This is a genomic window from Dactylosporangium sp. NPDC000555 (assembly GCF_040300025.1).
Classification (GTDB): Bacteria; Actinomycetota; Actinomycetes; order Mycobacteriales; family Micromonosporaceae; genus Dactylosporangium.
Genome location: NZ_JBEPDB010000014.1, coordinates 1 through 54,651 on the forward strand (window position 1 = coordinate 1; position 54,651 = coordinate 54,651).

A 54,651-nucleotide genomic window follows, 5' to 3' on the forward strand; every position below is an offset into this window, starting at 1 on the left:
CTCGCCGCCCTCGCCGCCCTCGCCGCCCTCGCCGCCTCCGCCGGTCACGCCGCCGGACCAGGCACAACGTCCCGCGAGCTGCACCGCGGCAAACGACTGCGATCTCGCACCGCGTCAGGCGGACAGCGCCGGGCGGCCGGGTCCCGTCCCGAAGCGTCGTCGCGCATCCATGCCACAGCCGCGCCGGCCCGCCGGTCCGGCAACGCATCGAATGATTGGCGGCAATAGACGGTCGCCAGTGCATCGCGGTCGTCTGCACACGGCTGGGCGGCATTTCCGCCGAATTCTCCGAAAGGCGGAAACGGGCAGCCGATTTCCCCATGGACCGCCCGTGCCGATTTCCGAATGTCTCGACAATCTCCCGCGCGAGCGCCTCGTGCAAGGTCTCACCAGATTCCACGTGACCGGCCACGATGTCCCAGCACCCCGGAAACAGTGACCGGTTCTCCCCGCGCCGCTGCAGAAAGACCCGTCTACGGGAATCGGCCGCCGCCACCCGCTGCAGACCGCGTCTCATTTGGGGCGTTTAAGTAGCTTGTGTGTGGTAGCAGATGAGCGCGTAGCGATGGTGACGAACGCGGCGAAGTGTGTGGCGTAACGGTCGTAGCGGTGTACCAGGCGTCGGTAGCGATCAGCCAGGACAAGATCCATTCCATGTCCGAGCGCGGCGGCCTCCCGCTGGCCGCAAGCCGTTTCCGCCGCGAACACCCCGGACGCGACGGTACTGCTGCCGCTGCTGGACGGCATGCCCGCGGTCTCGGGCCGGCGCGACCGGCCCCGCCGCCCGCGCGGCATCACCGTGCGGATCGCCCGCAAGAAGGTCGAGTCCTCACAACGCCTGGGCCGGCACCGCTGGGTCATCGCGCGCACCTTGCTGCAGGGCTTGCCGCGGTCGACCGGGCTCGGCCAGGTCAGATCGCTCCCCAGCCCTTACCTGGATCGAGTCAATCACCGGCCGAGACCAGTCCAGGACCCCACGCGTGTGCAGCCGCTGCAACATCGCCAGATGCAGCGCCGGCCACAGCCCCACCGTCGTCCATTCGGTGTCGGCCCCCACCCTGCGGCCGCACCGGCGCCGGCGGGATCAACGGCGCAGCGATCTCCCACAGAGCATCAGGACACTAACGCTCCACATCGGACATGCGGGAGATTGAGCATCATGCTCGAACCGATGTCAGCCCCCGAATGAGACACGTCTAAGCGGGGACGACCGTCACCGGTAGCTTTGTCGGGCTGAGCATCACCCACGGGTTGCGGTGGACGGTCGCCGCGGTGTCGACGGCGATCTCGCGGTACCGCCGCAGCAGCAACTCCATCGCGATCCTCGCCTCCAGCCGGGCCAGCGGCGCGCCGATGCAGAAGTGGATGCCGTGCCCGAACGTCAGGTGCGGGTTGGGGTTGCGGCGGATGTCGAAGCGCTCCGGTTCGGCGAAGACCCGGCTGTCACGGTTCGCGGCCGCGAGCCATGCGACGACAAGGTCACCGGCCGCGACCGGCTGGCCGCCGATCGTCGCGTCGGTGGTCGCCAGCCGCGCCAGCCGCGGGAACGGCGTGCGCAGGCGCAGCACCTCCTCGATCGCGTCCGGCAGGAGTGCCGGGTCGGCCCGTAGTTCGGCGGCCGCGTCCGGGTGCTCGTCGAGCGCGACGATCGTGTTGCCCAGTGTCGCCGTCGTCGTGATGTGCCCGGCGAGCAGCAGCAGCCCGACGAAGCCGATGATCTCCTCGTCGGAGAGTCTCTCGCCGTCGGCTTCGGCCCGTACCAGGTTGCCGGTGAGGTTGTCCGCCGGCGTTTCCCGGTGCGCCCGAACGTGTTCGAGCAGGTACGCGTTCATCTCGTGCAGCACCGGCGCGACCGCGTTCACCGCGCGGTCGTCCGTCAGCCGGGTGAGCGGCTGGTCCGGGCCGATCTCCGGCCGCTCGAACAGCGCGTCGGCCCACCGCCGGAACACCGGCCGGTCCGCCGCCGGGATGCCGAGCAGCTCGGCGATCACGATGACCGGCAGTGGGTACGCGAGGTCGTCGACCAGGTCGAAGCGCTCCTCACCCGCCTGCTCGTCCAGCAGTTCGGCGGTGACGGCGGTGATGCGCGGCGCCAGGCCCGACACCACGCGCGGGGTGAACGCGCGGCTCACCAGGCGGCGCAGCGAGTCGTGCCGGGGCGGGTCCATCTGGACGAAGTTGCCGCGCCGGAACAGGTCGAGATCCTCCTGCCGGGGCTGCAGGTCGCCCAGGTCGGAGGAGAACGTGTGCGGGTCGCCGAGGACGGCCGAGACCTCGGGATGCCCGAGCACCGTCCAGGCGCGCTGCCGTTCGTCGAAGTGCACCTCGCCGTCGCGGCGCGATCGCTCCAGCCAGGTGAACAGGTCGGGCAACGTGGGGGCTGTCATCGCCGGTCACTCCCCTCCAGGGTCGTCGGCGACGGCTACCCGCCCGGCGGAGCGTCAAACCGCGTCGTCGCGCAGCACGATCCGCTCGCGGGCGTGGAGCGGTACATGGAGATCGATCGCTGTTCCACCCGTGCGGCAGAAGGCTGAGCGCGGCCGGTACGCTCGCCGGGTGGCCAGCCCGGTGCCGTGGGCGGAGCTCTCCGCCGGCCAGATCGAGGCGAGCCCGGCCAGCGCCGACACGACGAGCGGCTCGTCGCCGCCTGGATCGTCAGCACGCATCCGGGCGCGTTCCGGGTCGAGGGCAGCGGCGGTGACGACGGCGCCGACGTCCGGCAGCCCGTCGACGGCGGGCAGCGGGTCTTCGAGATCAAGAGCTTCGACGGGCTGCTCTCCGCCGGTCAGAAGCGACAGGTCCGCGGCTCCCTGGAGACCGCCGCCCGGCGCCAGGCCGGGATGTTCCACTGGACCCTCGTCCTGCCGCACGACCTGACCCCGGCGGAGATCCGCTGGTTTCGAGACCGAACTGGCGCCGCGGAGCACCGCGCGGACCGACTGGATCGGGCGGACCGCGCTGGACGCCGGACTCAGCGGCCGTCCCGAGTTGCTGAGCCTCGTCCCCGGCTCCGCGGAGCGCCGGGCGATCGACCTGGTCGCCCGGCTGGGGCTGCCGTCGCTGCGCAGGACGCTGGTACTCGTCGTCGCCGCGCTGTGCGTGGTGACCGCGATCGTCGTGGCCGCTGCGACCTGGACGGCTCCGCGCGGGTCGGATCCGGCGGCGGTCGGTGGACCGGGTGGCCCGGCCGCTCCTTCCGGGCCGCCGGTCGCGGCCGTGAGCTCGGTCGCCGGGGTCAGCTGCCGCTCCGGCTGGGTGGTGCCCGACCACGGTGCGGCGCCGATCCCGTACCTTCCCGACCGGGCCCCGGACGGCGGCGTCGCCACCGGCGGTGCGGAGGCCGTCGTGACCGTGCAGGGCCTGACCGGTCGGGCCGTGGTACTGCAGTCGATGACGGTCGAGGTGGTGCGGCGCCGCCCGCCGCTGGCCGGAGTGTATCTCCCGCTCGGCTGCCAGGGCGGGGTGTCGCCCCGCAAGTACCGGCTCGACCTTGACGCCGCGGCGCCGCGGATCGTGCCGGAGACCGGCACGGTGACGTTCCCGTACCGTGTCGACCAACTCGAACCGGAACAGTTCCTGATCACCCCCGACGTGACGACGGGAGACGTCGAGTGGCGCCTACTGCTCAGCTGGACCTCCGGAGCCGACAGGGGAACGCTGGTCCTGCCCGAGGCCGGCAAACCCCCGTTCCGGAACACCGCCACCACGGCCGCGCGGGAGCTCTGCGCAGACCTCGCCGCCTGGGCCTGGAAACCGTCCTGCTGACCGCGGTGCTGGCCCTCACCGCCTGCACCGCAGACCCGCCGCCGCCCACCCCCGTGCCGGCATTCGATCCTCCACAGTGGACGGTGCATTCTGGACCCGGATGCCGGTCCGTGCCAACGGCTTCGACTCGGCCGCGATCCTCGAGGACGTGGCGTCGAACCGGGAGCGGACCGTCCTCCTGGCGGTGCCGGCCGACTACTCCGAGCAGTTGCTGACCTGGCAGGCCCCCGTCCCGCGCGGCTAGGGTCCGTGCCTTGCGGCCGGACCGTCGAGCAGCGCCCCGTCGACCAGGTGGCCGGCGGCGCCCGTGTAGCGGGACGGGTCGCACAGGTCGTCGAGGTCCAGCGCCTTCGTCGCCGGTTCGTCCGCCAGCACCTCCGCGAGCGGCAGGCCCCGCCGGTCGGCCTCCGCCGCCGCCCGGGACAGCAACCGCCGGGCCTCCGTCTTGCCCAGCGCCGGGGTCAGCACCGCCGCCAGGCGTTCCGACACCACCTGGCCACCGGTGCGGGCCAGGTTCTCGAGCATCCGGTCCGGGCGCGGCTCCAGGCCCTCCGCCAGGGCCGCCGCCGTGTGCGCGGCGCCGCCGGTCAGCCGGAGCGCCTCGCGCAGCAGCGGCCACTCCGCCTGCCAGCCGCCCGCCGAGCGCTCGTCCTCGCCGAGCAGCGCCTGGGTCAGGCCGGTCGCGAGGACCGGCACCTGCAGCGCGGCGGACCGGACGAGGGTGGCGAGGACCGGGTTGCGTTTGTGCGGCATCGCCGACGAGCCGCCGCCGGCCGGCTCGACGACCTCGCCGATCTCCGTCCGCGCGAGCGTCAGCACGTCGACCGCGAACTTGCCCAGCGCGCCTGCGGTGAACGCCAGTGCCGCGCCGAGGTCGGCGATCGGGGTGCGCAGGGTGTGCCAGGGGAGGGCCGGGATGGCCAGCCCGGTCTCGTCGGCGAACGCGGTGGCCAGGTCGTCGGCGTACTCCGGCTCCGCGGGCCCGCCGTCGAGGCGCGCGTACTCGAGGTAGCCGGCCAGGGTGCCGGCCGCACCGCCCAGCGAGACCGGTAGGCCGCCGTCGAGGAGCCGCGCCAGGCGCACGTCGGCGTCGAGGACCAGTCGCCGCCAGCCGGCTGCCTTCAGCCCGAACGTCGTCGGTACCGCCTGCAGCGCGAGGGTCCGGCCGGCGACGGGTGTGTCCCGGTAGGCCGCGGCGAGGCCGGCCAGCCCGTCGGCCGTGCGGGCCAGGTCGCCGCGGATCAGCCGCAGCACCCGGGCCGCGACCAGCATCGCGCCGGTGTCGAGGATGTCCTGGCTGGTGGAGCCGCGGTGCACGTACTCGGCGGACGGCGGGTCGACCTCGGCCACCCGCGCGGTGAGCGCCGCGACCAGCCCGACGATCGGGTTGGCGGTCTCGCGGGCGGCGAGCGCGAGCGCCCGCTGGTCGAACAGTTCGGCGCGGGCGGCGCGGGTGATGACGGCGGCGGCCTGCGCGGGCAGGCGGCCCAGGCGGGCCTGGGCCCGCGCGAGCGCCGCCTCCGCGTCGAGCATCGCCTGCAGCCACGCCCGGTCGTCGACGAGGTCCTCGACGGGCGTGCCCGCGCTCACCGGGCGCAGCAGGCCGGTACTCACACCACCACCCCCGTGAACGACGGCGCGGAGCGTGGCACGGCCGCCGGTGCCAGAGCCCGGACCGCGGCCGCGATCGCGTCGGCGTCGCCGAGGGTCACCGAGTCGACGCCGGGCCGGATGCCCGCCGCCGTGACCCAGTGGACGGACTCGGTCGGCACGCCGTAGGCGAACCGGCGTGGATGGGCCTGTTCCTGGCCGTCGACGACGTGGTACGGCCGCATGGTGACGGCGAGCCCACCCGTCTCGTAGAAGCCGCCGCCGGCGCACGGGATGCGGTACGGGCGACACTGCTCGGTGTCGAGCATGTGGCGCAGCAACGGATCCGCCGTACGGCGAAGGTCGACGTCGTGCAGCCGCGCCTCGACCAGCGCCCTGGCCCGTACCGGCTCGTCCGGCACCGCCGCGGACACCGCCACGAACGCGGGATCCTCGGTGTCCACGAGGATCTGGGTGCCGGGCCCGGTCAGCTCCACCACCCCGCTCTCGATGACGGCGGCGAGCTCCTCGATCCGCGACGCGGGCGGGCCGATCGACAGGAACGCGTTGAACGGCGTGTACCAGGCGCTGAGCTCGTCGCGGTACGAGCCGCCGTCGAGGCCGCCGTGGTCGACCACCAGCCGGATCTCGTTGCGCAGGTCCCGCAGCACGTCCAGGGCGGCCTTGAGCGGGCCGCTGACGTTGCCCAGCCGGGCCTGCTCGACGTCGCGCGCCAGGTGCTCCAGCACCCAGCCGCGGAACTCGGCCCGCCCGGCGTACTTGCGTCGCCCGGCCGGCCGGGCCAGCCGCTCCCAGTCCCAGCGGTCGGCCGCGGCGACGCCGTGCTCGTCGAGCAGCCGCTCGGGATCGGCCACGTACCGGGCGGTGAACGCGGCCCGGTCGTCCGGGCGCAGCAGCGTCGCGTAGTACACGCTCTCGACCTCGGCGGCGACGAGCGGCCACAGGTCGCGGCCGAACCGCAGGGTGCCGTGCCGCTCCCGCAGCCGCGCGATCGCCTCGGGCGTGAGGACCCGCGGCAGGTGCCGGCCCGACGCGCCCTTCTCGTTCTCGCCCCGTGCGTGCGACGGCACACCGCGCCGCGAACTGGCGAACAGGCGCGGCTCGCGGCCGCTCGGGAGGTACCGCAGCCGCTCACCCTCCCGCTCGAAGCGCCCGCCGCGTCCGGCCGTCAGCAGCGCCAGGTAGTCGAAGAAGTTCAGCCCCAGCCCGCGGATCAGCACCGGCGCGCCCGGCTCCAGGGCGTCGAGGTCGACGTCGGCCGGGTTGGCCTGGGTGACGTACGTGAGCCGGTGCACACGGGCCAGGCTCGCCGCCCGGGCCTGCGCCGGTGGCGGCAGCGACGGCACGTGCCCCTGCGCCAGGACCACCGCGTCGAGGTGGTGCAGCCGCGTGCCGTCGGCCAGCCGGACGCCCTGCGGGCCGCCGGGTACGCCGCTGGTGTCGGCGATCGCGACCGCCCGCGACCGGTGCACCCGCACGGCCACGTGCTCCGGCGCGGCAGCCACGACGCTGGCGAAGCTGTCGGCGAGGTACCGGCCGTACAGGGCCCGGCTCGGGTAGTCGTCCGGCCCGAGCCGTTGCGCCTCGGCCAGGGTCTCGTCGTCGGCGCCGCTGAGCGGGCCGAGCAGCGCGAGCTGCTTCGCCCAGTCGTAGAGGCCGGGCCCCGGCTCGATCGGCCCGTCGATCCGCACGCTGTGATCGGTGTAGACGGTGATCTGCGCGGCGACCGTGTTCGTCAGCAGCAGCCGCGACTGGCTCGTGCGCCAGACGGCGCCCGGCCCGGCCTCCACCGGGTCGACGACGTGGACGGTCACGGCCGTGAACGCCGGCTCGCGCCGCTCCTGCGCGCAGAGCCGCTCCAGGACCGACAGCCCGCGCGGCCCGGCACCGACGATGCACAGGTGGAACTGCCCGTCGTTCATCCCGCCACTCCGATCCGCTCCTCGTGCATCCATGCCACCTCGTCGTGCAGCCGCTCGGCCGTCATCGCGGCGAGCATCCGGTTGCGGGCCTGCGCCGCGGCACCCTCCGGGTGCCAGAGCCGGATGCTCTCCCGCGAGATCCGCTGGATCGCCGCCGTCCGGTCGCGCCGCCGCTCCTGGTATTCCACGAGACCCGCCGGGCCCCGGTCGACCAGCTCCGCCAGCAGTACCGCGTCCTCGAGGGCCTGGCAGGCGCCCTGGGCCGCGTAGTGCAGCATCGGGTGGGCCGCGTCGCCGAGCAGGGTCACCCGCCCGTCGCACCAGTCGTCCACCGGCTCGCGGTCGACGAGCACCCAGGCGCGCCAGTCGCGGCCCAGGTCGAGCAGGTGCCGGGCGGCCGGCAGCCGCTGGAACTCCCGGCGCACCCGGTCGGTCGTCGCGGGGACGCCGGCGAACGCCTCGGTCACGCCGTCGTCGCTGCTCGCGGCGAGGTTGAGGAACCGTCCACCGCCGATCGGGTAGTGCACGAAGTGGCACTTCGGCCCGGCCCACCAGGTCACCGCGGCGCTGCGCAGCGGGGGCGGCACCTCTTCGATGGGGATGATCGAGCGGTATACGGTGATGCCCGAGACTCTCGGCTCGCCGTCGCCGACGAGCTGTTCGCGGATCGTGGAGCGGATGCCGTCGGCGCCGACGAGCAGGGTGCCGGTGACCCGCTCGCCGCTCGCGAGGACGGCGGTGGCGCCGGCGTTGTCCTGCGTGTAGCCGGCGACGGGGCTGTCGGCGCGCAGCTCGACGCCGGGCGAGCTGCGGCAGGCGTCGAGCAGCAGGCCGAAGAGGTGGCCACGGTGGACGACGGCGTAGGGACTGCCGAAGCGGCGCTGATACGTGGCGGTCAGCGGCATGCTCACCACGTGCGCGCCGGTGACGCCGTCCATGAACCGCAGCTCGTCCATCGGGGTGGCGATCGGGCGTACCGCCGTGCCGAGCCCCAGCCGGGCCAGGGCGTGCAGGCCGTTGGGCGCCAGCTGGATCCCGGCGCCGAGCTCGGCGAACTCGGCGCTGCGCTCCAGCACGGTCGCGCGGTGGCCGCGGGCGGAGACGGCCAGCGCGAGCGCGAGCCCGCCGATCCCGCCGCCCACGACGACAACGTGCTCGCTCACCGCTCGGCGCTCCCCAGCCGGCGGGCCAGCTCCAGCCGCTTGATCTTCGTCGTGGCGGTCTGGGGCAGGTCGGCGAGGCGCCACTGCACCGGTTCCCCCATCGCCGGCAGGGCGGACACGGCGGAGCGCCACGCGGCCCGGTCCAGCGGCCGGTCGCCCTTCGTGCACACGACCGGCACCGGCGTGCCGTCGGCGCCGGGCACGATGATGACCTCGGCCAGCTCGGCGAGCCGGCCGAAGAGGTGGTCCTCGGCGGCGAGTGTGCTGCCGAAGCCCGGGATCTCGTCGACCTCGCGGTCGAGCAGGTGCAGGCAGCCCCAACGGCCGCGGTAGCCCAGGTCGCCCATCCGCCACCAGGACCCGTCGCGCTGGCCGTCGTAGCGCTGCTGCTCGCCGAGGTACGTCAGGACCCGGCCGTCGGTGCTCACCTCGATGAAGCCGGGCGACGACGCGGTCACCCTCCGGCCGTCGCGGCTCACCACCCGCAGGCCGGTCATGCCGGGGAAGGGGCGGCCGACGCAGCGGCCGTCGGCGTCCAGCGCGCGGCGCCGGGTGAAGGCGCGCGCGACGACCGGGCCGACCTCGCTCTGGCCGTACAGCTGCCCGAACACCGGGAACCGGTGACCGGACGCGCCCAGCATGCGGTGCACGGTCCGCGGGTGGATCGCGTCGAAGGTGCTGCTGAAGTACTTCACGCTCGCCAGTGGCCGGCGCGGGTCGTCCGCCAGCTCCTCCCACCGCATGAACGTGTTCGGGTGCGCCTCCAGCACGCCGGGACGCACCTCGGCGAACAGGTCGGCGACCCGGTCCGGCTCGTCGTCGGCGAGCACGACGAGCGGGAACCCGCGCAGCAGCGTGATCGCGAGCGCGGTGAACAGCCGCGAGTGCACGAACGACACGTGGATGGCGACCGGCCGCCGGCGGCGGACGAGCGCGGCGACCGACGCCTGTGGCCGGTACCGCGCCTGCAGCGTCCGTCCTGTGTGGACGGCCAGCTTCGGCGTGCCCGTCGTGCCGGAGGTGTGCGTCACGAGCGTCGGGTGTTCCGGCGGTACCGCCACCGCCTCCTTCCGCGGCACGTCGCCGAGCCGCCCCAGCTCCGCGACGTCGAGCACCTTGCCGGCGATGTCGGCGATGTCGTGCGGGAGGTCGTTGTCGAGCTTCGCCCGGTCGGTGAGCAGGAACGGCCGGTCGACCCGGCGGACCAGCTCGGCGACCGTCGCGCCGTCGAGCTTGGGGGACAGCAGCACCGGTACCGCGCCGATGCGCGCGACCGCGCAGGCCAGGAGCGTGATGTCGAAGCCGTCGGACTTGTGGACCACCACCCGGTCACCGGTGCGCACCCCCGACGCCCACAGCCGCGACGCCGTGTCGGCGACGAGCTCGGCGAGCCGCGCGACGGTGGTCCGCCGGCCGAGGTGCGGTGCGATGGCGAGGTCGTGGTCGATGATCACGGGGTTGTCCGGGTGGCGTGCCGCGGCCCGCTCGAACAGCGTGCCGAGCCGGATGCCGCGGTTGCCGATGCGCTGCAGGAACATGCGTCCTCCGTCACGCCTTCTCGATGACCACTTTGACGCGCTGGAGGGTGTCGGCCAGGTCCGACTGCACCTTGGCGCCCCACTCGGCGAAGAACCGTTCGCGCTCAGCCGAGCTCATCTCGGCGATGATCTTGCGGATGCCCTCGGTGGCGCGACCCATCCGGAAGTGGTGGACCAGCGTCGATCCGTCCCCGTTGGGCGCGACCTCGAACGACCACACGCTGTCCTGCGTGTTCCCGGCGCTGTCGCGCATCGCCCAGCGGAAGGCCCGGCCCGGCTCGGCGGCGACGACCTCGGCCTGGGTGGTCCAGGCGCCGCGCACCACGGGGGCCCAGGCGACGACGTCCTCGCTGCGCAGGTTCTCACCCTGGAAAACCGCGCCGACACTGCCCGGCGCACCGGAGATCCAGCGGCCGCCGGTACATTCGGTGCTCCACTCGCCGCTGCGCGGCAGGTCACTGACGACGGCGTAGACGCCGGCGGGCCGCGCGGCGACACGAATCTCGGCGCGGGCCTGGAATAGCGGACTGTTCTGAGGTTCGGCCATGCCAGAAATGGTGTGTGGCAACGTTTTGCGCGGTCAAAGCCCGCGCTCCTCGTCCGTCAGGTCAGCAGCGCGGCCTACCGCCCATACAACAAGATCACGGAACCTCGATGCTCGTGTGTGACAGCACCGAAGTTCCGTGATCATGATTGAGCGGGGGCGCGGCTACGGGAGGAACGCCGCCGCGTGGTCGTGGGCCCACTCGGCGAACGTGCGGGCCGGGCGGCCCGTCACGCGCTCGACGACGTCCGTCACCGCGTACGGCACGCCGTCGGTCGCGGCCCAGTAGCCGATCGTCGCCTCGATCACCCACTCCGGCACGATCTGAGCCAGGGTCGCCCGGCCCTCCTCGGGGGTCTGCTCCTCCACCCGGACCGGCCGGCCCGTCGCCTCGGCGATCAGTTCCGCCTGCCGGCGTTGCGTCACGGACTCCGGGCCGGTGATGAGATAGCGCTCGCCCTCGTGGCCCGGCGTCGTCAGGGCCGCGGCGGCGACCGCGGCGATGTCCCGCTCGTGGATCGCGTCGCTGTGCGACTCGGCATACGGGAACCGGACGATGCCCTCCTCGCGGATCGACCGGTCCCAGCCCCACAGCAGTACGTTGCTCGCGAAGTTGTCCGGCCGCAGGTAGGTCGTGGCCAGGCCGGAGGCGTCCAGCGCCTGCTCGACCACGCGGTGCATGTCGGCGATCGGCTTGCGGGCCGGGATCCGGTCCAGCACCGTGTCCGACGACAGCAGCACCACGTGCTCGACCCCGGCCGACCGGGCCGCGGCCACGAACGCGTCGACGCCTTGCGGCACCGCGTAGAGGAACACCTTGCGGACGCCCGCGAGGGCGGCCGGCAGGCTCTCGGGGTCGGTCAGGTCGGCCCGGACCGTCTCGACGCCGGCGGGCAGTGTGAGCCGGCCCGGGTCGCGGCCGGTCGCGCGGACCCGAGCGCCGGCGGCGAGCAGCTCGTCGACCACGGCTCGGCCGACCTGGCCGCCGCCGCCGAAGACGAGGATGGGGTCGGTGACAGTCATCTGCTGGGACCTCCTGAGTGCTCGACGGTGCGTTCGGGCTGCCGCTGCTGCGGCACGGTCACGTCGCGGCGGCGGGCGGTGGAGAAGCGGCGGGTGATCGGCCGCTCCACGGCGGTGTAGAGCAGCGCGGCGAGCCCGATCGCCACGGCGAGCTCGACGACGAGCAGCCCGGCGGCGGCGGGCGTGCCGAACGTGCGGCCCAGCAGCGATCGGCCGGCGACCAGCACGATGAAGTGCAGCAGGTAGAAGGCGAACGAGATCTCGCCGAGCCAGCGGGCGACGCGGCCCCGGAACGGCGTGAACCGGCCATCCGCGTCGGCGGTCGCAGCAGCGGTGATGAGCAGCACGATCGGCACGATGGTGACGACACGCTGACCGTACAGGTACGGCACGAACGACGCCAGCGGGACGGCGACCGCCAGCAGCAGAGCGGACCAGCCGAGCCCGACGCCCCGCCACCGTCCACTGAGGACGGCACGGGCGACCAGGATGCCGAGCGCGAAGTCGAGCAGCCGGACGGGCGGCAGGAAGTACGCGAACCAGTACTGCGACTCGGACGCCCCCCACCCGCCGGGGACGCCCGGGGTCGACGGGAGCGCCAGGTAGGCGACGAGCGGGGTGGCGGCGATCGCGGCGAAGGTGCCGGCGATCCAGTACTTCAGCCGGTCCTCGCGGATCCGCTTGGCGAGCACCAGCAGCAGCGGGAACGCGGCGTAGAAGAACGCCTCGGCCCCCAGCGACCAGCTCGGCGGGTCGACGCTGATGTTGACGAAGAAGTCGGGCACCCAGACCTGCAGCATGAAGAGGTTGAGCACGGCCTGCCACGCCGGCGTGTACGCGGCCGCGAACACCACCATGGCGAGGATCCAGGCGACCACGTAGTTGGGGTAGATCTTGACCAGCCGGCGGCGCCAGAACGCCCCGAGCGTGTCCTGTTCGCGCGCCGACCAGGTCAGCACGAAGCCGCTGAGCACGAAGAAGAAGGTGACGCCGAGCGCGCCGAGCTGGGACCCCGCCGTGGCGAAGCGGCCCGCGACGCCCTGGTCGGCGAGGAGGCTGGTGCTCGGCAACTGCAGCGACGCGTGGTACACGAAGACGAGCAGGGCCGCCGGGAACCGTAAGCCTGTCAGCGAGGGCAGCCGGGAAGGCCGGTCGAGGGTGGTCATGGAGCACCGTCCTGTCGGGAGTGGATGGGTGGCAGGCCGAGCCGGGCGCGCAGGGTGCCGTGCGGTGCCCCGTCACCGCTCGGCAGCGCACGGTTCGGCAGTAGTGGCTCGCCGGGCCTGGCGGCGGGGAGCCGCCAGGCCGCGGGGTGCCAACCGGCGCCGTCGAGCGCGGCGGCGAGGTGCGGCGGCGGTTCAGCCAACGCTGATCGCCTGCAGCTTTTCGTAGAGGTACTGCGACGCCGAGATCTCCGGGTGCTCGACCCGGCCGATCGGCGGCGCGAGGGAGGCGATGCGCGCGTCGCGGTCGCTGACGTAGAAGAACACCAGCGAGACCAGGTCCTCGTCGGGAGCGGTCGCCTGCGGCGGGAGCACCCGGTGACGGGTGGAGCGCCAGCGGTCGCCGGTCCAGCGGGCCATCAGGTCGCCGATGTTGACCGTGAAGGCCGCCGGGTCGTACGGCGCGTCCTCCCAGGCACCCGCGGCGTTGAAGACCTGCAGGCCGCCGACGCCGGGCTCCCGGTCCAGGACGGTGACCGTGCCGAAGTCGGTGTGCGGGGCGATCCGGAACTGCCCGTCCGACGGCGGCCCGACCTCGTCCAGCGGCGGGTACCGGTTGATGTTCAGCGTGTACTTCGGGTGCCGGGTGTGGGTGGTGAAGTGGTCGGCGGGCAGGTCGAGGGCGGCGGCGAAGATCGTCAGCAGATCGTCGGAGAGCGCACGCATGCGATCCATGTACTCGCGGGCGGCGGCCTCGAGCTCCGGCACGGCGGCCGGCCACACGTTCGCCGGGTGCCAGCCCAGGTCGGCCGCCGGATCGCCGGCCTCGACGGAGGAGCCCACGGAGTAGGACTCCTTGAGGTCCGGCGGCGACTCCACGCCCTCGAGGTAACCGTTGGCCTCGACACCGGGGGCGAGCCAGCCGCGGCCGCCGACCGGCACCGCGTACGGCTGCTTCTGCGCCTCCGGCAGCGTGAAGAACCGCCGCGCGGCGGCGCGGGTCCGGTCCCGCAGCTCGGCCGGCACGCCGTGCCCGGTGACGAGCAGGAAGCCCGACACCTGCAACGAGCGGTCGATCTGGGCCGCCACCTCGGCCCGGTCGGCCGGTGATCCGGAGAACCACGGCTCCAGGTCGACCAGGGGGATACTGCTCATCTCGTCGCCTCCTTTGTTAACTTCCTATTACTCCTATCGGAGAAATAGGTTGCATCGTGTGCGCCGCCCCGGGACGGGCCCTTCAGGACGGACTCAGGACGTGCGGGCGTCCTCGCGCAGTCCCGGGAACAGCTCGCGGCCCACGACCCGCAGCAGCTCCAGCTGCTTCGCGTTGTGGCTGCCGGGCGAGGCGGTGAACAGCAGCAGGTGCTGGTCCTCGGCCGGGGACAGCAGCTGCTCGCAGTTGAGGTCGATCAGGCCGACGGTCGGGTGGATGACCCGGATGTTGCCCTGCCGGCGCACGCCCACCTCGTGGCGCTCCCAGAGCGTCTCGAACTCCTCGCTCGCCGCCCGCAGCTGCCGCACCAGGTCGAGCGCGGCCGCATCGCCGCTGCGGCGGGCCAGTGCGCCGCGCAGGTCGGCCACGTGCAGGCGGCTGTAGTGGGCCTGGTCCTCGACCGGATACGCGGCCCGCACGGACGGGTCGGTGAACCACCGCCAGACGATGTTGCGGTTCTGCGGCTGGGTGGAGCACACGCCGCCGAACAGCGACTCGGCGAGCGCGTTCTGTGCAAGCAGGTCGCCGATGTCGTTGAGGATCTGGGCCGGTGCGTCGGTCAGCCGGTCGAGCAGGAACAGCAGCCCCGGACGCACGTGGTTGCCGGCCTGCCGGCCGATCGGCGGCCGGTGCCCGGCGAGCAGGTAGAGGTGGTCGCGCTCGTCGTCGTTGAGCCGCAGCGCGCGGGCCAGTGGCGCGAGCAGCTGCGTCGACGGCTGCGGGCTGCGGGCCTGCTCGAGCCGCATGTAGTAGTCGGCCGACATGCCGGCGAGCTGCGCGACCTCCTCGCGGCGCAGGCCGGGCGTGCGGCGCCGGGCGCCGGCGGACAGCCCGACGTCCTGCGGCTGCAGCCGCTCGCGGCAACGGCGGAGGAAGTCGGCGAGTTCACGGCGGTTCATGCTGCCCATGATGGACTGAGCCCTTCCGGTCTAGCCAAGGATCGTTGGTCCTAGTCATCCCGTCGTCTCATCCGCCGTTGCCGCGTCGCTGCTGGCCGGCGGGCCCCGTAACAAGGAGATGTAACACTGAGCGTACTTGAGCGGCTACGGATCTTGGTGTTAGCTCTCCAACAACATGCAGTGACGAATATCCATGCCCTCTGTCGGTGGCCCGCCCCTGTCCGGCAAGCGCGACGACGCGCCGCCGTGGACCGGGCGCGGCCCGTTCGAGCCAGCTGACCGGAGGTGCCAGTGGTGCCACGCATCGCGCCGGTGCGGGACGACGCACACCGCGGGCTCGCCGCCCTCGTGGACGCCGCGCACGATCTTGCCGTCCCCACTGACCTGGAGAGTCTGTTACCGGTGGTCGCGCGGCAGGCGCGGCGGCTGCTCGGCCTGTCGCTCGCGTTCGTCGGTGCGCTCGACGACAAGCAGGCCGCGGTCACCGTCCGCGCCGTCGACGGCCTCGCCTCGGGCCTCGCGCCAGGGTTCCGGATACCGCGCGACGACGGCCTGGCCGCCGCCGCACTCGCTGGCCCGGGCCCGCAGTGGACGGCCGACGCGGCCGGCACGCTCAGGGAGGCCGGGCCGGCAGGCGGGGCACAGGACAGCCACGGCGACCCGCTCGCCGGGCTGGTCCGGGCCGAGGGGCTGCGCGCGGTGATCGCCGTCCGGCTCGGCCACGGCACCGGGCGCTTCGGCAAACGCCCGTTCGGGGTGCTCTACGCCGCCGACCGGCGTGCCCGGCTGTTCACCGCGGACGAGTGCGCGCTGCTCGGCTCGCTCGCCGAGCTGGCCGGGGCCGCGATCGAGAAGGCTCGGCTGCTGGACCGCACCGTCGCCCGGCTGTCGGGGCTGGAGAACACCACCGCCCGTACCGCCGCCGACCTGGGACGCGTCCGCGAGCTCGGCGCTGTGCACCGGGCCCTCGTCGACCTCGCAGTGTCCGGCGACCCACAGGATCTCGTCGACGAGGCGGGCCGGCGGCTGCACGGTGGGGTCCGCCTGTACGACGTGGACGGCCTGGCCCTGGCCACGACCGGCGGGACGGCGTGGCCGGACGAGGACGAGCCGCTCTGCCCGGGGGTGCCCGGACCCGCGGACCGGGAGCCGGTCGCGCTCGGCCCGACGACCTGGCGGGTGCCGGTCGTCGCCGGGGAGCGGCCGCTCGGCACGCTGCTCGTCCGCGCCGTGCGCGTCCTCAGCGGCGTCGAGCGGCAGGTGCTGCCCCTGATCGCGCAGGCCGCCGCCGTCGTGCTGCGCCACCATGCCGGCAGCGCCGCCGAGGAGCACGCCCGCGAGGACCTCCTCGACGACCTGCTCATCACGCCGCCGCGCCCGCGCCGGCGGCTCGACCGGGCCGCCCGCCGGCTCGGCGTCGACCTCGACCGGCCGCACGTCGTGCTCGTCGCCCGGCCCGAGGACAGGGCCCCGGGCACCGCGCGCGATCCGGGGCAGCGGCACCGCCCCGGCCGCCCGGGGATCTGGGCCGCCTCGTACGCGCGGCGCATCGGCGGCCTCAGCGGGACGCCGGACGGGCACCTCGTGCTCGTGCTGCCCGGCACCGACCCCGGCGCGGCGGCCCGCAGCGTCACCGGCCAGCTGTCGGCGCTGCTCGGCACGCCGGTCACCATCGGTGCCGCCGGCCCGGTCTCCGGCGCGGCGGCGCTCGCGGCCGGGCACCGGGAGGCGCTGCGCTGCCTCGACGCGCTCACCGCATTGGACCTCACCGGCCGCGGCGCCTCCGGGCGGGAGCTGGGCTTCCTCGGGGTCCTGATGTCCGGCCGGCAGGGGGTCGACACGTTCGTCGAGGCGGTCCTCGGCCCGGTCCTCGACCACGATCGGCGCCGGTTCACCGATCTCACCCGCACGCTCGACGCCTACTTCGAGGCCGGTGGCAGCCCGACCAACGCCGCGGAGCGGCTGCACGTCCACCCCAACACCGTGGCGCGGCGCCTGGAACGGGTGAAGGAGCTGCTCGGCCCCGACTGGCAGCGGCCGGTGAAGGCACTGGACGTACAACTCGCGCTGCGGCTCTTCCGGTTGCGCGACACGCTTTCCGGCGAGCCGCGCGGCCCGCGCCGGTGACCGGAGGCGCTCAGGACGGTGTGACGACCACGCGGCGGCCGTGCAGCTCGCCCCGCTCGATCATGCGGTGGGCCTCCGCGGTCGCCGACAGCGGCAGGTCCACCGTCGCCCGCGGGCGGAGCCGCCCGGCCGCCAGCAGCCGGTTGATCGTCACCGCGGCCTCGGCCAGCTCGCCCGCGGTGGCGTGCGAGATGACGAACCCGGTGACGGTGCGGTCGTGCATGTAGAGCGCACCGGCCGGCAGCACCGGGCGGCTCGCGGCGCCGGCGAGCAGCACCACCCGTCCGCGGAACGCCAGCAGGTCGACCACGGTCCCGAGGTCGTTGCGCCCGGACGTGTCGAGGTGCAGGTCGATGCCGTCCGGGCAGGCCTTCGCGAGCCGGTCGGCGAGGTCCGGCGCGCGGTAGTCGAGGACCTCGTCGGCGCCGAGCCCGGCGCAGTAGTCGGCGTCGTCCGCGGCGGCGGTCGCGACCACCCGCGCACCGGCCTGCGCCGCCAGCACGACCAGCGCCGACCCGACGTTGCCGGCGGCACCCTCGACGACCACCGTCTCGCCGGCCCGCAACCGCCCGTGGGTGAACAGGCCGAGGTAGGCGGTGCCGGCCGGGTGCACGACGGTCACCGCGTCGGCCGGCGACACCCCGGCCGGCAGGCGGTACAGTCGCTCCACCGGCACGACGGCCTGCTCGGCCGCGGCGCCCTGCCGGCCCGCGTGGCCGAGGCTGTTGCACCAGACCGTGTCGCCGGGCGCGAACCCGGCCGCACCCGGTCCGGCGTGCACCACCGTGCCGACCAGGTCGCGGCTGACGACGAACGGCATCGGCAGCGGGGTGCGGAACAGCCCCGAGCGGACGAACGTGTCGACCGGGTTGACCGTCGTGGCGATCACGTCGACGAGGACGTCGGTCGGTCCTGGGACGGGGGGCGGCAGCTCGCCGTACCGGATGAGCTCCGGCGGCCCGAGCCGCTCGATGTAGGCGGCACGCATACCCGCGGATTCTGCCCCTCGCGGTGCCGCAGTTCAGCGCTCCGGGGCCGTTTCCGTCAAGTTCACCCGCTTACCCAAGGGTTGCCGGTCCTAGGTAAAGCGGTCCGATTCTCAGTGCCCACCGCTGGTGGGACGGTCGTCTTGTCCGGATTTCCTCACACCCATCAGGAGTGACAACCATGCCACGCGCTGTGCGATTCGACCGGTTCGGCAGCACCGAGGTGCTGCAGGTCGTGGAGGTGGAGCGGCCCACGCCCTCGGCGGGCACCGTGCTCGTGCGGGTCCGGGCGACCGGGCTCAACCCGGTCGAGTCCGGCATCCGTGGCGGCTTCCTCGACAAGGTGTACCCCACCTCGTTCCCTGCGGGCCAGGGCCGCGACGTCGCCGGCGTGGTCGAGGAGGCGGGGCCGGGCGTCACCGAGTTCGCCGCCGGCGACGAGGTCATCGGCTGGACCGACGAGCGCGGCGCCCAGGCCGAGCTGGTCCTCGTGCCGGTGGGCAACCTCACCCGCCGCCCGGCGGAGGTCCCGTGGGAGGTCGCCGGGGGCCTCTACACCGCCGGTGCCGCCGCGTATGCCGCGGTGCGTGCCGTCGCGGTCGGCGAGGGCGACACGGTGGTCGTCGCCAACGCCGCCGGCGGGGTCGGCTCGATCGCCGTCCAGCTCGCCAGCCACGCCGGCGCGACGGTCATCGGCCTGGCCGGCGAGGCGCACCACGACTGGCTGCGGCAGCACGGCGTGACGCCGGTCGCCTACGGCGACGGCGTCCTCGACCGGGTGCGGGCCGCGGCCGGCGACAAGATCGACGCGTTCGTCGACGCGTTCGGCGGCGACTACGTCGACCTCGCGCTCCAGCTGGGCGTCCAGCCGGACCGCGTCAACACGCTCATCAACTTCGCGGCCGCCGCGCAGCACGGGGTGAAGGCCCAGGGCAGCAACGACGCCTCCACCCCGGAGGTGCTCGCCGAGCTCGCCGGCCTCGTCGCGGAGGGCCGCCTGGACGTACCGGTGGAGGCGGCGTTCCCGCTGGAGCGGGTGGCCGAGGCGTACGGGCTGCTCGAGCGCCGCCACACCCTCGGCAAGATCGTCCTGGTCGCATAGGGAGGCATCACCATGACCGAACCACTGGACCCGTGGGGCATGGCCTGGGTGCACCAGGTGTACCGCAGGGAACTGCGACTGCTGGCCACGCTCGTCGCCGATACGGCCGAGGGCGACCGCGACCGTGCGGCCGTCGTCGCCGAGCACCTCACCGACATCACCGCTTCCCTGCACGAGCACCACGTCGGCGAGGACGGCCTGCTCTGGCCGCTCCTGCTCGACCGGGCTGGCCCGCAGGCCGACCTCGTGCACCGCATGGAGAAGCAGCACGGCGAACTGCACGAGCTGCTGCGCGAGGTCGCGGAGCTGAACCCGCGCTGGCGGGAGACGGCCTCCGCGGCCGACCGCGATCGGCTCGCCGACGTCGTGCGCCGCGTGTCGGCACTCACCGACGAGCACCTCGTCGACGAGGAGCAGCACGTCCTGCCGCTGATCCGCCAGCACATCACGCCCGACGAGTGGCAGGCCTTCGAGGTGCGCGGCCGCGACTCGATCCCGCAGGAGAAGGCGCTCGTCTTCCTCGGCATCGGCCTCGAGGACGCCACCCCGCACGAGCGGGAGAAGCTCATCGGCGGCCTGCCTCCGGAGGTCCTGCAGTTCTGGGAGGGACCCGGGGGGCAGCAGTACGCGCAGTGGCGCGCCGGGCTGCTCGGCACGGCCTGACGATGGCGGTCCGGCTCAACCACACGTTCGTGCACGCCCGGGACGCCCGGCGGTCCGCCCGTGACCTGGCGGACACGCTCGGGCTGCCCGAGCCGGGCTGGTCCGGGTCGTTCCCCGCGGTGCGGCTCGACGGCGGCGTCCTGCTCGAGTTCGTCCAGGTCGACGAGGTGACCACGCAGCACTACGCCTTCGAGGTCACCACCGCCGAGTTCGACGCGATCCTCGGCCGCGTGCGCGACGCGGGCCGGCCGTTCTGGGCCGGCCCGCTGCACCACGGTCCCGGCGCCGTCAATGCCTGGGGTGGCGGGCGCGGCTTCTACTTCGACAGCGTCGACGGCCACGCCTTCGAGGTGCTGACCCGCCCCGGCGGCGGCGCCGACAGCCCGCAGCAGCTCGTCGAGCTCGTCGAGCGCGCGTACAACGCCGGTGACGCGGAGGCCGCGTCGCGGCTGTTCGAGTCCGGCGCGGTGCTCGTGACGCGGCCCGGCGAGCCGGTCACCGGCGCGCGGCTGCGCCAGTCGATCGCCGGCTTCCTCGGCCAGGTCCGGCACATGGAGATCCGGATCCGGCACGTCTACGAGGCCGACGGGATCGCGCTGCTCGTCACCGACCACACCACCGAGCTCACCGGAGCGGACGGCGACCCGGTCCGGGTCGGCGGCACCGCCACCGACGTTGCCCGCCGCGGCCCGGACGGCCGGTGGCGATACCTGCTCGACAACCCTTCCGGCACCGACCGCTGAAAGGTCCACGATGGACACCGTCACGCCGCGACGGGCCGGCCTCGTGCTCGCCCTGCTCGGCCTCGCCCAGCTCATCACCTCGATCGACTACAACATCGTCTACGTCGCGCTGCCGGCTATCGGCGCCGACCTCGGCTTCTCCGCGCAGAACCTCCAGTGGGTGGTGAGCGCCTACGCGGTCGCGTTCGGCGGCTTCCTGCTGCTCGGCGGTCGCGCCGCCGACCTCGTGGGCCGGCGCCGTGTCTTCGTCGCCGGGCTCGCGCTCTACGCCGTGTCCTCGCTCGTCGGTGGCCTCGCCGGTCACCCCGGACTGCTCATCGCCGCCCGCGCCGCGCAGGGCCTCGGCGGCGCGCTGCTGTTCCCCGCGACGCTGTCGCTCGTGGTCACCTCGTTCGAGGAGGGCCGCGAGCGCAACCGGGCGTTCTCGGTGTGGGCCGCGGCCGGCGCCGGCGGCATGGTCCTCGGCTCGCTGCTCGGCGGCGTGCTCACCCAGGCGTTCGGGTGGGAGGCGGTGTTCTTCGTCAACGTCCCGCTCGCCGGGGTCGCGATCGTGCTGGCGTACGCGCTGCTGCCCGCCGACGGTCCGCGCGTCGCCGGCCGCGGGTTCGACCTGCCGGGCGCCGTCACCGCCACCGTCGGGGTGACCCTGGTGGTCTTCACGCTGGTCCAGGGCCCGGTCCTCGGCTGGACGTCGCCGCTGCTGCTGGCCTGCGCCGCCGGCGGCATCGTGCTGCTGGCCGCGTTCGTCGCGATCGAGGCGCGCACCGGTTCGCCGCTGATGCCGCTGCGGCTGTTCCGCAACCGCAACCTCAGCACCGGCGTGAGCGTGACGCTGCTGTTCATGGCGACGTTCGGGACGTTGCTGTACTTCCTGACCGTCCACTTCCAGCGGGTGCTGGGCTACAGCGCGCTGCAGACCGGGCTGGCCTACGTGGTGCCGATGGGCGCCGGCGCGGTGGGCTCGATGCTGGGCGGGCGGCTCGCGACCCGGTTCGGCAACCGGGCGACGCTGGTCACCAGCCTCGCGGTCGGCGTCGTGTCGACCGTCGCGCTCGGCTTCGGCATCGGCGCCGGTGGGTCATACCTCGCGCTGCTGCCGGCGATGGTGGTGCTCAACGTCGCGCAGGGCGTCATCTTCACCACGATGTTCGCCGCGGCCACGACCGGCACCGCCCTGTTCGACCAGGGCATCGCCTCCGGCATCGTCTCGACCGGGCAGCAGGTCGGCTCGGCCGTCGGGCTGGCGGCGCTGGTCGCCGTCGCCAACGCCGGCACGGCCGGGCTGACCGGCACGGAGCTGCACGACGCGACCGTCTCCGGTCTGCGCACCGCGGTGCTGGTGGCGGCGGCCGGCATGGTCGTGACCATCCTGGTGGCGCTGAACTTCCGCCGTGAGCCCGCGCGGGCGGAGGACCCGGCGCTTGTCTCGACCTGACGCGCCTGCCGGGTGCGGACGTCCCCGTGACGTCCGCACCCGTGGTGCGGTTCAGGCGGGCTTGTCGTGGAGGTCGGCGGCCATCGACTCCGGGGCGCGCATGCGCCACGCGTCGGTGACGAGCTCCGCCAGGCGGTCGATGTCCACCTCGGCCAGCCGGAGCATCACCAGCGGCATCCCGTCGTAGGCGGGCGTGGTGAAGAACCGCTCCGGCTCGCCGAGCAGCAGCGCCTGCTTCTCGGCCTCGTCCCCGACGTACAGCACCGCGATGTCGGTGCGGATGACGCGCGGCCGGCCCGGCGAGCGCTCGGGATAGGACCAGACGAATCCCTTGTCGGCGACCCGGAAGTCGAAGCCGTCACTGTCGATCTCGACGACGTGCGGCAGCGAGAGTGCCAGCCGGCGCACGTCCTCGGCGTCAGTCATCGGGGTCGCTCCCGCGGATCACTCGTCGCATACCCACAGGCTAATCGCCGCGGGCCGGACGGGTGCCGTCAGGGCGTGGCGGCCCTGACGGCACCCGTCATCGGGCGGAGCGGATGACCGTTTTCGTCCGCATGAGGAACTCGCCCAGGTAGGCGTCGTGCGGGACGCCCGGCCGCAGCCAGTAGGTCGGGTGGTCGCCGACGTAGACGTTGCTGATCGTCGGCTCGTCGAGCAGGTCGCCGACGAGCGCCTCGTCGCCGGTGAAGACGGTCAGCACCAGCGTGTCGCGCAACGGGGCCAGGCCGTCGGCCGGGGACCACGGCGCGACCCAGACGCACGGGAACGGCAGCTCCACCCGCGTCTGCGGGGCGTCCGCCCGGTCGACCTGGTGCACCGCCGGGCGCAGCGCGGCGCTGCCGTCGCCGAGCTCCTCGACGATGCCGTCCCCGCCGAGCCAGGCCGTGGTACCGCGGGCCTGACCGAGCAGGAACGACTCCAGCGCGCGGGCGCCGTCGACCGGCTGGACCGGCAGGACCGCCTTGTCGCTGTCCGGCGGCAGGGCCGGCAGCGCCGCGAGCCGCTCCGCGATCGCCCGCGCCAGCGGCGCCGGGTCGCCGTCGACCAGGACCGCGGTGGCGTTGATGCACGCCACGCCACCCTGGTGGCTGATCGAGTCGACGATGGTGTCGAGGTGCGCCCGCCAGTCGACCCCGGCGGTCAGCAGGATCTTCGATCGGCCCGGGCCCTGCGGCAGGATCCGGGAGCCGGTCGCGTACTTGCGTACGACGTCGTCGCCGCCGTAGACGAGCCCGAGGTCGGCGCCGTGCAGCATCTCGTCGGCGGCGTCGTGGTCGGTCGGCAGCAGCACGACCTGGTCGTCGCCGAACCCGGCCGCCCGCAGCGCGGTGATGAGCCGATGCGGGGTGAGCGGCTCGCGGCGCGACGGGCGGACCGCCACCCGGTAGCCGAGGGCGAGCGCCTCCAGCCACAGCGAGTGCGGGCCGGGGTGGTTCCCGGCGGCGTGCACGGCGAACACGTCGCCGCGGCGGGTCCATACCGCGTTGCCCCGCAGCGTCTGCGGTGCGCGCCAGTCGGCGACCGCGCCCTCGGGGCGGGCCAGCCCGATCGTCTCGCCGGCGAGCGTGGCGGCCTCGGCGATGGCGGCGGTCGCGGCGCGTACGACCGGCAGCGGCACGCCGGAGACGCGGCTGACCGTCCGCTCGTAGTCCGCGAAGGACAGCCCGGCGATCTCGTCGCCGGTGAACCGCTCCGCCGCCTCGGCGAGCGCCGCGATCCGCCGCTCGTAGGGCAGCGGCCGGGCGGCCCGCAGCGCGGCCAGCGACCGGCTCACGAACAGCCGCGGCACCAGGCTCAGCGCCACGGCGGGCGCGCCGGCGACGTCCGGCACGGTCAGCCGCTTGCGCGCCCGGTAGCCGCCGTTGGGGCCGAGCGCGTCGATCTCGACCAGCGCCATCAGTACACCCCCTCGATGACCGTCTCGTCGTCGAAGCGCGCCACCGGGGCCACGTCCGCCACCGAGTCGCCGGCCTGCCCGGCGGGCGGGGCGATCCGCGTCGCGTAGTCGCGCTCCAGGTTGTTGGGCAGGAACAGGCTCTTACTCACGTGGTTCATGACGACCTGGCCGCGCTCGCCGTAGGGCACCGTCGCGCCGGTCTCCGGATCGACGACGCGAAACGTCATGTGCGGCGAGAACGGGTCGTAGACGCACGGGTCGTCGTCGGTCAGGCCGGGCCGCTCGCTGGCGTTGCCGAGGATCATCGTGCTGCCGAAGCCGCTGTAGAGCAGCACGTCGGGGAAGACCTCGGTGCGGTAGAGGTGCCGGGTGTCCGGGTCCATCTGGGTGCCGACCCAGTTGATGGCGCGGACCTTGTCGTTGACGAGCTTCACGAGGTCGTCGCGGCGGGCGAGCCGCTCCAGCACCGGCGGCGTGATCATCAGCACCCCGACGTCCTGGCTCTGCAGCACATAGGCGATCTGCTCGACGAGGTGCTCGCCGTAGTCGGCCGCCTCGCCGGTCTTGCCGGCGGCGATGAGCCGCTTGACCCAGCGTGGGTCGAGGTCGACCGAGAACGCGAGCCCGCCCCGGAACGCGGCCTGCCGCGCGATGATCGGGCCGACCATGTGCGGGCCGGACGGCACGACCGAGAGCCAGTTGACACCCTGCGGGACGCCGTGGCGGTCGAGCTCGGCGCTGCTCCAGGCCAGCAGCCGGTCCAGCCAGTCGCGCAGCAGCACGACCCGTTTCGGCGCGCCCGTGGTACCGCCGCTCTCGTAGATGCCGACGACGTCCGGTCGCGGCCCGTACCCGCGTGGAATCAGGTCCTCGACGCGGACCGTCCGCAGCTCGTTGGCCAGGTTGGGGAAGCGGTCCAGGTCGGCGAACGTCGTGATGTCGGCCAGCGGGTCGAAGCCGAGGCCCGCGGCCCGCTCCAGCCAGAACGGCGATCCCGTCTGTGGGGAGAAGTGCCAGCGCAGCGCCGCTCGCAGGTATTCGTCGGGGTCCGGCGCGGTGTCGGCGGGGTCGAACGGCAGGTCGAGGATCGGGTCGTCAGCACGTGCCACTGCGAACTCCTGAGGTCAGTCGAGCTTGATGCCGGTGGTGCCGCTGGCCGGGATGAGCGGGTCGCGGGGGAGCCGGTCGAGGTCGAAACCGAAATGCTTGCGGTACGCGGCGAGGACCGCCGCGTCGTCGGTGAGGTCGGTGCGCACCCGCTCGCCGCCGGCGTCGATCGTCAGCCGCCGGCCCTTCAGCGTCACCCGTCCCTCCGCCGTGGGCAGTGAGCAGAACACGTCCTGCAGGAACGGCGAGTCCGGGCAGGTGCGCCACCACCACAGCGTCGGCCGGAAGTCGTCGAGGGCGGCTGGGCGGTCGTCGAGGCGGTACAGCGGCTTGTCGTCGAGCGTCACCTCGCCGTCCCGGACGTGGTACGTGCCGTGCGGGTCCGGCTGGGCCGCCGCCGTCGAGAACCGCAGCGGCAGGCGGCTGTTGCGGCCGAACCCGGTGTCCACGAGCCACGGCTCACCGTCGACGGTGACGCGCAGCGCGAGGTGGCAGTACGGCGGGCCGAGGCCGGCCGGGCGGTACACCCGGCCGGGCAGGATCTCGACCTCGTAGCCCAGGGCCGTCAGCAGCAGCCCGAACGCCGGGTTGGTCTCGTAGCAGCCGCCGCCGCGCCGGTCACGGACGATCTTGTCGACGACCGCGCCGCCGAGGTGGATCTCCTCGTCGAGGTGGTAGCCGAGGTTCTCGAACGGCACCGTGAGCACGTGCCGCTCCTGGAGGTGGCGCAGGCCGGCGAGGTCCGGCACGGCGGGGCGGCGGGCGCCGATGCGGTGCAGGTACTCCTCGACGGTCTGTTCGTCGAGCATCAGGTGGTCCTTTCCGTGCGGGGCCAGCGCAGCAGCGCGAACCCGGCCGACATGCCGCCGCCGAAGCCGGCCAGCAGCACGAGGTCGCCTTCGCGCAGGCGCTCGCGGGTGTGGTCGAGCGTCACCGGCAGCGATGCGGCGCCGGTGTTGCCGAACTCGGCGCCGGTCGCGGCGGTACGGTCGGCCGGCACGCCGACCGCCGCCGCGAGATCGGCGACGAGGTTGGGATTGGCCTGGTGCGGCACGAACGACGCCAGCCGGTCCGGTGCGACGCCGGCGTCGGCGAGGAACGCGCGGATCGCGGGCGCCACCGTGTCGAGCACGAAGTCGCGTACCGCGCGACCCTCCATCGCGAAGTGGTGCAGCCCGGCGTCGATCGACCCGACCGAGGCCGGGATGCGGCTGCCTCCGGCCGGCACGCGGATGAGCTGGTGCGCCTCGGCGAACGTGGCGAGCCGGCTCGCCAGCACCGTGGGCCGGTCGCCGGGGCCGAGCACCACCGCGCCGGCGCCGTCGCCGAACAGCACCGCGGTCCGCCGGTCGGCCGGGTCGAGGATGCGGGAGTACACGTCGGCGCCGATGACGAGGGCGTGGCCGCCGGCCGCCCGCAGCAGGCGCTCCGCCGTGCCGAGGGCGAACACGAACCCGCTGCAGACGGCGTTGAGGTCGAACGCGGCGGTGCCCGGCCCGACGCCGAGCTCGTCGGCGACGAGCGACGCGGTGGGCGGCTGCGGCGAGTCGGGCGTCGAGGTGGCCACGAGGACCAGCGACAGCTGCGCCGCGCGGATCCCGGCGTCCTCGAGCGCGGCTCGCCCGGCGGCCACGGCGAGGTCGGAGGTGGCCTCGTCCGGCTTGGCCCAGCGCCGCGCCCGGATGCCCGTCCGGGCGACGATCCACTCGGCGGTGACCCCTGCCGGGCCCGCGACGGTAGCGTTGTCGACGACGTGGGCTGGCAGGCACGATCCGGTGCCCAGCACGGCCACGGGCGGACCGGCGGTGTCGTGCAACGTGAGCACGGTGCATCCCTTTCGGTCGGGTTTGGAAGCGGCGCGTGGTCCGGGGCCGGACCGGCGCGGCGATCAGCCGGCGCGGCGGAGGTCCTCGGGTGCGGCGCCGTGCAGGGCGACGAGCGCGTGCGCGGCGGAGGCGAGCGTGATGTGCCGGTGCCAGCCGGCGAACGACCGGCCGGTGAAGTCGCGCAGGCCCACCCGGTCGCCGATCGCGGTGAGGTCCGCGCCGACCCGCGCCGGAAGGCGCCCGAGCCGCACCAGGTCGGCGAGGCCGTGCCCGGTGCACGTGGTCAGCCACACCTCGCCCGGCCACCCCGGGCCGGGGCCGCCGACCCCGAGCAGCACCAGGTCGTCGGGGCGGCCCGGCCCGGGCAGCCGGACGGTGCGGGTCGCGGCCAGCGCGGCACCGGCGCCGAACACCGGCCGGCGGGTGTGCCGGACCATCTCGAGCAGCTGCGCCGCGGGCAGCGGGCCGCCCGTGTGGCCGGGGACCGGCGCGTCCGGGCACAGCGGCGTCGCGCCGTCGATCCGGGCCAGCACCGGTGCGCCGGCCGCCCGCAGCCGGCGGATCACGGCCGGCGCGTCGAGGTCCCGCGCGTCCAGCACGATCGGCAGCTCCCGGTCGGTGACCAGCTCCAGGTATGTGTCGACCAGGCACTCGTCGACGGGCTGCGGCACCGCCGCGGCCGGGATCGCGGCCCGCCGGCGCCGGTCGGCGTCACCCAGCCAGGTCGCCGACAGGTGCAGGCGCCAGTGCACCGGGCTGCTCCAGCCCGGTGCGGCCGCCCACAGGCCCATCGCGTGCTGGGCGCTGAGGAACGACCCGCGGGTGCGGCAGTACCGGCGGCCGACGCCGACCGTGTGCTCACCCGCCTTCGGGATGATCATCGAGTGGACGACCCAGGCGAGCGGCGGCGCGGACCGTAGCAGGTGCTCGCGCAGCGCCCGGCGGACCGGCATCCAGTCCCAGGTCGAGTCGCTGACGAAGTGGTGCAGCCGCTGCTCGTTCGCCGCCCCGGCGATGTTGCGGATCGACTTGCGCCCCGGCGTGCGCAGCAGGCCGTGGACGTACTCGACGCCGCGCCGCCGCTGGTCCTTGCGGGCAAGCCCGGCGAACAGCTCCCCGCACAGTTCGGCGACAACCCGGTCGGCGTCGTCAGGCATCGTTCCCCCTCAACATCCGCGGTGTGCGAGAACACCGTGCCGGGGCGGGCGCGGCCCTGCCTAGGTGGCCGGACCACCGTGCTGCGCGGCGTGGCGGTGGTCCGGGCCGCACGTGACGTACTCCAGCGCCGGCCGTTGCCGCCGCCGCCGGGCCATGCCGACGATGGCGGCCGACAACGGCACTTCGCGAGGAGTACCAGGGCAATGACCAATGTTTCCGTCATCTTCTATTCCTCGACCGGCAACGTGTTCCGGCTCGCCGAGGCCGCAGCCGACGCGGCGGCCAAGGCCGGCGCCGACGTCCGGCTGCGCCGGATCCCCGAGCTGGTGGCCGAGCCCGCCGTCACCGACCGGGACGCGTGGCTGCGGCACACCGAGGCCACCCGGGACGTCCCCGAGGCCACGCTCGACGATCTCGCCTGGGCCGACGCCGTGCTGATCGGCACTCCGGTGCGGTTCGGCCTGCCCGCGCCGCAGCTCATGCACTTCCTCGACACGACCGCGCCGCTGTCGATCGGCGGCCGGCTCGCCGGGAAGGCCGTCGGCGCGTTCACCTCCGGCTCGGCACCGCACGGCGGCCAGGTGAGCACGATCCTGGCCCTGCACAACACGTTCTGCCACTGGGGTTCCGTGATCGTGCCGACCGGCTCCACCGACCCGGTGCTGTTCCGGCCGACCAACGGCAACCCGTACGGCGCGAGCAACGTCTCCCGCAACCAGCCCGGAAACGTCACCGACGACAACCTCGCCGCGGTGGAGTTCCAGGCGCGGCGCACCATCGCGGTCGCGGCGGCCCTCGTGGCGGGCACCGATGGATGACGTCCTCGCCGAGCTGCGGGCCCGCCCCGCCCGGCAGCAGCCGGACTGGGATGATCCCGCCGGGCTCGCCGCCGCGCGCGAGACGCTGACGCGGCAGCCGGCGCTCGTCCGGACGGCCGACGTCCTCGATCTGCGCGCCCGGCTCGCCCGGGTGGCGGCCGGCGAGGCGTACGTCGTGCAGGCCGGCGACTGCGCCGAGGACCCCGGTGAGTGCACGTACGGCGACGTCACCCGCAAGGCCGGCCTCGTCGACATGCTCGCCGGCGCCCTGCAGCTCGACACCGGCCGGCCCGTCCTGCGCGTCGGGCGGCTCGCCGGCCAGCTCGCCAAGCCGCGCAGCCGCGACACCGAGGTCGTCGGCGGCCAGGAGCTGCCGGTGTACCGCGGGCACCTGGTCAACGGCCCCGAGCCGGACCCGGAACGCCGCCGGCCCGACCCGGCGCGGCTCGTCGCCGGCTACCACACCGCCCGCGACGTGCTCGCGCACCTCGGCTGGCAGGCCCGCCCGGGCACGCCGTGGCTCACGCCGCCGACGTGGGCCAGCCACGAGGCGCTCCTGCTGGACTACGAGCTGCCTCAGCTGCGCCGCACCGCGACCGGCCGGCTGCTGCTCGCCTCCACGCACTGGCCGTGGATCGGCGAGCGGACCCGGCAGCTCGACGGCGCCCACGTCGCGCTGCTGGCCGCGGTCGTCAACCCGGTCGCCTGCAAGGTCGGCCCCGGCACCCGCGCCGAAGACCTGGTCGCGCTGTGCCAGCGCCTCGACCCGCACCGCGAGCCCGGCCGGCTGACGCTCATCGCGCGGCTCGGCGCCGCCGCCGTCGACGAGCGCCTGCCGGTGCTCGCCGCGGCCGTCCACGCCGCCGGACACCCGGTCGTGTGGCTCGTCGACCCGATGCACGGCAACACGGTCACCACCCCGCACGGGCTGAAGACCCGGTTCCTGGAGACCGTCGTCCGCGAGGTGCGGTCGTTCCAGTGCGCGGTCCGCGAGGCGGGCGGCGTCGCGGGCGGCCTGCATCTGGAGACCACACCCGACGACGTGACCGAGTGCGTCGCGGACGCCTCGTGCGCCGATCGCGTGGGCGACAAGTACACCACCCTCTGTGATCCGCGGCTCAACCCATCGCAGGCCATGTCCGTCATCGCGGCATGGAGCGGCTGAGGAGGTTCCTGTGCACGACAAGATCGCCCTGGTGACCGGGGCCGCCGGCGGCATCGGCGCCGCCGTGGTCAAGGCGCTCGCCGGTCAAGGCGCGCTCGTCGCCGCCGTCGACCGCGACGCCGAGCGACTCGCCGCCGCGGTGGCCGGACTCACCGCCGAGGGCCTGCGGGTGCTCGCGATCCCGGCCGACGTGACCCGCCGTGACGAGGTCGAGGCCGCAGTCGACCTGGTCGAGCGGCGCGACGGCCCCATCGACTACCTCGTCAACGCCGCCGGAGTGCTCCGCCTCGCGGACGCGGCCCGGCTCACCGACGACGACTGGTCGGCGACGTTCGCCGTCAACACCACCGGCGTGTTCGTCGTCTCGCGCGCGGTGGTCAACCGCATGGTCCCGCGCGGGCGCGGCGCGATCGTCACCGTGGCCTCCAACGCCGCCGAGACGCCGCGGCAGGGGATGGCCGCCTACGCCGCGTCCAAGGCCGCCGCCACGATGTTCACCAAGTGCCTCGGCCTCGAGGTCGCCGGCCACGGCATCCGGTGCAACCTCGTCGCGCCCGGCTCCACCGACACCCCGATGCTGCACGGCATGTGGCCGGACGAGAGCGCGCGCCGCGCCACCATCGACGGCCGCCTCGACGCCTACCGCGTGGGCATCCCGCTGCGGAAGCTGGCCAGCCCGGACGACGTGGCCGACGCCGTGGTCTTCCTGCTGTCCGACCGGGCCGGACACATCACGATGCACGCCCTGACCGTCGACGGCGGCGCCGCGCTCGGCGTCTAGGAGAGAGCATGTCACTGGCCCCGATCCAGCCCTACCCGCTGCCCACGGCGGCGGACCTGCCCGCGAACACCGCGACCTGGAAGCCCGATCCGCACCGTGCCGTCCTGCTGATCCACGACATGCAACGGTACTTCCTGAGGCCCTTCGCCGACGCGTTCCGCCGTGAGCTCGTCGGCAACGTGGCCCGCCTGCGGCGCTCGTCCGGCCTGCCGGTGGCGTACACGGCGCAGCCCGGCGGCATGACCCCGCAGGACCGCGGACTGCTCGCCGACTTCTGGGGACCCGGCATGCGCCTGACGCCCGCCGACCGGGAGATCGAGTCGCAGGTGGCGCCGCAGCCGGGCGACTGGGTGTTCACGAAGTGGCGGTACAGCGCGTTCTTCCGCTCCGACCTGCTGGAACGGATGCGGGCCGCCGGCCGCGACCAGCTCGTCGTGTGCGGCGTCTACGCACATGTCGGGATCCTCGCCACGCTCGTCGAGGCGTTCACCAACGACATCCAGCCGTTCCTCGTCGCCGACGCGGTCGGCGACTTCTCCGCCGAGGACCACCGCCTCGCCGTCGACTACGCGGCCCGCCGCTGCGCGGTCGTCACCACCACCGCACGACTGCTGGTCGGGGCCGGTGTGTGATGGAGCCGTTCGCGCTGCTGCACCGCCCGTCCTCTGTGGACGGCGTCGAGGTCCTCACCGGCTCAGTGTCCACAGTGGTCGATCTCGCGTCGATACCGCCGGCGCCGGTCCTCGTGGTCGTGCCGTTCCGGCAGGTCGCTGAGCGCGGCTACGAGTGCGTCGACGACGGCGCGCCCCTGCTCGCCCTGCGGATCGCCGCCCGGTCGCTGCTGCCGGTGTCCCTGGCCGGCGCGCTGCTGCCAGACCTGCCGGTGCCCCTGTCGGACGGGCGCTTCGACGGCGGCCGCTACGACGACACCGTGCGCCGTGTCGTCGCCGATGAGATCGGTACGGGTGAGGGGGCCAACTTCGTCATCCGCCGCTCGTTCGTCGCCGACGTCGAGGACTACGAGCTGGCCCACGCGCTGTCGTGCTTCCGCCGGCTGCTGCTCGGCGAGTCCGGCGCGTACTGGACGTTCCTCATCCACACCGGCGACCGCACGTTTGTCGGCGCCACCCCGGAACGCCACATCAGCGTTCAGGACGGCGAGGCGGTGATGAACCCGATCAGCGGCACGTTCCGGTACGGCCCGTCCGGCCCCACCCTGCCCGGCCTGCTCGACTTCCTCGCCGACCGCAAGGAGACCGACGAGCTGGCCATGGTCCTCGACGAGGAGCTGAAGATGATGGCCCGCGTCTGCCCGCAGGGCGGCCGGGTCGACGGCCCGTACCTGCGGCAGATGACCCGGCTCGCCCACACCGAGTACTTCATCCGCGGCCGCACCTCGCTGGACCCGCGTGAGATCCTGCGCGAGACGCTGTTCGCGCCGACCGTCGTCGGCAGTCCGCTGGAGAACGCGTGCCGGGTCATCGCGCGGCACGAACGGCAGGGCCGTGGCTACTACAGCGGCGTCGCCGCGCTGATCGACCGGGACGAGCTGGACTCGGCCATCCTCATCCGGACCGCCGAGATCGACCGGGACGGGCGGCTGAGCATCGGCGTCGGCGCCACGCTCGTGCGGCACTCGGACCCGGCGGCCGAGGTCGCCGAGACCGAGGCGAAGGCGTCGGCCCTGCTGGCCGCGCTGCGCGGGTCCGCTGCTCCGGCCGCTGCCGGGGATGCGGCTGCCGGGGCCGCTGCCGTTGGGGGCGTGCCTGACTTCTCGGAGCACCGCCAGGTCCGGGCAGCTCTCGCCCGGCGCAACGTCGGCCTGGCGGGGTTCTGGCTCACGGGGGCCGCCGAGCGTTCGGCACCGTCCGTGCCCGGTCGCCGGGTGCTGGTGGTGGACGCCGAGGACACCTTCACCCGGATGCTCGCCCTGCAACTGGGCTCGCTGGGCCTCGAGGTGACGGTGCGGCGATACGACGAGCCGCACACGCTCGACGACCACGACCTGGTTGTCCTCGGCCCGGGCCCGGGCGACCCGGGCGACGTGGCCCACCCGAAGATCGCCCACCTGCGATCCACAGTGGACACGCTGCTCGCCGGGCGGCGGCCGTTGCTGGCGGTATGCCTGAGCCATCAGGTGTTGAGTGCCCGGCTGGGCCTGCGCGTCGCCCGCCGCCCGGCGCCCAACCAGGGCCTCCAGCGCCGCATCGACCTCTTCGGCCGCCCCGAGCTGGTCGGTTTTTACAACACCTTCGCGGCGTACAGCGATGACGACAAGCTGGAGCTGCCGGGCGGCGGCGTGGCGGAGATCAGCCGTGACGCCGACACGGGCGAGGTCCACGCACTGCGCTCACCGTGGTTCGCGTCGATGCAGTTCCACCCCGAGTCGGTGCTGACCCACAACGGCGTCCCCATCCTGGCGGACCTGCTGACCCCACTCCTTCGCGCCTGAGGCTTGTCATACGTGGGGCCCGCTGCGGGCCGTGATCGCGTCGATCAGAGCATTGCCGACGCCTCGGCCGGCACGCCCAGACTGCGTTCGAAGCCGGGCGGGATGACGATGTCGTCCGGGCTCAGGTCGTGGATCGAGGAGTGGCCCAACCCGAGCAGGGCGGAGTCGATTCCGTTACGGAGGATGTCCAGGACGTTCTCGACGCCGGCCTGGCCGTTGGCGGCGAGGCCCCACAGGTATGCCCGGCCGATCATCACCGCCCTGGCGCCCAGGGCGACCGCCTTGACGACGTCGCTGCCGCGGCGGATGCCACCGTCGAGCAGCACGTCGATCTGCCCGCCCACGGCACCGGCGATCGCCGGCAGCGCGCGGATCGACGCCGGTGTGCTGTCAAGGTTGTTGCCACCGTGATTGGACACGGAGATGGCGCTGACCCCGCAGTCGACGGCCCGTTTGGCGTCGTCGACCCGGATGACGCCCTTGAGCATGAAGGGCCCGTCCCACTGTTCGCGCAGCCAGCGGACGTCGTCCCAGCTCGGCGGCGGGGTCTGCATCCACTGCCCGTACGCCCCGAAGAAGGTCGGCGTCGTGCCGTCCTCGGTCAGGTTGGGCACGGTCAGGTCGGGGACGCGGCCGGTCTTGGCATAGTTCAGCAGCCACCGCGGGCGGGTCAGTGCCTGCGGGGCGTATCGCAGCATCGCCTTGACGTTCATGCGCTCGGGGATGGACGGGCTTCCCCAGTCCCGGCCGTGGGAGAACGACCAGTCCAGCGTGGCGATGAGCCCTCGGGCGCCGGCCGCCCTGGCGAGTTCGAGGCGCCGGACCATCTGCTCCCGGGAACCCATCCAGTAGCTCTGGAAGAACGTCTGAGAGTTGGCGGTGACGACCTCTTCCAGCGGCTTGCTGGCGAACGAGCTCAGCGACATGGCGGTACCGCGGGCGGCCGCGGCGCGCGCGACCGCAACCTCGCCGTCGGGATGGACGGCCTGCACGCCGGTCGGTGAGATGATCACCGGCAGGGAGATGTCCTCGCCCATGACCGTGGTCGCCAGGTCTCGCTGGGCGGACAGGCCGGCCACGTGGGGGGCGAAGCCGAGCTCGCCGAACGCCCGCTGGTTGTCCTCGAGGGTCAGGCCCCGCTCCGAACCGGCGATGAGCGCGCCGTACACCGACTTGGGCAGACGCTTCTTGGCGCGCCGCTGCGCCTCCGCCACGGTCTCGAACCAGCCGTTGCTCATGCCGTCACCTCCGCTTCGCTCCGGCAGCGGCATGAGCCGCACCTGCGTTCCTGACGAGCGGCCACTCCGCCCGGTCTGGCTCGATGAGGCTTCGCGCTGATCGACCCAGACCAGGCGCCGCTTCGCTGCGCACCGCTCATGCCGTCACCTCCGCTTCGCTCCGGCAGCGGCATGAGCCGCACCTGCGTTCCTGATGAGCGGCCACTCCGCTGCGCTCCGTACCGCTCATGCGGAACGCTCCTCGGTGAAGCCGGCAAGGGGGTCCTCGTCGCAGGCCCGGTCGGGGCGGCGTCCGATGGTCACCGGAACCGGGGCGCCGCGGGTGGCGCGCTGCGTGCGGTGGGAGTGATCCGGGAACGGGCGTGGCCGGGAGTCGTGCTCGACGTCGGCGAGGGCCGCCTCGCCGAAGCCCTGCACGCACTCCGGGTCCGGACCGTCCAGCGGCAGGCCGGTGAAGAACTTCGCGGCCATGCAGCCGCCGCGGCAGGAGTCGAAGTGTGCGCAGCTCGAGCAGGCGCCGCCGGACTGGGGCCGGCGCAGGTCGGTGAACAGGTCGGACTCGCGCCACACGCGGGTGAAGCCGCCCTCGTCGCGGATGTTGCCGGCCAGGAAGGACTCGTGGATGGCGAACGGGCAGGCGTAGACGTCGCCGACGGGGTCGATCAGGCACACCACCCGTCCGGCGCCGCAGAGGTTCAGCCCGGGCAGTGCCTGCCCGTAGGCCGAGAGGTGGAAGAACGAGTCGCCGGTCAGCACGTCTTCGCCGTGTGCGACGAGCCAGTCGTACAGCTGCCGCTGCTGCGCGCCGGTCGGGTGCAGTTCGTGCCACACGTCCGCACCCCGTCCGGCGGGCCGCAGCCGGGTGAGGCGGAGCTGGGCGCCGTGGGCGTCGGCGATGGCTTTGAACTCGTCGAGCTGGCCGACGTTGTGGCGGGTGACCACGACGGAGAGCTTGAAGCCGCGGAAGCCGGCGTCGCGAAGGTTGCTCATCGCGCGCATGGCGGTCGCCCAGGAGCCAGCACCGCGCACCGCGTCGTTGACCTCAGCCGTCGCGCCGTCCAGCGAGATCTGTACGTCGACGTAGTCGCTGGCCGCGAGGCGCCGGGCGACCTCGGGGTTGATCTTCACTCCGTTCGTCGAGAACTTCACGCCGACGTGATGGGCCGTCGCGTAGTCGACGAGCTCCCAGAAGTCCGGGCGGACCGTCGGCTCGCCACCACCGATGTTGACGTAGAACACCTGCATGCGTTCCAGCTCGTCGATGACGGCCTTGGCCTCGGCGGTCGTCAGTTCGCGCGGGTCGCGCCGGCCGCTGCTGGACAGGCAGTGTACGCACGACAGGTTGCAGGCGTAGGTCAGTTCCCAGGTCAGGCAGATCGGTGCGTCCAGACCGAGCTGGAAATGATCGACCAGGCTGCGGGCGACCGGTGCGACCGGAGTGACGGTCATGAACCCTCCTCGGGTGCTGGATGGGGACGCGCCGGCACGAGCATGTCGCGGGCGGCGAGGGTCGCCAAGGCTTGTTCGTATCGAGGCAGCTCGGCCTCGTCGAGCCCCGCCGCGCAGCATGCCTCCCGTGCGGACGCGGCATCGGGGAGCGCGCGCACGACGTCGAACAGCACGCGGTCCTTGAGGAAGGACAGCCGGCGCGTACCGAAGTGGTACAGCAGGGCCCCGAACGGCTCAGGTCGCACGGAGACCTGGGGGTGCAGGGTCCACGGTTGAGTGGCGTCGAAGCGTTGCACGGGTGGCCCTCCCATCGGTTGCGGGAAGCGGTCTAGTAGACGCCGCACATGCCGTCGATCGACACGTCCTCGATGAGGAGGTCGGCGTCGTCGTGCCGCACCTCGGCGGCCTCATCGATCGCCGGCGCGGTCTGCTGTTCGGCCGGTGCGGTAGCCGACGGGTACGAGCGACTCATAACATGCTCCCAAGGCTCTGGCAGGGACTCCCGCCGTGTGAAGAGCACGATAATGGCACCGGGTGCCGAATGGAAGAGGGATGGGTCGACCGTTGGCAGAAACGTCCTTGCCCGACGTGCGGCGTTCCGGCCGCAAGCCCTCGACGTCCCGGGAGGAGCTCGAGCGGCTGGCGCTCGAACTGTTCGCCACCCGAGGCTTCGACGAGACGGCCGTGGACGACATCGCGGCCGCCGCCGGAATCGGCCGGCGTACCTTCTTCCGCTACTACCCGTCCAAGAACGACGTCGTGTGGGGTGACTTCGACCGCGAGCTCGATCGTATGCGCGACTGGCTGAACGCCTGCCCCGACGCGCTTCCGTTCATGGACGCGATCCGCGGCGCCGTGGTCGCCTTCAACACCTACGATCCCGCGACCTTGGCGTCACACCGCTACCGCATGTCCCTGATCCTCACCGTTCCCGCCCTCCAGGCGCATTCGACGCTGCGCTACGCCGAATGGCGCGCCGTCATCGCGGAGTTCGCGGCCCGGCGGCTCGGCCAGCGCCCCGGTGACTTCCTTCCGTGCGTCATCGGCCACGCGGCACTCGGCGCCGCGATCGCCGCGTACGAGCAGTGGCTGCTCGATGCTCACACGCCCCTCGGCACCCTGCTGGACACGGCGTTTCGTGAGCTGACCGCGGGTTTCTCCGGACACGACCAGCGCTAGAGGGCCGGCGTCGCCTTTGTTTTGGCACCGGGTGCAGGTATGGTCCACGCAGGGCCGGACACTCCGAAGGGGCCTCCATGACCAACGAATCCCGGCCTGTCGCGGTCATCACCGGCGCGGCGCGAGGCATCGGCGCCGCGGTCGCCAGGCGGCTGGCCGGTGACTACGACCTCGTGCTCGGCGATGTGGCGGATCCGTGCGCAGTGCCCGATCTGGGCTATCACCTGGCCACGTTGGCGGAGCTCGACGAGGTCGCCGACGCGTGCCGAGCGCTCGGCGCGCGGGTGACCGTCCGCCCGTGCGACGTACGCAGCCCCGCCGACGTCGACGCCCTCGTCGCGGCGGCGGGAGACCGCCTCGTCGCGGCGGTGGCGGTCGCCGGCGTGATCGGAGCGGACGGGCCGGCCTGGCAGCAGACGCCTGCCGACCTCGATCGGGACCTGGCGGTCAACCTGCACGGCGTGGCGAACCTCGCGCGCGCGGCGGTGCCGCGCATGCTGGGCCGGGCCGAGGCGTCCCGGTGCCGCTTCGTCGCCGTCGTCTCCTCGGCCGCGGAGCGCGGCCTGCCCCGGCTGGCCTCGTACGTCGCCGCCAAGCACGCCGCGCTCGGGTACATCCGGTCCCTGGCCGCCGACCTGGGCGGTTCGGGCATCACGGCGAATGCCGTCCTGCCGGGCAGCACCCGCACCGCCCTGCTCACCCGCACCGCCCGCGCCTACGGGCTGGACTCGGCCGGCGATTTCGCCCGGCACCAGCGGCTCGGGCGCCTCCTCGAACCCGAGGAGGTGGCCGCCGCCGTGGCCTGGCTGTGCTCCGCGGCCGCCTCCGCCACCACCGGCGCGGCCTTCGCCGTGGACGGCGGGTTCACCGGATGACCGCGTTTCAGCTCGCTCCTGGCGTCGAGCGGCCGGACGCGGCCACCCTCGCCGGTGGCTCGCCCTACCGGGTCATGCGTCTCGCCCCCAAGGGGGTGGCGGCCCTCTCGCAACTGCTGGCCGCTTCGCAGCCGCCGCCGCCCGAGTCGGCGGGCGGGCGGCTCGCCGCGAGGCTGGTCCGGGCCGGAATGCTCGTGCCGCCCCTGGCGGAGCCGGTCACGCCCGCCGATGTCACGGTGGTCATCCCGGCGCTGTCGGCACCCGAGCCGGTGCGCCGGCTGCTGGACAGCATTCCCGGCGGGGTGCCCGTCGTCGTGGTCGACGACGGATCGGCCGAACCCCTCGCGCCGCTCGCGGAGGGGCGCCCGGACGTCGTCGTCATCCGCCATGCTCAGCGGTGCGGGGCTGCCGCGGCGCGCAACTCCGGCGCCGCGCTCGCGGAAACCCGGTGGATCGCCTTCGTCGACGCCGACGTCCAGCCGCCCGCGGGCTGGCTCGGCGCCCTCCTCGGCGTGACCGCCGAGCCTGACGTGATCGCCGTCGCGCCCCGCGTCGTCACCACCCACGCGCCCGGTCTCGTCGGACTCGTCGAGTCCCGGGCGAGCGCGCTCGACTTCGGCCCGGTCCCGGCGGACGTCGTCGCCGGCTCGGCCGTCAGCTTCGTCCCCACCGCCACGCTGATCGTCGACCGCGATCACTTCCGCGCCGTCGGCGGCTTCGACGAGGCGATGCCCGTGGGGGAGGACGTCGATCTCGTGTGGCGGTTCGCCGGCCGCGGCCGCGTCCGCTACGAACCACGCATCGTCGTGTCGCACCAGCCGCGCCCGACGTTGTGGAAAGCCCTGTCCCGGCGGCGCTTCTACGGAGACAGCGTCGGGCTGCTCGAAGTGCGCCACCCCGGGACGATCCGCCACGCCAACGTGTCGATCCGGTCGCTGGCACCGTGGCTGCTGGGCGTCGCCGGCCGCCCCGGGCTGGGCGTGGCGGCCGCCGGCCTCGCGATCGCCGGCGCGCCCCGTGAGCTTCCCCAACTCTCGCCGGGGCCGGCGCGGCGGTTGGCCGCCCGCGGCCAGATGCTCGCCATCACCGGCCTCGGCCGCTGGATGGTGCGCCCGTTCCTGCCGGTGACAGCGGTCGCGGTGGCGCTTTCGCACCCACCCCTGCGGCGGCGTCTGCTCCTGGCGATCGCGGCCGGCTACGCCGAGGTGGCGTCGCGCGCCGCCATCCAGGAATACCGTGCGGGCGCCTCCTGCTCGCAGACCGTTCGCGCCGCCGCGGAGACGGTGCTCGCCCACGCCCTGGACGACGTGGCCTACAGCGTCGGCGTGTGGCGCAGCTGCCTGCGATCCCGCGCTCCGGGCCCGCTGCTGCCGCGGGTCCGTGACCTCCCGAGCCTCCAGCGGCGCCGATGAGCGCGCACCCGATGCCACCGCTGCGAGACGCGCGCTGGCCCCAGGTCGAGGCGGCCCACCGCGACGTCCTGATCCTGCCGCTCGGCTCGATGGAGCAGCACGGACCGCACCTTCCCCTCGACACCGACGCGTTCATCGCGGATGCCGTCGCACGGCGCCTGCACGGGATCCACCCGCAGGCCGGACTCGCGCCGGTACTGCGGCTGGGGGCCAGCGACGAGCACGCGGCCTTCCCGGGGACGCTGTCGATCGGCACGGACGCCTTGACGCACCTGCTCAGGGAGCTCGTCCGCCGCGCTTCGCGGTGGTGGCGCGCGGTGCTCATCGTCAACGGGCACGGCGGCAACGTCGACGCGCTCCGGCAGGTCAGGGACGTCTGCGGCCGCGAAGGCATGCCGATCGTCGTCCACCACCTGACGGTCCCGGGCGGGGACGCCCATGCCGGCCGGACGGAGACCTCCCTGATGCTCCATCTCGACCCGGCCCGGGTCCGGTACGACCTGGCGGAGCCCGGCGAGACGACGCCGATCGTCGAGCTCATGCCGCGACTGCGTGCGGACGGCGTTCGGGCCGTGAGCGGGAACGGTGTGCTCGGGGACCCCGCCGGCGCGTCGGCCGAGCGGGGTGCCGAGCTGTTCACGTACCTCGTCGAGCGCGCCGACGCGGCCCTGACCGGCCTGCTGACCGCGGTCGGCGGGGGCTCGACGGCGTAGGCAGTCATCTTATATTGCAAGATGTCGTTCCGCATGCTTGACATGGTCTAGCGCCCTGGATAGCGTCCCATGGACGGCATTGCCGCACCGGTTCGGCCACTGGGTCAGGACGGTCCGGCGGCGTGAGATGTTCCCAACCCCTTTGGGTCAGCGGCCGACAGCTACCCTCCCGCGAACCGCGTGCCGGCCCGGCGCACGGCTCGATGATCTTCGGCCATCACGAGGCGAGAAAACTGGAAGAGGCATGCAGGTAGACAAGCTGGTCGTGGGCGGGCGGATCGTCAGCCCGAGCGGCATCGTCGACGCCGCGATCGCCATCGCGGATGGTCGCGTCGTGGCCATCGGTGACGAGCGGGCGCTCCCCGAGGCCGCCGAACGGATCGACTGCGGCGGCAAGTACGTGCTGCCGGGGCTGGTCGACCCACACGTCCACCTGGGCGGTGGCCGGCCGCTCGCCGAGATCTTCGCTTCGGAGACGGCCAGTGCGGCGCGCGGTGGCGTGACCACCGTGCTGCAGTACCGCCGCTCCGCCAAGTCGTTCCTCGACACGTTCCCGGCCGAGCTGGAACTGTCCCGGACCCGGATGCTCGTCGACACGCAGTTCCACTTCATCATCTCGACGATGGAGCAGGTGTACGAGATCCCGCGGTACGCCGAGGAGTTCGGCGTGACGAGCTTCAAGTTCTACATGGGCGGCTACGAGCCGGGAAACCCGATCGGACTGGTCTCGGTCAACGACGCGGTGCTCTACGCGGCGATGGAGCGCATCCGCGAGCTCGGTCCGCACGCCTGGTGCATGGTGCACTGCGAGGACGACTCGCTGGTGTGCCACCTCACCGCCCAGGTGAAGTCCCGCGGCGGCAACGACCTGGCCGCCTATACCGAGTCACGCCCCGACTTCGTCGAGGAGCAGGACCTGCTCCGGGCGATCTGGCTGGCCGACCTCCAGGAGTGCCCGCTCTACGTGCCCCACACCACCGTGGGCATGGCCGTGGACGCGGCAGCCGAGTCGCGGCGCAAGGGGCGCACCGTCGTGCTCGAGACGTGCCCGCACTACCTCGCGCTCACCGCTGACGATCCCCGGCTCGCCGCCCACGGCTCGGGGGTCGGGAAGGTCGCCCCGGCCCTGCGCAACGCGGAGCACCAGGCCGAGCTCTGGCGCGGCCTGCGCGAGGGCTGGATCGCCACCATCGGATCCGACCACGTTCCGATCGCCAAGTCCGGCAAGGGCTTCTGGGAGGAGGCCCCGGGCTTCGCGGGTCTGGCCACGATGCTTCCCGTCGTGCTGACCGAGGGCGTCCTCAAGGGCCGCATCACCTTGGAGAAGGTCGCCGAGACCATGGCGTACAACCCGGCCCGGTTGTTCGGCCTCTACCCGCGCAAGGGTGCGCTGCAGGTCGGCTCGGACGCCGATCTCGTCGTGGTCGACCTGGACAACGAGGTCACGGTCGGGCCCGAGGTCACGCGGAGCGAGTTCCCCAGCGCGTTCGAAGGCGTGCCGCTGCGCGGCTGGCCGACGTTGACGATGCGCCGTGGCGAAGTCATCTTCCGCGACGGCGAGGTCCTGGCCGAACCCGGCAGCGGGCAAGTGATCACCAAACCCGAGCCCGACCTTACGAAGGGAAGGAACTGGCATGCCGCTTAATGTCAAGCTCGATCCGCGGGAGGTCGGGCTGCTGGTCGTCGATATGCAGAACGGCTTCTGTCACCCCGACGGCTCGCGTGGGCAGGCCTTCGGCGCGGACGCCGTCCGCCGCCCGCGGGAGATCATCCCCAACGTGATCACGGCGATCGACCTGGCGCACCGCCTGGACATCCCGGTGTGGTTCACCCAGCAGGTGCACTACAACGACGATGTCACCCGCGGGCGCCGGCGGATCCCGTCACACCTGGAGCGGCGTGGCGTCAAGCTGGAGCTCTGCCGGCGCGGCACCTGGGACGCCGAGCTCCTGGACGAGATGAAGGCCGTCAGGCAGGAGCGCGACGAGATCGTCGTGAAGCACCGTTCGAGCGCGTTCTTCCAGACCACGCTCGAGGGCGAGCTGCGCATGCGCGCCGTTCAGGTGCTGATCGTGGCCGGGACGACCACGAGCTTCTGTGTCGACTCGACGATCCGCGACGCCTACGCGCGGGACTTCGACGTCGTCGTTCCCGCCGAGTGTGTAGCCGACTCCGACGACGCAGCGCATGCCGCGACCCTGGCGAGCATCGAACGATTCCACGGCGTCGTCACCGACCTGACCGGGTTGATGGAAGCGCTGGACAGCTGAGATGCCAACTCCCACCGGATCGCCGGGAGGGTCAGCGGACGAGCCGGTACGAACGCTCACGGTCGACGGTGCGCGGCTGACGATCACGGGGCCGCCGCACGCGACCCTGCTGGACGAGCTGCGCGCCGCCGGCTACACGGCGCCGAAAGCGTCGTGTCGGCGCGGCGAGTGCGGTGCCTGCACCGTCCTCGTCGACGGCCGGGCGATCATGGCCTGCACGACGCTGGCCGCGCTGGTGTCCGCGGATGTCACCACCGCTGCCGGACTGGGAGAGGCGTGCGACGACCTGCGCGCCGCGTTCGCGGATCACGCCGCGTTCCAATGCGGGTTCTGCACGCCGGGGCAGGTCGTGCGCGCCGAGGCCGTGCTTCGCGAGGATCCGCACCGCAGCCGGGACGAGATCACCCGCGCCATGGCGGGCAACGTTTGCCGGTGCACCGGGTACCGCCAGATCGTGGACGCCGTCTGCGCGGTGGCGCAGTCGCGCCGGCGGGCTGTGGAGGCCGGCGCGTGAGCGTGGTCGGTCGTTCCGTGCGTCCGATCGACTGGGTCGAGAAGACGTCAGGCACGGCCCGGTACGCCTCGGACGCGCCGCCCGCCGGAACGCTGGTGGCGCGGGTGCTGCGCGCGCCGGTCCCGCACGCGCGGATCCAGCGGCTCGACGTCAGCGAAGCGCGGCGGGTGCCCGGGGTCCGCGCGATCGTCACCGCCGCCGACTTCGCGCCCGGGGTCATGTACGAGCACAGCGGCGAGCCGTACTCCGACCGCTCGCCGCTGGCCGTCGACCGCGTGCTCTATGTCGGCCACGAGGTCGCCGCGGTGGCCGCCGACACCGCCGAGGCGGCCGAGGAGGCGCTGCGCCGGATCGTGGTCCGCTACCGCCGGCTGCCGGCCGTGCTGTCCGTGCCGGCCGCGCTCGACCGGCGGGCACCGCTGCTGCACAAGCGCCCGAGCGGGACGAACGTGGCCCTGGCCACGGCGGGTCACTGGGGCGATCTGGAACTGGCCACCCGCAACGCCGTCACCTCGGTCGAGGGCACCTTCCGGTATCCCCGGGTCAACCACGCCTGCATGGAGCCGAACACCACGATCGCCTGGTGGCACGACGAGCGGCTCGAACTGTGGACCTCCTCCCAGGCGCCGCACTTCGTCGTGCACGAGCTGTCACGGGTGCTCGGGCTGCGGCTGGACCAGGTGGTCTGCCGCGACGTGTCGGTCGGTGGTGGCTTCGGGTCGAAGTCGAAGGTGTCCGAGCACGAGGCGCTGGCCGCCGCGCTGTCGATGAAATGCGGGCAGCCGGTACTGCTGGAGCTCTCGCGCGCCGAGGAGTTCGCGTTCACGAAGCCGCGGCACGCGTTCACCACGACGCTCGTCGCGCACACCGACGCCGACGACCGGATCTGCTTCCTGGACGTCAAGGTCGACGTCGACAACGGGGCGTACAACCACTTCGGGCCCTCGGTGATGCGGGCCGGCATCAAGCAGCTCGGGTCGATGTACCGACCGGACGCGGTGCGGTGGGACGCTCGGCTGGTCGACACGAACCTGGTACCCGGTGGGCAGTTTCGCGGGTACGGCCAACCCCAGACGGCGATCGCGCTCGAGTCCGCGGTCGACGAGCTCGCCGAGCGATGCGGCCGCGATCCGCTGGAGTTCCGAATCCACAACGCCAGCCGGCCCGACACCCAGGCGCTCGCCGGGGCGTTGATCGGCTCGAACCGGTTGGTCGAGTGCCTGCAGAGCGTGCGTGAGCGGATCGGCTGGGACGAGAAGCGGCGCGCGAAGCGGCCCTGGCGCGGCGTGGGCGTCGCGTCCGGGATGCACGCGAGCGGCTCGTATGCCTATCCGGGCGGGAACGTCAGCGCGGCCGGCGTCGAGGTGACCAGTACCGGTGACGTCGTGGTCCGTTTCGGCGGCGCGGACGCCGGCACGGGACAGCGCACGATCCTGGGGCAGATCGCCGCCGAGGTGCTCGACGTCCCGTTCGATCGGGTGCGGGTCATCATGTCCGACTGGGACGAGACCCCGCCGGACATGGGAGCCTGGTCGTCCCGCGGTACCCACATGGGCGGTCATGCCACCCGGCAGACGGCCCAGGCGGTCGCCGATCGCCTGCTGGAACTCGGCGCGGCCAAGCTGGGGACCTCGCAGGTGCGCCTGCGCGCGGGTCGGGTCGAGTCGGCCGGCGCCGCCGTCGAGATCGGCGAGCTGGTCGAGCTGGCGCCGGAGTCGGCCAACGGCAGCCTGCGCATCGACCTCGAGTACCTCGAGAAACGGATGCAGCCCTACTGGACCGGCATCGACCGCCCGAACATCTCGGCGAGCTACTCGTTCACCGCGCACGCGGTCGAGGTCGAGGTCGACCCGGACACCGGGGTGATCACGATCCTCGACTACGTCGCGGCCCACGACATCGGCCGCGCGATCAACCCGGCCCTGGTCACCGGTCAGGTCATCGGCGGTGTCGTCCAGGGCCTCGGTGCGGCGCTGGGCGAGCGGCTGATCCACGAGGGCGGCCGCGTGGTCAACCCGTCGTATCTGCACTACTCGTTGCCGCGCGCGACGGCGGTGCCGTCGATCGACGTGGAGCTGATCGAGGGACCGGAGCCGGCCGGGCCGTTCAACGCGAAGAGCGTCGGCGAGGTCGCCATCATCCCCTCCGCACCAGCGCTGCTCAACGCCGTGTACGCGGCGACGGGCATCCGGTTCCGGGAGCTCCCGCTCACGCCGGATGTCGTCCTCGCCGCGCTGCGGGAGCACGCCGGCACGCCGCCCCGCCGCCACCACCTCGCGCGCCGCCCGTCGCGCTGGCAGATCGAGCTGTTCCGCAGGCTGTACCCGTTGGGCCTGCATCACCTGCTCGACCGCGTCGGCACGCGGTGGGCGCGCCGCCCTGAGCCGCGACCGGTCGAGGCGATCGGCCTGCCGGCGACCGTGGCCGACGCCGTCGCGGCCCTTGCCGCACCCGATGCGGTGGTCCTGGGCGGCGGCAGCGACCTCATCGTCCAGCGCGACCAGGCCCTGACGTACCCGCGGGTACTCGTCGGCACGTCACGCATCAGCGCGATGCGCACGATCGACGAACTGCCCGACGGTGCGCTGCGGATCGGTGCGGCGGCGACCCTGACCGAACTCGGGCGGTGGGCGGACGGACGGATGCCGCTGCTCGCCGAGGCCATCGACACGATCGCCTCTGCGCAGATCCGTGAGGTGGCAACGGTCGGCGGTAACCTCGGGCAGGCGAAGCGCTGCTGGTTCTTCCGCAACGGCTTCGACTGCTACAAGCGGGGTGGCGTGACGTGCCCCTGCTATGCCGTGTCCGGTGACCACCGGCTGCACCACGCGGCGATCGGCGCCCACCGCTGTCAGGCCGTCACGCCGTCGGATCTCGCCACGGTGTTCGCCGCGCTGGATGCGCAGGTGCGCATCGCGGGGCCCTCGGGCGCCCGGATCACCTCCATCGCGGGGCTGTTCAAGGGTCCGGGGGAGCTGAGGCTGCGGCCGGCCGAGTTGATCGAGTCGGTCTCGATCGCCGCCGACGCACGCGGTCGCTCCGGCGCGTTCGCCAAGCTGCAGCAGTGGGACGGCGACTTCGCGCTGGTGTCTGTTGCCGCCTCGGTCTCGATCGCACCCGACGGTCGTTGGGAATCACCACGTTTCGCGTTCGGCGGGCTGGCGGCGACGCCGTGGATCCCGCAGCGACTCTGCGCCGAACTGTCGGGCACCCGCCCCACCCGGCAGATGGTCACCTCACTGCTCAGCAAGGAGTTCGAGTGGCAGGCACATCCCTTACCGGGTACGCGGTGGAAGCTCGATGCCGCAGTCGGATTGTCGGGTCAGGTCACCGACCGGCTGCTCGGCGGCGGAGGCGGCCATGAGTGAGACCGGGTCGAACGGGGCCGACCGCGCGCGGCGGATCGCCGAGCGGCTGCGGGCCGGCGGCGTGGAGCTCGCCGCGTCCCTGCCGGACAGCTGGCTGAGCCCGCTCATCGATCGGGTTGCCGCGGACGAGCACATCAGGCACGTGCGGGTCAGCCGTGAGGACGACGCCGTGGCGATCGCCGGTGGTGCGGCGCTGATGGGCAAGCGGTCGGTCGTGTTGTGCCAGAACGCCGGGGTGCTCCTGGCGACGAACGTGCTCGCCGCGTTCTCCTACCACCACCAGCTCCCGCTGCTCATCGTCGCCGCGGCGCGGGGCGGCGCGGAGGACGGTTTCTACTATCAGATGTACAAGGGCCAGGTGAGCGCCGGCGTGGCCGCGGCCGCCGGGCTGAGCGTCCATCAGGTGACCGGGCCCCAGGACGACTGGCTGTTCGAGCGTGGCAGTGAGCAGGCGTGGCTGCAGCGCCGTCCGGTCGTGCTGATGTGCTCCCGCGGCGCGCTGCTGGGAGCCGCCGCATGAAGCGCGCCGAACTGGCGGCGGCGATCGCGGCCGCCGCGCCGGACCACGTGATCATCACGAGCCTGGGCAGCGCCGGACGCGCCTGGCGCGACCACGGCGGGCCGAATCCGACGTTCTTCGGGTCCGACCCGATGGGCGCCGCGCCGGGCCTTGCGCTGGGTGCGGCGCTGGCCCGGCCGGACCTGCGGTTCCTGCTGCTCGAAGGCGACGGCGACCTCGTCATGAACCTCGGCGTGCTACTCGCGATCGCCGACGCCGGGGCCGGGAACCTGCGCGTGGTCGTCTTTCACAACGGCCGCTACGAGACGGGTGGCGGACAGCCGCTGGCCGCGGCCGGGCGGGCGGACCTCGGCGCCGTCGCGCTCGGGGCGGGATGGCCGTGGGTGCGCACCCTCGAGCGCGGGGCATCGGGGGACACGCTGCGGGCCGGAGTCGAGGCTCTGCTCGCGGCTCCTGTGGCGCCGGCACTGCTGGTCGCCGAGGTCGATGCGGAGGCTTCGCCGTACGGCGGCCCGGGCGAGCTGTCCGGAGTGGAGGCGCGCGTGCGCTTCCAGGAGCAACTCCGCAACTGGGAATCGCGAAGGGAAGACGCGGGATGACGGCGCTGATTCTGCGCAACGGAAGGCTTCTGGATCTGCGGCACGGTGGCGAGATCGGTGACGTGGTCATCGTCGACGGCGTGATCACCGACCTCGGGGCGGGTGCCGCGCAACGTCACGCCTCGGCCGCCTCCGGGCCGGCCGAGGTCGTGGACCTGGCCGGGGACATCGTCATCCCGGGGCTGATCAACGCGCACACGCACTCCAACCAGACCATCGAGAAGGGGCTGTGCGACGCGCTGCCGCTCGATGCCTGGATGACACTGGCCAGCTACGGGGGCGCCGGTGCGCGCCTCTCGCCGCGCGACCTCTACGTCTCGGCGATGGTCGGGGGCCTGGAGATGCTGCGCAGCGGTACCACCGCCGTGCTGGACTGTGCGCGCTCGGACATCGAGTGGGTCGACGAGGGCATGGACGCCATCATGCAGGCGTACGTAGATCTCGGCCTGCGCGCGAACGTGGCGATCCAGTACTCGGACCTGGACTTCTTCTCGTCCATCCCCATCGACCTGGTCCCCGGTGGCGCCGCCCTGCGCAAGCCACCGATCGCGCAGCCCGACCAGGTGCTCGCGGCGGCCGGCCGCTTCATCGACCGCTGGTCCGACCGTTCCGCCCGGGTCCAGCCGATCCTCGGCCCGTCCTCCCTGCCGCGCTGCTCGACCCCCCTGTTCGAGGCGAGCATCGACCTCGCCCGCAGCCGCGGGGTCAGGCTGCAGACCCACCTGCTGTCCGCGGCGTCCCAGGTGACGGTGGCGAAGGAGCGCTACGGCGTCACCACCGTGGAGTTTCTCGCCGCGATGGGCGCGCTGGAGCCGTGGGCGTCGTTCGCACACGCGATCTGGCTCGACAGCCGCGAGGTGGGGATCTTCGCGGAGACTCCGGCGGTCGCCGTGCACAACCCGGCGAGCAACCTCAAGCTCGGCGCCGGAGTCGCGCCCGTCCCCGCGCTGCTGCGCGCGGGCGCCAGGGTGGCGATCGGGTCCGACGGGGCGAGCAGCAACGACACGCAGAACATGTTCGAGACGCTCAAGCTCTCGACGATCATGCACCGCGTCCAAGGTCCGCAGAGCACCTGGCCCACCGCCATGGACGGCCTGACGATGTGCTGGACCAACGGCGCCGCGGCGATGGGATCCGACATCGGCCGGCTGGCCGTCGGCGCCCGGGCGGATCTCACCGTGCTGGACATCGACTACGTGTGGCCCGCCCCGGCGGCGCAGCTCCGGCAGCAGCTGGCCTACGGCGAGCTGGGCAGCGCGGTGCGCAGCGTCTATGTCGAAGGGCGGGCGCTGCTCGCCGACCGCCGGATCACGACGGTCGACGAGTCGGCGATCCGTGCCGAGGCGCGCGAGATCGCGGCGAGGATCTGGAGCACCCTCCCGGACCGGCTGGCCCGCTTCGAGGAGTTCCGGCCGGTGCTCGAGCAGATTGAGGCCGCTGTCGGCGGCGTCGTCGGCGATCGCTGCCACTGAGCGGCGTCAGCCGCTACAAACCACCTCGGCCGCTGCGGGACATCACCCGCAGCGGCCGAGATGTTGAAGGGGGAGTGGCGCGAGACCGGTCAGTCAGTGTCAGTCACGGCTGCCGAGCAGCTTGACCGCGACCGCCTTCTCGCGGGTGAACTCGTACAGGGCCCGGTAGCCGTTGCCGGACGAGAAGCCACTGGCCTTGTACATGTTGAAGGGGAGCCCGATCACGCCGGCGTCGGCGAACTGGTTCACCGACACCTGACCGGCCTGGATCTCCGCGGCCATCCGAAGCGCCCGGGATACGTCCTGGGTCCACACGCACGCGAGCAACCCGAAGTCGGTCCCGTTCGCCAGGTGCAGGGCGTCGGCCTCGTCGGAGAACGTCTCGAGCGTCAGGACCGGGCCGAAGATCTCCTGGCCGATCACGGGCGCGCCGCGGTCGGCCACTTCCAGGACGGTGGGCTCGAGGAAGTGCCCCGCCCCGCGGCCCTGCGGACGTCCGCCGCCGATGAGCAACTCGGCCCCGTCGCGCAGTGCGGCGTCGACGATGCCGGACACCCGCTGATGCTGGACCGTGTTGACGAGCGGTCCCATGTCGAGGTCCTCGTCCCACGCGCCGAGCCGGATGTCGGCCATCCGCGCCAGCACCTGATCGCGGACCTCGCCGATGATGGACCGGTGCACCAGCAGGCGGGAGCCGGCGTTGCAGTTCTGGCCGGCGTTCTCCGTGATGGATCGGACGATCGTCGGGATCGCGACGTCGAGGTCGGCGTCGGGGAACACGATGTTCGGCGACTTGCCGCCGAGTTCGAGCTTGATCGGCGTCAGGTGCCGCGCGGCGCCCTGCATGACGAGACGACCGGTCGCCACGGACCCGACGAAGCTGACGTGGTCGACGCCCGGGTGGCTCACCAGAGCCGCGCCGAGGTCGGCCCCGACGCCGGTCAGCACGTTGAGCACGCCCGGCGGCAGGCCGGCCGCCTCGGCCAGCTCGACCAGGGCGTGCACGACGAGCGGCGCGACCTCGGAAGGCTTGAGCACCACGGTGTTGCCCGCGGCCAGGGCCGGCGCGAGGTTCGCCGCGCTGAGCAGCGCCGGGACGTTCCAGGGCAGCACGATCGCGCACACCCCGTATGGTTCCCGCACGGTGTAGCCGAAGAACTCGGGCTGGCGGACGGGGAGGGTGGCGCCGGTCAGCTTGTCCGCCCCGCCGGCCGTGTACGCCAGGATCGATCCGGCGATGATGATGTTCATCCGGGCGGCCGAGAGCGGCTTGCCGACGTTGCGGGCCTCGATCGCGGCCAGGCGTTCCTGGTTTTCGAAGATGAGTTGTGCCCAGCGGGACAACAGCGCGCCACGCTCGGAGGGCGAGGTCCTGGACCAGTCGCGCGCCGCGGCGCGTGCGGCCGCGACCGCTCGGTCGACGTCACTGGTCCTGCTCGTGTGGATCCGACCGTACTCCTCGCCGGTCGCCGGATCGATGGTGGACAGGACCTCGTCGCCGCCCGTCCAGATTCCATCGATGAGCGTGCCTGGCTGATCGATCACTGCGTCAATCGTGGTCACGTAGGGATCATCGGCGAGCGCATTCCACCAGTCAAGACGCTCTCTCGTAATACGTAATAACGTTGCGCTCTCGGCCGCGGGTTCGCGACGCCGCGACCGGCAAATCTTAGCAAACCGGGCGTACCGCCACGCATGGGTCGGTCGGCGGGCCCGGGCCGGTCGCCCGAGTATCTCGTATAGCAACGAACCGTATTGCATGACGGGATAGCCGGTGTTACGTTTCGCCAGCCTGAGACTTCAGTCGTCGGCGCTCGTACAGGACCGCAAGCAACCTGGGCGACAGCGTCGCCGAACTGGCCGCGACGCGTGACTGGCACCTGGCGCACGGCGACCTCGCCGAGGCGGACAGGGCCAGAGCCGGACACCCCATACGAAGCCGGATACCCCATACGAGAAGGAACGGGTGCATGATGCGAAATCACAGGTTGGCCGCGCTCTGCGCGTCTGCCGTGGTCCTAGCGCTCACGACGACGGCCTGCGGCTCGAGTGGCGGTGGCGGCGGCGCGTCCGGTTCGCCGAGCGCGTCGAGCAGCGCGCAGGGTCCCGACCCGTTCGCCGTGGCGAAGGGCCCGAGCGTCGGCAGCCCGGGCTCCGCGACGGCACCCGAGTGGGAAGGAAAGACCTCGATCCCGGCCAACCAGCCGGACATGAACAAGGACGGGAAGGTGTCGATCGGCGTCATCACGTCCGGCGACACGGGCGATGGGACCTACTACCAGAGTGTCGCCGACGCGGCGCAGTACGCCGGGAAGAAGTACGGCTGGAAGGTGTCGGTGCAGGGGCTCGTACCCCTGACGCAGGCACTGAGCACCGCCGAGAACCTCTGCCGTCAGCGCGTCGACATGGTCATCATCGGCGACGCCCAGCTCGCCCAGGCGGTCAACGCCGCCAAGGAGCCGATCTGCAAGGACACGTTCTTCTACCTGCAGGGCGGATACGGCTCGCCCAAGCAGGACGCGACCTTCACCCAGTCCTACGACGTCGGGCTGAGCTACGCCTACGTCTCCGGCGTGGCCGCCGGCGTGTACATGAAGAACAAGAACATCAACAAGGCCGGCTTCATCTCGGGCTTGGCGGCCCCGTTCAACACGACCATCGGCGCGGTCTTCAAGAAGGGCGTCCTGTCCCAGGTACCCGACGCGAAGGTGATCGAGACGTACACGGGTGACCAGATCGACGTCGGCAAGGCCGTCGAGGCGTTCGCCGCGCAGCAGTCGCAGGGCATCGGCCTCGTGTACCCGTACTTCGGCGCCCCGACCGTCGCGATCGCCAAGAAGGCGAACGCCGCGAACGTCCCGGTGATCGGGTCGCCGATCAACTTCTGCGACTCGACCTCGCCTGCGTTCATCGCCTCCGTGATCTTCGCGCCCGGCTACTACCTGTCCCCGCTGCTCGACGATTTCGCGAATGGGAAGCTGCCGCTCGGCGGGACCCGGAACTGGCGCTTGGGTGTCGATCCGGTTCCGGCCGTGCAGGCGTGCTCGTCGGCCGGCGCCGAGGGGGCCGCGATCGAGGCGGCGATCAAGCAGGCACAGACCGACATCAACAACGGAACGATCGATCCGTTGAAGCTGGCCGCCGGCTGATCTGCGGATGACCATGGCCAACCCGAATGGGTCCAGCATGGTGACCGGCCATCCGATGCTTCGGATGGCCGGTGTCACCAAGTACTTCAACGGCCGTGCCGCCTGCGACGACGTCGACCTCAGCGTCGCTCCGGGAGAGATCCATGGCTTGCTCGGCCAGAACGGCGCGGGCAAGTCGACCTTGATGAACGTTCTCCTCGGGCTGGTCCGGCCCGATCGGGGTGTCATCGAGGTCGCGGGAAGGCCCGTGACGATCCGTGATCCCAACGACGCGCGAGCGCAGGGCATCGGGATGGTGCATCAGCACTACAGCCTCATCCCGACGCTGTCGGTCTGGGAGAACATCGCGATCACCACGAAGGGCCGCGTCAAACCGGATCGGATCACGGCGCTGGTCAACGAGACGAGTGCGCGGTACGGGCTGGAGGTGTCGGCGTCGAAGCGCGTCGGCGACCTCACGGTCGGCGAGCAGCAGCGCGTCGAGATCGTCAAGTGCCTCATCGAGCACCCGAAACTGCTCATCCTGGACGAGCCGACCGCCGTGCTCACCGAGCGCGAGTCGCAGGCGCTGTTCTCGATGCTGGGTCAGGTCGTCGACGGAGAGGACTGCTCGGTCATCCTCATCAGTCACAACCTCGCCGAGATCCGGTCGGTCGCACACCAGGCAACGATCATGCGCAACGGGCGGGTGGTGTCCCGGATCGCGCCGTCGGAGACGTCCGTGGCCGAGCTCGCGCGGCACATGATCGGCCACGACCTGCGCAACGAGCCGGACGCCGCCACCGCCATCGGTGCCGACGTGCGGGTCAGCCCGTCGCCGGTCGCGACCGTGGCATCGGCCGGGAAACCCGGGAGCCCGCCCGCGCTGGAAATCGAAGAGGTGACGGCATTCCTCGCAGGCGGGCGTCGCGCGCTGGACGCGCTCGGCCTGCACGTGCGCGGTGGCGAGGTGCTGGGCGTGGCCGGCGTGGAGGGCAACGGTCAGAAGTGGCTGGCCTCGCTCCTTGCCGGTGCGCTGTCCCCGCACACGGGACGGGTACGCGTGCGTGGCACGAATGTCCGGGTGAACAAGCCGGGCGCGATGAGAGCGGCGGGCGTCGCCGTGGTGCCCGAGGACCGGCGTGAGTCCGGTTGCGTCCTGGACATGTCGGTGGCGGACAACCTCGCATTCGCCGCGCTCGGCTCGCTCGCGCGACGCGGTGTGGTGTCACGCCGCCGGGTGCTGGCCCTCGCCGAGAGCCTGGTCGACGAGTTCCAGATCGCCGTCGCCTCGGTGGACCAGCCGATGCGGTCGCTGTCCGGCGGCAATCAGCAGAAGGTCGTACTCGCGCGCGAGCTCTCGACGGACCCGACCGTGCTCGTGCTGGCGCAACCGACGCGCGGGCTGGACGTCGGTGCGATCGCGTACATGCACGAGCGGATCCGTGCGGCCGCGAACGCCGGCGTCGCCGTCGTGCTGATCTCGACGGATCTCAACGAGATCATGCAGGTGTCGGATCGCATCGCGGTCATGTACCGGGGCAAGGTCCGTGGCGAAACTCCCCGCGCCGAAGCCGACTCCGAGAAACTGGGCTTGCTGATGGGTGGTGTGCACGCGTGAGTGGGCTCGATCTGCCGGAGAAGACCAAGAAATCGTCGCCCGCCGGTCCGTCCTCCGGCACCGGAGTCCGGCCGGGTGGCCTTGGCGGCGAGCTGGCCGCCGCGTTACGCGGCAATTCCGGGCCGGCGGCGCGTCAGGTCGGCATGTTCGCCCTGTTCCTCGCCGTCGGCCTGGGGGTCGGGCTGGTCCTGGCCTGGTCGACGGGGCACTCGCCGGCGGTCGTCCTCGCCGATCTGTTCGAGGGCAGCTTCGGCAACGCGATGTCGATCGGCTACACGCTCTCCTTCGCCGCTCCGCTGCTGCTCGTCGCCGTGGGAACGGTGATCTGCATGCAAGCGGGCCAGTTCAACATCGGCCAGGAGGGTCAGGTCACGCTCGGAGCGGTCGGCGCCGGATTCGTTGTTTTCAACATCGACGGGCCGGGGATCGTGGTCATCCCGCTGGCGTTCGTGGCGGCGGCGGTCGCGGGAGGGCTGTGGGCCGCGCTGGTCGCGCTGCTCAAGTTCACCCGGGGCGTCAACATCGTCGTGAGCTCGCTGCTGTTCGTCTTTCTCGCCGAGCAGCTCATGGTGTGGCTGATCAGTGGCTCCGGACCGTTGCACGACGACGGGGACGGCGTGCTGGGGGCGGGCACAGCGTCCCAGTCACCCACGGTGGCGACCGGTGCGAGACTGCCCACGCCGAACCTCTTCGGTCTCGACATCCCCAGCGGTTTCGTGATCGCCGTCGTCGCGGCGATCGTCGTCGCCTGGGTACTGCGCTCGACGCTGATCGGTTACCGGCTGCGGATCCTGGGCCAGAGCCCGGTCGTCGCACACACGATCGGCGTCAGCGAGTCCCGCCTGGGCTCGCTGGCCGTCGCCGCGTCCGGCGCCTTCGCCGGAGCCGCGGGCGCGGTGATCCTGCTCGGCCAGAGTTTTCAGCTCCACCCGGGTACCGCTAGCAGCATTGGATGGAACGGGTTGCTCATCGCATTGGCGGCGCGAACGAAGCCCGGTGTCAGCGCCGTCCTCGCGGTCGTCTTCGGCGCCATGATCGCGGGTGGCGGTCTCCTCGGCAGCGACAACGTGCCGGTCGACATCGTCAACGTCATGACCGCGTCGATCGTGGTCGCGCTCCTGTGTCCCCCTGTCGTGCTCGTCGCTCTGCGACGGCGCCGGCAGCGCCGAGCCGCGGAGGAGAGGGCATG

At 72.8% G+C, this 54,651-nt stretch carries 53 protein-coding genes and 1 pseudogene; 27 read left to right on the forward strand and 27 right to left on the reverse strand.

The annotated features are described in order from the left end of the window. Positions 1–228: hypothetical protein (locus ABT297_RS11770; RefSeq protein WP_350548074.1), on the forward strand; the 228-nt coding region annotated here is incomplete at its 5' end. A 133-nt stretch (positions 229–361) separates the two neighbouring features. Here the strand turns inward: ABT297_RS11770 and ABT297_RS11775 are convergent. The 3 genes and pseudogenes from ABT297_RS11775 to ABT297_RS11790 all read right to left on the reverse strand — a co-directional run. Then, positions 362–517: pseudogene (locus tag ABT297_RS11775) on the reverse strand (NUDIX domain-containing protein); the annotation flags it as partial. Between the two features lie 679 nt (positions 518–1,196). Continuing rightward, positions 1,197–2,387, reverse strand: a complete 1,191-nt coding sequence (locus ABT297_RS11785; protein WP_350547802.1) for a cytochrome P450 — start codon at positions 2,385–2,387, stop codon at positions 1,197–1,199. Between the two features lie 54 nt (positions 2,388–2,441). Further along, a complete protein-coding gene (locus ABT297_RS11790; protein WP_350547804.1) occupies positions 2,442–2,849 on the reverse strand; it encodes a hypothetical protein in 408 nt (135 codons plus the stop codon). A gap of 139 nt (positions 2,850–2,988) precedes the next feature. Here ABT297_RS11790 and ABT297_RS11795 point away from each other — a divergent pair, with 139 nt between their 5' ends. Then, positions 2,989–3,765: a hypothetical protein gene (locus ABT297_RS11795; protein ID WP_350547807.1), complete on the forward strand. Its 777-nt coding sequence runs from the start codon at positions 2,989–2,991 to the stop codon at positions 3,763–3,765. A gap of 76 nt (positions 3,766–3,841) precedes the next feature. Continuing rightward, positions 3,842–4,009 (forward strand): hypothetical protein, encoded by a 168-nt coding sequence (locus tag ABT297_RS11800; RefSeq protein WP_350547809.1) that lies wholly within the window; start codon positions 3,842–3,844, stop codon positions 4,007–4,009. On the opposite strand, the gene ABT297_RS11805 is transcribed toward ABT297_RS11800, so the two are convergent. From ABT297_RS11805 to ABT297_RS11850, 10 genes are all read right to left on the reverse strand, one after another. Then, positions 4,006–5,379, reverse strand: coding sequence for a nitrosuccinate lyase (locus ABT297_RS11805; protein WP_350547811.1), 1,374 nt, complete (start codon positions 5,377–5,379; stop codon positions 4,006–4,008). The two genes, ABT297_RS11800 and ABT297_RS11805, sit on opposite strands and share 4 nt — an antisense overlap. Next, positions 5,376–7,298, reverse strand: coding sequence for an FAD/NAD(P)-binding protein (locus ABT297_RS11810; RefSeq protein WP_350547813.1), 1,923 nt, complete (start codon positions 7,296–7,298; stop codon positions 5,376–5,378). Before ABT297_RS11810 ends, ABT297_RS11805 begins: the two co-directional genes overlap by 4 nt. Then, complete coding sequence (locus ABT297_RS11815) at positions 7,295–8,461, reverse strand: FAD-dependent monooxygenase (protein WP_350547815.1); 1,167 nt, start codon at positions 8,459–8,461, stop codon at positions 7,295–7,297. The genes ABT297_RS11810 and ABT297_RS11815 overlap by 4 nt, the downstream gene beginning before the upstream one ends. After that, on the reverse strand, positions 8,458–9,999 hold the full coding sequence (locus ABT297_RS11820) for a class I adenylate-forming enzyme family protein (protein WP_350547817.1): 1,542 nt from the start codon (positions 9,997–9,999) through the stop codon (positions 8,458–8,460). The genes ABT297_RS11815 and ABT297_RS11820 overlap by 4 nt, the downstream gene beginning before the upstream one ends. Positions 10,000–10,009: 10 nt before the next feature. Beyond that, positions 10,010–10,546, reverse strand: a complete 537-nt coding sequence (locus ABT297_RS11825) for an SRPBCC family protein (protein WP_350547819.1) — start codon at positions 10,544–10,546, stop codon at positions 10,010–10,012. Positions 10,547–10,708: 162 nt separating this feature from the next. Then, positions 10,709–11,566, reverse strand: coding sequence for an NAD(P)H-binding protein (locus tag ABT297_RS11830; RefSeq protein WP_350547821.1), 858 nt, complete (start codon positions 11,564–11,566; stop codon positions 10,709–10,711). Continuing rightward, the gene (locus ABT297_RS11835; RefSeq protein ID WP_350547823.1) at positions 11,563–12,732 is read right to left on the reverse strand and encodes an acyltransferase family protein; all 1,170 of its coding nucleotides are present in this window, start codon (positions 12,730–12,732) and stop codon (positions 11,563–11,565) included. The genes ABT297_RS11830 and ABT297_RS11835 overlap by 4 nt, the downstream gene beginning before the upstream one ends. Then, positions 12,729–12,932, reverse strand: coding sequence for a hypothetical protein (locus tag ABT297_RS11840; protein WP_350547825.1), 204 nt, complete (start codon positions 12,930–12,932; stop codon positions 12,729–12,731). The genes ABT297_RS11835 and ABT297_RS11840 overlap by 4 nt, the downstream gene beginning before the upstream one ends. After that, positions 12,925–13,884 (reverse strand): isopenicillin N synthase family dioxygenase, encoded by a 960-nt coding sequence (locus tag ABT297_RS11845; protein WP_350547827.1) that lies wholly within the window; start codon positions 13,882–13,884, stop codon positions 12,925–12,927. Before ABT297_RS11845 ends, ABT297_RS11840 begins: the two co-directional genes overlap by 8 nt. Before the next feature lie 93 nt (positions 13,885–13,977). Next, the gene (locus tag ABT297_RS11850; protein ID WP_350547829.1) at positions 13,978–14,841 is read right to left on the reverse strand and encodes a helix-turn-helix transcriptional regulator; all 864 of its coding nucleotides are present in this window, start codon (positions 14,839–14,841) and stop codon (positions 13,978–13,980) included. A 294-nt stretch (positions 14,842–15,135) separates the two neighbouring features. Between ABT297_RS11850 and ABT297_RS11855 the strand changes: the two genes are divergently transcribed. After that, the gene (locus ABT297_RS11855; RefSeq protein WP_350547831.1) at positions 15,136–16,968 is read left to right on the forward strand and encodes a helix-turn-helix domain-containing protein; all 1,833 of its coding nucleotides are present in this window, start codon (positions 15,136–15,138) and stop codon (positions 16,966–16,968) included. Positions 16,969–16,978: 10 nt separating this feature from the next. Here the strand turns inward: ABT297_RS11855 and ABT297_RS11860 are convergent, their stop codons facing one another. Then, positions 16,979–17,956 carry an NADPH:quinone reductase gene (locus ABT297_RS11860; RefSeq protein ID WP_350547833.1) on the reverse strand — a complete coding sequence of 326 codons (978 nt, stop codon included), beginning with the start codon at positions 17,954–17,956 and terminating at the stop codon, positions 16,979–16,981. Between the two features lie 179 nt (positions 17,957–18,135). On the opposite strand from ABT297_RS11860, the gene ABT297_RS11865 reads away from it, so the two are divergent. The 4 genes from ABT297_RS11865 to ABT297_RS11880 are packed head-to-tail and all read left to right on the forward strand — an operon-like array spanning position 18,136 to position 21,897. Next, a complete protein-coding gene (locus tag ABT297_RS11865; protein ID WP_350547835.1) occupies positions 18,136–19,056 on the forward strand; it encodes an NADP-dependent oxidoreductase in 921 nt (306 codons plus the stop codon). Between the two features lie 12 nt (positions 19,057–19,068). Then, positions 19,069–19,719 carry a hemerythrin domain-containing protein gene (locus ABT297_RS11870; protein WP_350547837.1) on the forward strand — a complete coding sequence of 217 codons (651 nt, stop codon included), beginning with the start codon at positions 19,069–19,071 and terminating at the stop codon, positions 19,717–19,719. Between the two features lie 2 nt (positions 19,720–19,721). Continuing rightward, on the forward strand, positions 19,722–20,462 hold the full coding sequence (locus ABT297_RS11875) for a DUF4440 domain-containing protein (RefSeq protein WP_350547839.1): 741 nt from the start codon (positions 19,722–19,724) through the stop codon (positions 20,460–20,462). A 10-nt stretch (positions 20,463–20,472) separates the two neighbouring features. Next, positions 20,473–21,897: an MFS transporter gene (locus ABT297_RS11880; protein ID WP_350547841.1), complete on the forward strand. Its 1,425-nt coding sequence runs from the start codon at positions 20,473–20,475 to the stop codon at positions 21,895–21,897. A gap of 51 nt (positions 21,898–21,948) precedes the next feature. Here ABT297_RS11880 and ABT297_RS11885 read toward each other — a convergent pair whose 3' ends face one another. The 7 genes from ABT297_RS11885 to ABT297_RS11915 all read right to left on the reverse strand — a co-directional run bounded on the left by ABT297_RS11885 (position 21,949) and on the right by ABT297_RS11915 (position 28,070). After that, positions 21,949–22,323 carry an MmcQ/YjbR family DNA-binding protein gene (locus ABT297_RS11885; protein ID WP_350547843.1) on the reverse strand — a complete coding sequence of 125 codons (375 nt, stop codon included), beginning with the start codon at positions 22,321–22,323 and terminating at the stop codon, positions 21,949–21,951. 97 nt (positions 22,324–22,420) lie between these two features. Then, the gene (locus ABT297_RS11890; RefSeq protein WP_350547845.1) at positions 22,421–23,797 is read right to left on the reverse strand and encodes an aldehyde dehydrogenase family protein; all 1,377 of its coding nucleotides are present in this window, start codon (positions 23,795–23,797) and stop codon (positions 22,421–22,423) included. Next, positions 23,797–24,906 (reverse strand): phenylacetate--CoA ligase family protein, encoded by a 1,110-nt coding sequence (locus tag ABT297_RS11895; protein ID WP_350547847.1) that lies wholly within the window; start codon positions 24,904–24,906, stop codon positions 23,797–23,799. Before ABT297_RS11895 ends, ABT297_RS11890 begins: the two co-directional genes overlap by 1 nt. Before the next feature lie 15 nt (positions 24,907–24,921). Continuing rightward, positions 24,922–25,713, reverse strand: coding sequence for an arylamine N-acetyltransferase family protein (locus ABT297_RS11900; protein ID WP_350547849.1), 792 nt, complete (start codon positions 25,711–25,713; stop codon positions 24,922–24,924). Then, a complete protein-coding gene (locus ABT297_RS11905) occupies positions 25,713–26,729 on the reverse strand; it encodes a 3-oxoacyl-ACP synthase III family protein (RefSeq protein WP_350547851.1) in 1,017 nt (338 codons plus the stop codon). The genes ABT297_RS11900 and ABT297_RS11905 overlap by 1 nt, the downstream gene beginning before the upstream one ends. A gap of 63 nt (positions 26,730–26,792) precedes the next feature. Next, the gene (locus ABT297_RS11910) at positions 26,793–27,887 is read right to left on the reverse strand and encodes an IS701 family transposase (protein ID WP_350547853.1); all 1,095 of its coding nucleotides are present in this window, start codon (positions 27,885–27,887) and stop codon (positions 26,793–26,795) included. A gap of 60 nt (positions 27,888–27,947) precedes the next feature. Next, positions 27,948–28,070 carry a hypothetical protein gene (locus ABT297_RS11915; RefSeq protein ID WP_350547855.1) on the reverse strand — a complete coding sequence of 41 codons (123 nt, stop codon included), beginning with the start codon at positions 28,068–28,070 and terminating at the stop codon, positions 27,948–27,950. A 21-nt stretch (positions 28,071–28,091) separates the two neighbouring features. On the opposite strand from ABT297_RS11915, the gene ABT297_RS11920 reads away from it, so the two are divergent. From ABT297_RS11920 to ABT297_RS11940, 5 genes are read left to right on the forward strand one after another with little or no spacing between them, the layout of a single operon-like run. Beyond that, positions 28,092–28,706, forward strand: coding sequence for an NAD(P)H-dependent oxidoreductase (locus tag ABT297_RS11920; RefSeq protein ID WP_350547857.1), 615 nt, complete (start codon positions 28,092–28,094; stop codon positions 28,704–28,706). Beyond that, entirely contained in the window at positions 28,699–29,871 is a 1,173-nt protein-coding gene (locus ABT297_RS11925) for a 3-deoxy-7-phosphoheptulonate synthase (protein ID WP_350547860.1), read from the forward strand. The genes ABT297_RS11920 and ABT297_RS11925 overlap by 8 nt, the downstream gene beginning before the upstream one ends. Before the next feature lie 10 nt (positions 29,872–29,881). Continuing rightward, positions 29,882–30,652: a 2,3-dihydro-2,3-dihydroxybenzoate dehydrogenase gene (locus ABT297_RS11930; protein ID WP_350547861.1), complete on the forward strand. Its 771-nt coding sequence runs from the start codon at positions 29,882–29,884 to the stop codon at positions 30,650–30,652. A gap of 8 nt (positions 30,653–30,660) precedes the next feature. Further along, a complete protein-coding gene (locus ABT297_RS11935) occupies positions 30,661–31,284 on the forward strand; it encodes an isochorismatase family protein (RefSeq protein ID WP_350547862.1) in 624 nt (207 codons plus the stop codon). After that, the gene (locus ABT297_RS11940) at positions 31,284–33,104 is read left to right on the forward strand and encodes an anthranilate synthase family protein (RefSeq protein WP_350547864.1); all 1,821 of its coding nucleotides are present in this window, start codon (positions 31,284–31,286) and stop codon (positions 33,102–33,104) included. The genes ABT297_RS11935 and ABT297_RS11940 overlap by 1 nt, the downstream gene beginning before the upstream one ends. A gap of 44 nt (positions 33,105–33,148) precedes the next feature. Here the strand turns inward: ABT297_RS11940 and mftD are convergent, their stop codons facing one another. The 4 genes from mftD to mftA form a co-directional block, all read right to left on the reverse strand. Next, positions 33,149–34,342: a pre-mycofactocin synthase MftD gene (mftD, locus tag ABT297_RS11945; RefSeq protein WP_350547866.1), complete on the reverse strand. Its 1,194-nt coding sequence runs from the start codon at positions 34,340–34,342 to the stop codon at positions 33,149–33,151. Positions 34,343–34,567: 225 nt separating this feature from the next. Then, positions 34,568–35,791 carry a mycofactocin radical SAM maturase gene (gene mftC / locus ABT297_RS11950; RefSeq protein WP_350547868.1) on the reverse strand — a complete coding sequence of 408 codons (1,224 nt, stop codon included), beginning with the start codon at positions 35,789–35,791 and terminating at the stop codon, positions 34,568–34,570. Next, positions 35,788–36,087: a mycofactocin biosynthesis chaperone MftB gene (mftB, locus tag ABT297_RS11955; protein WP_350547870.1), complete on the reverse strand. Its 300-nt coding sequence runs from the start codon at positions 36,085–36,087 to the stop codon at positions 35,788–35,790. The genes mftC and mftB overlap by 4 nt, the downstream gene beginning before the upstream one ends. Positions 36,088–36,119: 32 nt before the next feature. Then, positions 36,120–36,263 (reverse strand): mycofactocin precursor MftA, encoded by a 144-nt coding sequence (gene mftA / locus ABT297_RS11960; protein WP_350547872.1) that lies wholly within the window; start codon positions 36,261–36,263, stop codon positions 36,120–36,122. A 92-nt stretch (positions 36,264–36,355) separates the two neighbouring features. On the opposite strand from mftA, the gene mftR reads away from it, so the two are divergent. The 11 genes from mftR to ABT297_RS12015 all read left to right on the forward strand — a co-directional run bounded on the left by mftR (position 36,356) and on the right by ABT297_RS12015 (position 48,713). Beyond that, a complete protein-coding gene (gene mftR, locus ABT297_RS11965) occupies positions 36,356–36,970 on the forward strand; it encodes a mycofactocin system transcriptional regulator MftR (RefSeq protein WP_350547874.1) in 615 nt (204 codons plus the stop codon). Between the two features lie 77 nt (positions 36,971–37,047). Continuing rightward, positions 37,048–37,845: an SDR family oxidoreductase gene (locus ABT297_RS11970; protein ID WP_350547876.1), complete on the forward strand. Its 798-nt coding sequence runs from the start codon at positions 37,048–37,050 to the stop codon at positions 37,843–37,845. Then, the gene (mftF, locus tag ABT297_RS11975) at positions 37,842–39,257 is read left to right on the forward strand and encodes a mycofactocin biosynthesis glycosyltransferase MftF (protein WP_350547879.1); all 1,416 of its coding nucleotides are present in this window, start codon (positions 37,842–37,844) and stop codon (positions 39,255–39,257) included. Before ABT297_RS11970 ends, mftF begins: the two co-directional genes overlap by 4 nt. Then, positions 39,254–39,970: a mycofactocin biosynthesis peptidyl-dipeptidase MftE gene (gene mftE / locus ABT297_RS11980; RefSeq protein ID WP_350547881.1), complete on the forward strand. Its 717-nt coding sequence runs from the start codon at positions 39,254–39,256 to the stop codon at positions 39,968–39,970. Before mftF ends, mftE begins: the two co-directional genes overlap by 4 nt. A gap of 244 nt (positions 39,971–40,214) precedes the next feature. After that, the gene (locus ABT297_RS11985; RefSeq protein ID WP_350547883.1) at positions 40,215–41,615 is read left to right on the forward strand and encodes a dihydroorotase; all 1,401 of its coding nucleotides are present in this window, start codon (positions 40,215–40,217) and stop codon (positions 41,613–41,615) included. After that, the gene (locus ABT297_RS11990) at positions 41,605–42,240 is read left to right on the forward strand and encodes a cysteine hydrolase family protein (protein WP_350547885.1); all 636 of its coding nucleotides are present in this window, start codon (positions 41,605–41,607) and stop codon (positions 42,238–42,240) included. Before ABT297_RS11985 ends, ABT297_RS11990 begins: the two co-directional genes overlap by 11 nt. A 1-nt stretch (position 42,241) precedes the next feature. Then, positions 42,242–42,754, forward strand: a complete 513-nt coding sequence (locus ABT297_RS11995) for a (2Fe-2S)-binding protein (protein ID WP_350547887.1) — start codon at positions 42,242–42,244, stop codon at positions 42,752–42,754. Next, complete coding sequence (locus ABT297_RS12000) at positions 42,751–46,122, forward strand: molybdopterin cofactor-binding domain-containing protein (RefSeq protein ID WP_350547889.1); 3,372 nt, start codon at positions 42,751–42,753, stop codon at positions 46,120–46,122. Before ABT297_RS11995 ends, ABT297_RS12000 begins: the two co-directional genes overlap by 4 nt. Beyond that, positions 46,115–46,642: a thiamine pyrophosphate-binding protein gene (locus tag ABT297_RS12005; RefSeq protein ID WP_350547891.1), complete on the forward strand. Its 528-nt coding sequence runs from the start codon at positions 46,115–46,117 to the stop codon at positions 46,640–46,642. The genes ABT297_RS12000 and ABT297_RS12005 overlap by 8 nt, the downstream gene beginning before the upstream one ends. Continuing rightward, positions 46,639–47,241 (forward strand): thiamine pyrophosphate-dependent enzyme, encoded by a 603-nt coding sequence (locus tag ABT297_RS12010; RefSeq protein ID WP_350547893.1) that lies wholly within the window; start codon positions 46,639–46,641, stop codon positions 47,239–47,241. Before ABT297_RS12005 ends, ABT297_RS12010 begins: the two co-directional genes overlap by 4 nt. Further along, on the forward strand, positions 47,238–48,713 hold the full coding sequence (locus ABT297_RS12015; RefSeq protein ID WP_350547895.1) for an amidohydrolase family protein: 1,476 nt from the start codon (positions 47,238–47,240) through the stop codon (positions 48,711–48,713). Before ABT297_RS12010 ends, ABT297_RS12015 begins: the two co-directional genes overlap by 4 nt. Before the next feature lie 99 nt (positions 48,714–48,812). Here ABT297_RS12015 and ABT297_RS12020 read toward each other — a convergent pair whose 3' ends face one another. After that, positions 48,813–50,474, reverse strand: coding sequence for an aldehyde dehydrogenase family protein (locus ABT297_RS12020; RefSeq protein WP_350547897.1), 1,662 nt, complete (start codon positions 50,472–50,474; stop codon positions 48,813–48,815). 220 nt (positions 50,475–50,694) lie between these two features. Then, complete coding sequence (locus ABT297_RS12025; RefSeq protein ID WP_350547899.1) at positions 50,695–50,925, reverse strand: hypothetical protein; 231 nt, start codon at positions 50,923–50,925, stop codon at positions 50,695–50,697. Here ABT297_RS12025 and ABT297_RS12030 point away from each other — a divergent pair. From ABT297_RS12030 to ABT297_RS12040, 3 genes are all read left to right on the forward strand, one after another. After that, on the forward strand, positions 50,924–51,862 hold the full coding sequence (locus tag ABT297_RS12030) for a BMP family ABC transporter substrate-binding protein (protein WP_350547901.1): 939 nt from the start codon (positions 50,924–50,926) through the stop codon (positions 51,860–51,862). The two genes, ABT297_RS12025 and ABT297_RS12030, sit on opposite strands and share 2 nt — an antisense overlap. A gap of 64 nt (positions 51,863–51,926) precedes the next feature. Beyond that, positions 51,927–53,462, forward strand: coding sequence for an ABC transporter ATP-binding protein (locus tag ABT297_RS12035; protein ID WP_350547904.1), 1,536 nt, complete (start codon positions 51,927–51,929; stop codon positions 53,460–53,462). Beyond that, positions 53,459–54,651, forward strand: a 1,193-nt coding sequence (locus ABT297_RS12040) for an ABC transporter permease (RefSeq protein WP_350547906.1), incomplete at its 3' end; no start/stop codon positions are given. The genes ABT297_RS12035 and ABT297_RS12040, both read left to right, overlap by 4 nt.

Coding starts and splice junctions, on each gene's coding strand:
- ABT297_RS11785 (WP_350547802.1), bottom strand. CDS start 2,387: ATGACAGCCCCCACGTTGCCCGACCTGTTCACCTGGCTGGAGCGATCG.
- ABT297_RS11810 (WP_350547813.1), bottom strand. CDS start 7,298: ATGAACGACGGGCAGTTCCACCTGTGCATCGTCGGTGCCGGGCCGCGC.
- ABT297_RS11820 (WP_350547817.1), bottom strand. CDS start 9,999: ATGTTCCTGCAGCGCATCGGCAACCGCGGCATCCGGCTCGGCACGCTG.
- ABT297_RS11825 (WP_350547819.1), bottom strand. CDS start 10,546: ATGGCCGAACCTCAGAACAGTCCGCTATTCCAGGCCCGCGCCGAGATT.
- ABT297_RS11830 (WP_350547821.1), bottom strand. CDS start 11,566: ATGACTGTCACCGACCCCATCCTCGTCTTCGGCGGCGGCGGCCAGGTC.
- ABT297_RS11835 (WP_350547823.1), bottom strand. CDS start 12,732: ATGACCACCCTCGACCGGCCTTCCCGGCTGCCCTCGCTGACAGGCTTA.
- ABT297_RS11845 (WP_350547827.1), bottom strand. CDS start 13,884: ATGAGCAGTATCCCCCTGGTCGACCTGGAGCCGTGGTTCTCCGGATCA.
- ABT297_RS11850 (WP_350547829.1), bottom strand. CDS start 14,841: ATGAACCGCCGTGAACTCGCCGACTTCCTCCGCCGTTGCCGCGAGCGG.
- ABT297_RS11860 (WP_350547833.1), bottom strand. CDS start 17,956: ATGCGTGCCGCCTACATCGAGCGGCTCGGGCCGCCGGAGCTCATCCGG.
- ABT297_RS11865 (WP_350547835.1), top strand. CDS start 18,136: ATGCCACGCGCTGTGCGATTCGACCGGTTCGGCAGCACCGAGGTGCTG.
- ABT297_RS11870 (WP_350547837.1), top strand. CDS start 19,069: ATGACCGAACCACTGGACCCGTGGGGCATGGCCTGGGTGCACCAGGTG.
- ABT297_RS11875 (WP_350547839.1), top strand. CDS start 19,722: ATGGCGGTCCGGCTCAACCACACGTTCGTGCACGCCCGGGACGCCCGG.
- ABT297_RS11880 (WP_350547841.1), top strand. CDS start 20,473: ATGGACACCGTCACGCCGCGACGGGCCGGCCTCGTGCTCGCCCTGCTC.
- ABT297_RS11885 (WP_350547843.1), bottom strand. CDS start 22,323: ATGACTGACGCCGAGGACGTGCGCCGGCTGGCACTCTCGCTGCCGCAC.
- ABT297_RS11890 (WP_350547845.1), bottom strand. CDS start 23,797: ATGGCGCTGGTCGAGATCGACGCGCTCGGCCCCAACGGCGGCTACCGG.
- ABT297_RS11900 (WP_350547849.1), bottom strand. CDS start 25,713: ATGCTCGACGAACAGACCGTCGAGGAGTACCTGCACCGCATCGGCGCC.
- ABT297_RS11910 (WP_350547853.1), bottom strand. CDS start 27,887: ATGCCTGACGACGCCGACCGGGTTGTCGCCGAACTGTGCGGGGAGCTG.
- ABT297_RS11920 (WP_350547857.1), top strand. CDS start 28,092: ATGACCAATGTTTCCGTCATCTTCTATTCCTCGACCGGCAACGTGTTC.
- ABT297_RS11925 (WP_350547860.1), top strand. CDS start 28,699: ATGGATGACGTCCTCGCCGAGCTGCGGGCCCGCCCCGCCCGGCAGCAG.
- ABT297_RS11935 (WP_350547862.1), top strand. CDS start 30,661: ATGTCACTGGCCCCGATCCAGCCCTACCCGCTGCCCACGGCGGCGGAC.
- ABT297_RS11940 (WP_350547864.1), top strand. CDS start 31,284: ATGGAGCCGTTCGCGCTGCTGCACCGCCCGTCCTCTGTGGACGGCGTC.
- mftD (WP_350547866.1), bottom strand. CDS start 34,342: ATGAGCAACGGCTGGTTCGAGACCGTGGCGGAGGCGCAGCGGCGCGCC.
- mftC (WP_350547868.1), bottom strand. CDS start 35,791: ATGACCGTCACTCCGGTCGCACCGGTCGCCCGCAGCCTGGTCGATCAT.
- mftA (WP_350547872.1), bottom strand. CDS start 36,263: ATGAGTCGCTCGTACCCGTCGGCTACCGCACCGGCCGAACAGCAGACC.
- ABT297_RS11970 (WP_350547876.1), top strand. CDS start 37,048: ATGACCAACGAATCCCGGCCTGTCGCGGTCATCACCGGCGCGGCGCGA.
- mftF (WP_350547879.1), top strand. CDS start 37,842: ATGACCGCGTTTCAGCTCGCTCCTGGCGTCGAGCGGCCGGACGCGGCC.
- mftE (WP_350547881.1), top strand. CDS start 39,254: ATGAGCGCGCACCCGATGCCACCGCTGCGAGACGCGCGCTGGCCCCAG.
- ABT297_RS11985 (WP_350547883.1), top strand. CDS start 40,215: ATGCAGGTAGACAAGCTGGTCGTGGGCGGGCGGATCGTCAGCCCGAGC.
- ABT297_RS11990 (WP_350547885.1), top strand. CDS start 41,605: ATGCCGCTTAATGTCAAGCTCGATCCGCGGGAGGTCGGGCTGCTGGTC.
- ABT297_RS11995 (WP_350547887.1), top strand. CDS start 42,242: ATGCCAACTCCCACCGGATCGCCGGGAGGGTCAGCGGACGAGCCGGTA.
- ABT297_RS12005 (WP_350547891.1), top strand. CDS start 46,115: ATGAGTGAGACCGGGTCGAACGGGGCCGACCGCGCGCGGCGGATCGCC.
- ABT297_RS12010 (WP_350547893.1), top strand. CDS start 46,639: ATGAAGCGCGCCGAACTGGCGGCGGCGATCGCGGCCGCCGCGCCGGAC.
- ABT297_RS12015 (WP_350547895.1), top strand. CDS start 47,238: ATGACGGCGCTGATTCTGCGCAACGGAAGGCTTCTGGATCTGCGGCAC.
- ABT297_RS12020 (WP_350547897.1), bottom strand. CDS start 50,474: ATGCAATACGGTTCGTTGCTATACGAGATACTCGGGCGACCGGCCCGG.
- ABT297_RS12030 (WP_350547901.1), top strand. CDS start 50,924: ATGAACAAGGACGGGAAGGTGTCGATCGGCGTCATCACGTCCGGCGAC.
- ABT297_RS12025 (WP_350547899.1), bottom strand. CDS start 50,925: ATGTCCGGCTGGTTGGCCGGGATCGAGGTCTTTCCTTCCCACTCGGGT.
- ABT297_RS12035 (WP_350547904.1), top strand. CDS start 51,927: ATGGCCGGTGTCACCAAGTACTTCAACGGCCGTGCCGCCTGCGACGAC.